Source organism: Halioxenophilus sp. WMMB6 (assembly GCF_033283405.1).
Taxonomy (GTDB): domain Bacteria; phylum Pseudomonadota; class Gammaproteobacteria; order Pseudomonadales; family Cellvibrionaceae; genus Halioxenophilus.
On sequence record NZ_JAWMQR010000007.1, the window covers coordinates 173,015 to 230,685 of the forward strand.

Sequence of the window (57,671 nt, forward strand, 5' to 3'; positions counted from 1 at the left end):
ACTGTTCACCCCTTCGCGTTTAAAACAGAACCAGGAGTACATTCACCAGCTGGCCAAAACCATGGTGCAACAAGCGGTAATGCAGGGCGGGTGTGATCTGGTGAATGATATCGCCACACCGTTTGTAACCTTGGTGATCGCCGATCTATTGGGCGTGCCGGCTGAAGACCGGGAAAAATTCCGGGAGGTGATCGACAATGCGCCACCGCCGGGAAATTTGGATCAGTCTGACGCGCCGACCGAAAACTCGCCTCTGGTGTTTATGGGGACCTATTTTTTTCAATATTTGATGGATCGTAAATCCTCGCCGAAAGCAGATGTGCTGACCGAATTGGCGCAAGCGACCTATCCCGATGGCAGCGAGGCAGATCTGTTGGATATGGTCAAGCTGGCAACCTTTATGTTTGGTGCAGGCCAGGATACCAGTGCCAAACTGCTCTCCAACGCCATGAAATATATCGTCGATATTCCGGGGCTGCAGGCGCAATTACGGGCGGATCCGAAATTGATCGGTAATTTTTTGGAAGAGGTTTTGCGGTTGGAGGGCTCGACCAAAGCGACTACCCGCGTTGCCCGCAAGGATACCCAGATTGGTGAGCGTAAGGTGTCGGCCGGTACGCGGGTGCTGGTGGCGCTGGCAGCGGCTAACCGTGATCCAATGCGTTGGCCAAAGCCCAACACCTTTATTCTTAACCGCCCAAAAATAGCGGAGCATGTTGCCTTTGGTCGTGGTGTGCATACCTGTGTGGGCGCACCCCTGGCCAGAACAGAGGTGCGGATCATCCTGGAGCACTTCCTGGCTGCAACCCGTGAGATCGGCTTGTGCGAAAGCAATCATGGCTCCGCCAACGCTAGAAAATTTAACTATGAAGCGAGTTTTATTATTCGCGGGTTAAGCGAATTATTTATTACGTTGGCAGCAAACTAATTTATATCGCGGCTCATTATTAAATGGAAAAATTATTTGACAGTGGTTTTTCAGTGAGTAGAATGCCGCCCAAATTCAATTCTTTACAGGAGAACTTTTTAATGCCAGCAGCGAGTAAAAGCAGTAGCTAGTTCTTCCGAGTGTTTCATTCGGAAGGGCCATCATTCCTTCCGAGTCAGATCTAAAAGCCCTGACCGGATCTCCAGTTGGGGTTTTTTTATGCCCGTTTGTCGGCCAATAAGCCCCGTATTATTTATACTCATTTTTGAGTAGGGACTCTTTATGCCTATTAAAATGGAATTAAACAAAAATAGCGGCAACGGTGGTAAGCCGGTAAAAATTTATACGCATGACATTGAACAGACAGCACTTACGCAGTTAAAAAATATTGCGCAACTACCATTTATTCACTCCCATATTGCCGCTATGCCGGATGTGCATACTGGTATAGGGGCAACGGTCGGTTCAGTGATTCCCACCGTGGCTGCCATTATTCCCGCCGCCGTGGGTGTTGATATCGGCTGTGGCATGATGGCAGTACAGCTCTCATTAAACTCGGCACAACTGCCCGATGGTTTGGCGGCTATGCGCAGTGCTATTGAGCGGGCCGTGCCGGTGGGGCTGGCAGCACACAAAACGGTTGCTGTGCGGGAGAGCGCCTGCAAGCGCTTGCAGCCGCAGGTAGAGGCGCTGTTTGAACGCCACCCGCAATTGTTAAAAATGCAGAAGCACCCCAGGCAAACCTGGGCCAAGCAGGTCGCCACGTTGGGTTCGGGTAACCACTTTATTGAAGTGTGTATCGACGAATCGAAAAAAGTGTGGGTGATGTTGCACAGTGGTAGTCGCGGGATTGGTAACAGCATCGGCCGTTACTTTATTCAGTTGGCCAAAAAAGATATGCAAGGTCATATTCATCATCTACCCGACAGAGACCTGGCGTACTTTGCTGAAGGCAATGACCATTTTGCCGACTATGTGGCGGCGGTGGAGTTTGCCCAGGAGTACGCGCGGATCAATCGGGAAGAGATGATGAAACTGGTGTTGCGCGCTATACAGCCTTTTCTACCGGGCTTTGTTCTGCAAAAAGAGGCGATTAATTGTCACCATAATTATGTGGCGCGTGAACACCACTTTGATGCTGACGTGTATGTTACCCGCAAGGGGGCCATCAATGCCGAGCATGGGCGCTTGGGAATTATTCCCGGCAGTATGGGGGCTAAATCCTACATTGTGCGCGGTAAGGGTGAAGCGGAATCATTTTGCTCCTGCTCGCACGGTGCCGGCCGCACCATGAGCCGTACTGCGGCGAAAATGCAGTTTCGGCGCGAGGATTTAATTGCTCAGACCCGCGGTGTTGAGTGTCGTAAGGATGCTCACGTCATTGATGAAATTCCCGCGGCCTACAAAGATATCGACGAGGTGATGACCAATCAAACTGACCTGGTTGATATCGAACACACACTTAAGCAGGTACTTTGTGTGAAGGGCTAGCGAGTTAAAGACTAGTACGTAGTGGCGTAACTATTAAATCAAACAAGGAGGAACCAATGGCCAAGCGGCGTAATACCCCGCGTAATTTACATGCCTGCCACCCGATCATGGGCAAAGGCGGTGTTCATGAAAAATCCAAGGGCGCCAAGCGCCAGGCGGTCAAGCACGAAACTCGCCGGAAGTCGAGCGAGTGGCTTGGCCGCTCTCATTTCTATTGGTCAATTTATTGCCGGCAGCGGTTGCAGGCGTGCCGACATTCACTATTGGTGTGTATCGGCCCATTGGCCTAACTCACCTGCTACGCTTTGCCAAACCTGGTAGCCACGGGTACCGGTGCCGAGTGATCCTTCACGGGCGACAATGCCCACATAGTGGTGTTCAAAATCGATAAACGGGTAGGCGCCGTACGCACCAGCGCTGGAGACCCGGGTGGTGGTATCGCAATTAAACGGAGTGTTGGCGCACTCTATCCAGTTGCCGAAGCCGTAGTGCCAATCCTGGTCAATATCACCCTCATCCACGGGCGAGAAAGCGATAGTGGCATCGCCAATCTGATCACTGGTCATGGCCGTGAACAGTGTTGGCGATAATATTTCACCACGGTAGAGCGCCGCGAGAAAATCGAGATATTCACTTGCCTGCCAATGCATACCACCGGCCAAGCGCGGATTGCTGGCGGATGGCAGATCGTAACTGGCGTTGGCAAACAGCCCGGTGGCGGATGTGAAATAGTCGAATACCGCCTGCCAATCGGCCAACCCCGCAGCCTGAACGGCCATTAAGCCGGCTACCTGCAGGTGAGTGCTGGCGTAATAAAACTGACTGCCGGGTGGTGGACTGCCGCTGTTGCTGCTGGCAAGCTGGGCAACGCAGTTGGCAAAGTCTGCTAGCGGATTATTAATACACAGTGGCTCCTCCGTAAGGCCGGAGGTAAAGCTGAGCAGATCACGCAGAGTGATCTGGGAGAGGTTGCCGCTGGTGGGCCAAAAGTCGAGATAGGCCTGGGGGTGATCCGAAAGCGATAAAATACCGTCCTCAACCAGCCGCAGAATAATTGTCGCAGTGACCATTTTGGAAGTGGAGGCGGAACGGTAACTGGTTTCTGCTGTGGAGTTGCCCCGGCTGTAGCTATATTGAGTACCATCGTTGGCCTGTACCAGCAGCGTGAAATCGCTGTCGGTTGCAATGCTGGAGAGAATCTGTTCAAGCTCGGCTTCGATGGAGGCTTGGCTGCCGGAGCCGCTCGAGCCTCCACAGCTGGCCAGTAACAGAGCAGCGGCCAGACTGACCAATGACAATCGCTTCATTTTTGGATACCCGTTTATTCAGATAAGTGAATAGCGCCAAACCGAAGTGGTTGTTGGAAAGCGCCCTACGGTTGCAGCGCTTTAGAATAATACGGATGCTATCGGGTTCCAGTGGCGACACTCTGACGTGTGCTTAATGAGACTAGTGTGACAAAAAATTCGCGGTAGCCTTTTTTATTGGTGCCCGCTGGCCTAATTACCCGCCAGCGAATATTCCTGCTGGAGCTGGTTGTTGTGTGTCAGCAACCACTCAATAAATTCTGCGTTAGGCATGGGCTTGGCGTAAAGGTAACCCTGGCCGAGGTCGCAGTTGAGCCTTTTCAAGATTTCGGCTTCGGCCGGGTATTCAATACCCTCCGCCGCCACCAGTTTATTGAGCTCGTGGCTCAGTTCTATAGTCGCCTTAACAATGCTGTGGTTGCGCTGATTGCTATCGATGCCACGCACAAAACTTTGATCAACCTTCAGTACATCAATGGGAAACTTGGCGAGGTAGGCCAGTGATGAGTAGCCAGTGCCAAAGTCGTCCAGGGCAATGGCAAAGCCAAAATTGACCAGCCGTTGCAGGATAGTCTGGCTGATTTCCGGGTCGGTCATCAGTGCCGATTCGGTAATTTCCAGGTGCACTCGTTCGGGGTCAACCTGGTAGTTGCGAGTGCGCTCGATAAGGTAATCGGGTAGCTGTTGATCAAACAGATTGCGGGCAGAGAGGTTGATCGACATTTTCAGATCCAGACCCTGTTGCTGCCAGGATTGCAGATCTTTGAGCGAGAGATCGATAACCTGCCGGGTGAGCGGTTGAATGTGGTCGGTCGCCTCCAGGTAGGGCATAAAGATCGCCGCGCTTAAAAAGCCCTTGGTGGGGTGGTGCCAACGTACCAGGGATTCAGCAGCGGTACAGCGGCCACTGAGCATATCGATGAGCGGCTGGTGGTACATCTCAAACTGCCCCTGCTCCAATGCCTCTGCCATACCGGCCAGAAGCTCTACCCGGGTTCTCACTTCGTTGTCGGTATCTTTGTTGTAAACGGCGATGGTTTCGTGGCCCTTTTTCGCCTGATACATGGCGATGTCGGCACAGCGCAGCAATTCGTGGCTATCCAACTCATTGGCGGCGGCCTCAACCACGCCGATAGAGGCGGCGGCCTTCAGGCTGATATCTTTAATAACGAAGCGCTCTTCAAACAGGCTGGCTAACAGCTTGGCAAACGTCAGGCCGCCATCGAGATGCGTCTGCTGACTAACGACCACCACAAATTCATCGCCGCTTAAGCGAAAGGCCCGGGTGTCGCTGGATGGTAGGGCTTGATAGAGGCGATTGGCCAGCTGTTTAAGCAGCTCGTCGCCGATGATGTGGCCGAAGGTATCGTTAACCTCTTTAAAGTGGTTCATGTCCAACAGCATGACGATAACCTTGGCGGCCTTCAGGTTGGCGACATAATCATGATAGGCGCGGCGGTTACCCAGCCCGGTTAGGCCATCGTATTTGGCCAGAAAGGCGAGCTCTGCCACATGCTTGGCATTGGCCACACTTAGCCCAACCGCGTGGCTAATGGTTTCAAACAGCGCCATCTCCTGATTGCTAATGGCCCGATGTGTGGCAGAGACCAGGACAATGGCACCACTGGCTTCGCCATTGCTCACCAGCGGAATGGCAACGGCAGTCTTGGGCAGATAGTTAAAAAATTCAATCAGGTGGCTGGCATCCACTTGCGCACCGTTCAGTTCGTGCTGAATCACTATCTCCTGCCGGGTTACCGACTGCCCGGAGATACTCTTTTCCATACTCACCAGTGGTGCATTGGCCAGTTCGCTGGCGGCGGCGTTGCGGCCAAAGGCACCGACGATGGTCAGGTTTTTGCCGACGTTGTCGAGCTGCAGCATCAAGCCGTCGTCCCAGCCGTGCTTGGCCACAAAGGGCGGTAGTATGCGCTCACCCAGGTCGCGCACACTGTTGATATCCTGCAGTTGGGTGGTGATGCCGTGGGAGAGGGAGAGGATTGCCAGGTGATCATTGAGCTCTTGCTGCGACCGCAAAAAACAGATCAGCAGCAGCAGCCCCATCGAGAGGGTGGTGGCGGTGGCGAGTGTCAGGTGGCCGTACTCGTGCATTAAAGGCTGGGTGGCCGGAACCGACAGGCCAACGATAGTCATGCCCAGCATCATAAAGCCGCGCGCCAGGAATACGCTGGCGGTGATTCTTTGCAGCACGCTTTTGGACCATAACGACCAGGCCACATGGGTCATGGCCAAGGTGGTGACCAGAGTGACGTAGAGGTGGATGATGGCAATGGAGCCGATGGCCACCCAAAGCATAAACAGCGCCATTACTAAGATCGCAAAAAGGCGTGGCCCCTTGCTGGCATGGCGGTTTAGCCGAAACTCAAAGGCCCCCCTGGAGAGGGTGTAGACCAACGCCGAAAAGATAACGCCAGACAGCAGGGTGATGGGAAGGGAACCGTTTAGGCGCGGCGTGGCCAGCAGCTCGTCGAGCACAATAGTGAACGGGGTCAAGGCAAAGGCGGCGCCCCACCACAGAAGGTAGCGCCGCTCACGGTCGGCCCACCACATAATAAGCAGTACAATAGCGGAGATCAGGTGGGTGAAGGGGATAAAGAAAATATACATTTTTATAATCGTTATTTTTCGAACATCACAGCATAACCAGAATAATTTAAAGCTACCACCCGAGGCAAAACAAAATATCGCTATTGTGGAAAACTATAGCAGCGAATTTGACGCCACTAATGCAATTCCTCAAGTAAAGTTGACCGGCTGGCGGAAAATTTTTGAATGCGTATTAAGTAATGAACATTCAAGGAGTGCGCACTGATGCCATTTTTATGGTGGCCTTAATCCGTTAATTGCCAGCCTGTAGTTGGATAAAAAGTGCTTAACTGTTGAATTGATTGCCGGTGGCCTGCGCTGATGGCTGATGGCTGATGGCTGATGGCTGATGGCTGATGGTTATTCCGAATTTTTACAAATCTTGATGCAAGCGTTGCGGGAAGAGTTCTGTGAGCTGGCAGCGGGTGCCGGTTCTACCGGTACCTAATTAAAAACCTTAACCACTTCAATAAGACCGACAATGTGCCGGTTAAACTCGGCCAGCTGTTGGGCGGGAATCCAATATTCCCGATGGTCGCTGCCGCCGGCAGATTACTCGGTAAAGTTTGCGAGATAGTCGGCGTCCACCGCAAAGCGGGTTACAAAGCTGCAACCACTTTCGCGTACATTCCAGTCACGCGCGATTTTAATAGCCTAGGAAATGGTGGCAACCGGGTGGAAAAAGGGCTGTTGGGGAAGCCGCGGCGGCCAATGTCGCCAGCCACAGGCTGTTACCAGGGCGAGTTCCGGTGGGCCGATATGGAGTGACGGTTCGTACCATAAGAGCGCCTGCTTGGCTTATTCTGGTTGAGTCTATTTGGGTTGTTTTAGTAAGTGGCAAAACCACCACAAAAAACCCGTCCACCAACGTGGACGGGAAAGCTATTGCGCGCTTGTGGCTGGTGCTAGTTTCACCAGGCCGTGTAGCACACTGTCGAGGCCACCATAAACCGAAATTTTGTCGATCTTGGTGGTGATCCTTTCCAGCGCTTCCAGCTCTTTCAAACGCAGCAACACCGGGTTGTTCTCCATCACTTTGGCGGTGTTGTGCAGCGAGCGCATCGCCTGGGTCTCTTCATGGCGTTTAATCAGGTTGGCTTCAGCCTCCTTTTGCGCCTCCACTACCTGGTTTAAGATCTGCTTCATGTCGCCAGGCAAAATAATATCTTTCACCCCAACACTTAACAGGTTGATACCGTAATCGGTCACCCGGTTGCGCACGCCCTCGGCAATCACCGCGTTTAACAGATCCTTGTCGACTAACAGTTCATCCAGGTTTTTAGTACCTACCGCTTCCCGTAAGCGCAGTTGCAGCTCCAAGTACAAGAAGTTGAGGTAGTCCTTCAGCTGCAGTGCCACCGATTTTGCATCGACAATTTTAAAGCTGGCGGTCAGGTTGATACGCAGGCTCACGCGATCCTTGGTGAGAATCTCCTGCCCGCTAACGTCCAGAGTTTGCAGGCGCAAATCGACCAGCTTAACGCTGATTGAGCGGTTGTATAACCAAAATCCGTAACGGCCAGTGGTCAACATCTTCTCCAGCTTGCCGTTAACAAACAGCATGCCCACCTGCTCATCGGGTACCTCGCTGTAACTGATGGCCTGTGCCAGGGTGCGGTTGTTAGCCAGGGTGGCTCCCCGGCCCAACAGGCCAATCACGTCGTCGCCGATTTGATAATCGCTGGTGATATCCACCACACTGACGCTAACCTGCTCACCGCCGCGCCAGGTGGCCAACAGGCCCCCGGGTGGCAGAATATCCGCCAGCTTGCCATCGCGATAGACGAGGCCGACTTCGCGGTCGGTCAGCTGCACCGCATCCACCACCCCGTCAAACAGCGGCTGGTACTGGCGCAATAAAAATTTCAGTCGCGGGTGGTTAAATTCCACGGCGGTAATATCGTAGTGCTCCACCCGCAAATCCTGCCCTAATGCCCACAGTCGTTGTCGACCGGGCATTAAAATGGTTGCCAGGCGGTTGCGTCGGTAAACCAGGGCCCGCTCGTTATCGGCAACGTCGATCATTTTCCATAACATAATCGTTCCTCCATTAATGATCGTTTCTCTATTATTAATTTAAAGCGAGGCTCACTGAGCCGGGTCGCGGCTAACGGTTTGGCTTGTTCAGGCGAAGACTCAGGTGTTTGCCGGCAGCCATAGGCGATGACAAAAGCCACCCGACGGTTGAAGACAAAACCAGAAGCCTGCGCGTGCACAAGCCACCCACCATGAGCGGTTACCCGGCTCGGGTTGGTTTGAACCGCATTACCTGAACTGCCGGCAAAGACGGAATCTGGCCAACCGTGAACCTCTAGTTGATTTATAAACAAGCACCATAAGCTTGTGAGGACTCGAACCTCTGGGTCTCTCGACCTCTACCATTGAGCCGTTTACACGGCGGAGTTTTTGGCGGGATTCGAACCCGCTACCGATAGATTATTAATCTACTGCTCTACCCGAATGAGCTACAAAAACGGTGGTTTATGTCCACCCGGCAATTGGTACACACAACGGTAGTACCGCCTGCGCCGGACTGGCCTTTGGAACCAGTGCCGCTAATTACCGGGCGAGAGATAAACTCTGTGTGGCCAATGCCTAAAAAAATTAGGCTTGAGGCCAAATCCGGTTTCCGGAAAATTGCTTCTCCAGATACTCCATTTGATCCGCCAGTACTTGGTGTTGGGCCAAAAACAGCCCTTCACTCCGGTTGGGGCAGAAAGGCACCGCCAGTAACACCATGCCCGCCTGTTCCGGTGTACGGTCGGCTTTAAAGTGGTTGCAGCGCTTACAGGCGGCCACCACATTTTGCCAACGGTTTTGGCCGCCCTGTGCGCGCGGCACAATGTGGTCGCAGGTGAGCTCACGGGCTAAAAAGCGCTGACCACAATACATACAACGGTAGTTATCCCGGCGAAACAGCAGCCGGTTGCACAAAGGTGGCGCCGGCTGTGCTTGCTGCTCCCGGCCGCGAGTGGCGATAATGGCGCGCAGAGCAATGTGGGAGCGCTGGCCGCTTGCCCGATTTACACCGCCGGTCAGGTTGAAAATTAACTCGCCCAGCTCCCACTGCACCTGATTTTTTACATAGAGCAGCGCTGCCTCCGAGCGGGATAGCCAGGCGGTGGCGGTGCCGGTGCTATCCAGGCGCAAGATGCTAACCATGGTCTTCTCCTGGTATGGTTACCGATAAAAATTTGCGCCATCGATGGATCGATAGCCGCAACTGTTTAAAAGCGTGCCGAGCTGTGCCCGCCGGCTGCGATCAGATTCGGTCAGCACCACTCTGTTCGGTAGCCGTGATCGGCTTTGCGCCCAGCGTAAAACCACACAGCTGTTGTCCCGTCCGTGTAGTGAAAAGTCGACCGCCAACACCGAGATGACCAATTCGTTCAGCGCCTTTTTAGCGCTGCGGCTGTCTCTGCAGTAGAGGTCTGCACTGAACACAGCGCGTTTACCCAAAGCGACTCGCATTGCTTCTCCTCCTTGATGTAAAAATTGCCAATAGTTAATTGGTTGGAGGTATGGGAGTCGAACCCATCTGTGCCGGAGTAAAAGTCCGGTGCTCTGCCGCTAAGCCAACCCCCAATAAAAATCCTTGGTCAATTTGTCTGCTTTACTGCCGAATAATGGCAGCAGCCTCAGGGCTCGAACCTGAAATACGTGAGTCAAAGTCACGTGTGTTACCCATTACACCAGGCTGCTGGAGTACTAAATTTAATGGTGATCAATATCATTGGCTGGCAGCGGTGAGATTCGAACTGACACGGCGCCGCAAGTCACCGCACGGATTAGTAATCCGCTGCCGTACCGTTCAGCCATGCTGCCAATAATCTTCCCGTTTGAGTTTTCTGGCTCGCTTGGCCATAAAAAAACCCCGGGGTTGCCCACCGGGGTTTTTGCGAACCGGAAGGCATCAGCCTTCCGCGGAATGCTGATATTAAAACAAAATAAGCGCCTGGCTTAGGCCGAAGCTCTGGTCGTCACACAGGTGGCCACTGGTCGCTATTAACAGTGTTTTGGCAGCGTGGACGGCAATCGCTTGCAGGTGACCTATTGGTTGTTGGTTCATCGCTATTCTTAATTGGGTAGTCATTAATTTGTTTTCTGTTTTCTGTTTTCTGTTTTCTGTTTTCTGTCTGTGCTATTTCTTAGCCCTCGCTTGCGATAGCAGCGAGCTTTTTAAACGATACGGCCCCAAAAATATTTTGGCAATGCGAATTATTTTGGCGTTCTTGTTGAATTTATACTTTGGTTATAACGCCACCAGGGCTGCCATTTTTGCTAGGGCGAGCGCTGGCCTATCGCACTGTTTGACGATATTGCAGACGAGGGTGTTGGTAGAAGATCTGGATTTATTGCAGAGCTTCCCCGCCGGTAAAAATGGTTGCTTCATATAGAAATAATTAGTCTAAGCCCTTTCTCTCTATTGCCTCGATTTACGTTTATTGATTCAACTTTCAGGTGAAAAAAAACCCGAAAAGCGTGTTGGCCTTCCGGGTTTCTCGATCTGTGAATGGTCTGTTGAGACGGCGACTGCGAGAGCTGGAAGGCGGTGCCTGCCAGAACTCAATTCCTACAGGCAAATTATGGGCGCTGGAAATCCTCCTGAGTGAGATTTAACACTCGGGCGGCCCTGGGGTAACAACTGTTATGTTTGGTGATTGAAAAAATCATTGCTGTAGCTTCTAAAAAAGTGGGCGGATTATAGGTGAGCTATTTAACCGGCACAACCAGTGCTGTGGTGGCGGTTTTGGTGGGCGAGCGGATTTACACGATAAGTGGTTGCCATTGATGATTTAACGCCGCTGGGGTCGGTTTAACCCGCAAGCAGGGCTTGCGGGTGGGTGGCGCAGGATCAGAACTGCACCTGCACGGTGAAATCCAGTGAGCGGCCAATACCGGGCAGGCTGGTAAAGGGTTGATTGTGGTCTCCCCCAATCCAACCGGCCAGGTAAACACCACCCAAGGGTTGTTCATAACGCTCATTGAACAGATTATTAACCGCGGCGCTCACCGTTAGTTGGCGCCACTGCCGTTGGCTCTGCAGGTGCACCAGGGTGTAGCTGTCGCTGGTGGGCTCCAGGCGCAACTCATCCACCCGCTGCTTGTCGTCGACCCATTCCATGGTCAGGCGGTTGCGCCAGCCGGCACTGGCGTACTCTAATGCGACGCTGATATTGAGCGGCATGATGTGGTAGAGGTCGCTGCCATCGTCCCGGCGTTCGGCCCGGGTGTAGGCCAGGTGCGTGGCCAGGGTTAATACCCCCTCGCCCGAACTAAACAGTTGCCTCTGACCATCAATCTCAATGCCGTAGAGGGTTGCGTCCAGGTTGGTGAATTGCAGCTCCGGGCGGGTGACCGCCGGTGATTGGCGCGGGTGAAAGCTGCCCACCACCTCGGCATCGATAAAATCATCTACCCGGGTGTAGTAGGGGGCCAGGCTGAGCTTATTGTTGTCGTCGCTTTGCCATTGATAGGTGGCGGCCAGGCTGTGGGCCACCTCTGGGTTGAGGTCGATATCGCCAATGTAGCCGTTGCCATCGCCGTACCAGCCGATCATGGCGCTGGCCATGGGGCTGCGCCCCCAGCTGTAACGCTCGTACAGGTTGGGTGAACGGGTTTTGCGGCCGTAACCGAGCTCCAGGCTCTGCTGGCTGTCGATGGCGTAGCCAACCAGGGCGGTGAGGTCGAAGTTGTCGTCCCGGCGGTTGCGGTGGCTGCTGTTAAAGGCCAGCGCGGCTGCGGCATCGGGGTTGCTGGGCATGATGTTGTAGGGCTGCACCGGGTCTGTGGTCATCGCCACCCGTTCGTAGCGCACTCCCAGTTGCGAGCGCCACTGTTCGCTCAGGCGGTTATCGCTCTCGGCATAGAGGGCGTAGCGGGTGCGTTCGCCGTTGTTGATGTTCACATAGGTATTGGGGCCCATCATCATGGAGCCCGGCACCGCCGGCCACCAGTCATCGAGGGTGAATTGGTGCAGTTCGTGGCCCAGGCGCAGCTGGTTGCCCGCACCATAGGGCAGGGTGGCGGCAATGGTGTAACCCAGGTCGCGTCCCTCGGTGAACATGGGCATGGTGCCCGGCTTCTCCTCGCTGAAGAAGCCCATGGCGTGCTCCACATCTTGCCAGCTGACGCGGCTATCGAGCAGCCCCCAGTCGAATTGACGCTGATAGTTGAGGTTGGCGCCGGTAGTGCGGTTGTCGACCATATCCATGTACTGGTTGGGGAAACCCTGGTAGGGGATCTGCTGGTGGTTGAGTTTGAGCGTCAGCGATTCCACCTCGCTTCGCCAACCCAGAGTGAGCCCGTGGTTTTCGCTTTTATAGAGGGTATCTTGCACCTTGTCGCCGCTGCTGTCGCGGTAACTGTCGGCCTCGCTGGTGCTGCCGCTGTAGGCCAGGCTAAGCCGGTCGTTGGCCACCCCGGCCCGCAGCGTCAGCCCCTGTTGGTGGCTATTGTTGCTGTAGTTGAAGGCCAGCGCCAGGTTGGTCTGCAGTGACTCGCCGGCCCGGGCGAACTGGGGTGGTTCAGAGTTGATAACAATGGTGCCGCCAATGCTATCGCCGCCGCTGCTGACCGGGGTAATGCCGGCCATTACCTCCACGCTGTGTACCCGGCTGGCATCGACGTAGGAGAGTGGCGGGTTCATATGGTTGGCGCAGGCGGAGGTGGTCTCGGCACCATCGACCAGCAGCTTGATGCGGTCGTCGTTCAGGCCGCGCACAATTGGCAGGCTGGCCACCCCACCGCCACCGGCAAAATCGACCTTTTGTAAGCCCGGCAGGTTGGCGGCATTGCCGCTGCCCTGTAGCTGTGATTGTGCGTGGGCAGTAACCTCCACCTGTTCAAGCAGTGGCTCGGCTGTGGGGTTGGCTGTGGTTGCCGTTTGGGCGGTGGCCAGGCTGCTGGTGATTAACAGTGGCAGGGTACGCAGAGTGAAGCCGGTGGTTCTGCTCTTGGCCCCTATCGGCATTGCAAGCTGAGTCGGTTTGGCCACCATGTTTCCCCCTTGGTAGAGCGCGATAAAAACGGAGATCGAGATTAAATCGGAGGGAGTATAAAGGCGGGGCTGGTGCCGCCGAGCGTGACATAATGTCGCACACCCGTGGTCGACGGCCTGTGGCCTGCATCTGGGGTGGCTGAAAAGCGGTAAATTCGGCGCTGGCGAGATGATCAAGCGCGAACAGTGGCTAGCCGCGGCTATTTAGCCTTTGCCACGAAATTGTTCGTAGCAGGCCCTTGCAGGCCGGCGGCACAATACTAAAGTCCAATTGCCTCGCGTTGTCGTATCCAGTTCACTCGTGGCTGGCTCGCTGGGGCCTTCTACCCACCTGGCGAGTTGCTTGGCGCTACGACTTAACTATTCAGTCAAAACCTGCCCGGTTGTTACCGCCGCCCTCCAATAAAAAAATCATAGAGCAAAACTTATTCTTCGTATCTGCAGACCTATTGCCGGGTGATGCTGTGCTTGGAATTTATTTTTTTATGCCTGCCCTCAGGCGTATTACTTAATTATTTAAAACGGGTGTTTTACTCAAAACTAACACGGTGTTTGGAGTACCCATGACCAATAGCACAAGAATACTCTGCCCGCAGTTGCGGGCTAAATTGATGAGCGCCGATGCCGCCGCTGAGTTGATTCCCGCAGGTGCCACACTGGGAATGAGCGGCTTTACCGGTGCCGGCTACCCGAAAGCGGTGCCACAGGCACTGGCCAAGCGGATACGCAGCGCCCAGGCCAAGGGCGAGGAGTTCAAGGTGAATTTATGGACCGGCGCCTCCACCGCACCGGAGCTGGATGGCACCTTGGCCGAGGTGGGTGGCATTGGCAGCCGCCTGCCATTTCAATCCGATCCGCTCTGCCGCCAGCAAATTAACGAAGGCAAGATCGACTATCTGGATCTGCATCTGTCGGAGGTGTCGCAGTACGCCTGGTCCGGATTTTTGGGGCAATTGGATATCGCGGTGATTGAGGTGACCGCTATTACCGAGGATGGCCGCCTGGTGCCGTCGTCATCGGTGGGTAATAACAAAACCTGGATGGAGCAGGCGCAGCAGATTATTTTGGAGGTCAACTCGCAGCAACCCATGCAGTTGCAGGGGATGCACGATATTTACTACGGCACGGCCCTGCCGCCCGAGCGCAAGCCGATCAATATGACTCAGGCGGATGATCGCATTGGTGAGACACTCTACCGCTGTGATCTGGATAAGGTCATTGCCGTGGTGGAGACCTCAGCGCCGGACCGTAACAGCCGTTTTGCGCCCATCGACAGTACCTCGGAAAAAATTGCCGAACACATTCTGGAATTTTTTGCGCACGAAGTGAAACGTGGCCGTCTGCCTAAGACGCTGTTGCCCATCCAAAGTGGTGTTGGCAATATTCCCAATGCGGTGCTGGCTGGCCTGAATGCCGGCCCCTACAAAAATCTGACCGCCTTTACCGAGGTGATTCAGGACGGCATGTTGGACATGTTGAAGTCGGGTACTCTGCGCGTTGCCTCGGCCACATCGTTCTCCTTAAGCCCTTCGGGTATTCAGGAGTTTAACGACAATATCGATTTTTATCGGGATAAAATTATTCTGCGGCAGCAGGATATCAGTAACCATCCGGAACTGGCCCGGCGCCTCGGTGTGATTGCCATGAATGGCCTGCTTGAGGCGGACATCTACGGCAATGTCAACTCCACCCATGTGATGGGTACGCGCATGATGAACGGCATTGGTGGTGCCGGCGATTTCGCCCGCAACGGTTATCTCTCCATTTTTATGACGCCATCCACCGCCAAGGGCGGCACCATCTCCGCCATTGTGCCGATGGTGTCGCATGTTGATCAAACCGAACATGACGTTAAGGTAATTGTTACCGAACAGGGGTTGGCGGACTTGCGCGGCTTATCGCCCAAGCAGCGGGTGAAGTTGATCATTGAAAACTGTGCGCACCCCGATTACCGCGAACAGTTGTGGGACTACTTTGATCGGGCCTGCGCCAGTGGCTCGGGCCTGCACACGCCACACATCCTCTCGGAGGCGCTCAGCTGGCATGCGCACTACGAGCAGCACGGCACTATGCATCGTCTGCGGGGTTTAAAATCCACGGCCTAATGGGCGAGCCTGGGTGTTAACGCACCCAGTCATTTTGACAATCAAAAAAAGCCGCAAAGATTTGCATTGCCCAACGGCTGTTTAGCTAGCGGAGGTTGTGGCTAAAAATGAGAAAAACACGACGTTCGTCGCTAAAGTTGGGGTCGCTCGAGTTAAAATCGGCAAAGCGCAATAACAGCACACTTTTCCTACCCACTTTAAAACCCAAATCGATATCCAACTCTTCGCCCAGACTGGTAACTGGCGGCGTTTTCCCAGATTTGGACAAAGGCCTCTTGCAGCACATCATTACTGGCGTCGCTCGAGCCAAGAATGCGATAGGCGACTCCGTTAAGGTAGGCTGCGGTCTTTTGATATAAGCGTTCCAACGCTTTTTGATCACGCAGGGTGCAGCGAGCCAGCAGATCCATCAGTTCATCGTTATCCAAGAGTGCTTCCTTATACTGCCTGTACGTTGTGCTTTAATAAAAAGTTGCAACGAAATTTGGTTGGCTATTCTACAAGCCGGTTGGATGATGCTAAAGGACTTTTGCCACCCTTATTGGTTCCCGGTTGTTATTGCTTGCTGGTTGGCTGTATCACTGGTGCAGCTGCAGAGGAGCGCGTTGATTATTTCGCAATTGCGTTTATGCTACTAAGCTTTCCAGCCTGGCGGGCAGCCGCAGGTGATGTTAAGCAAGGGATAGTCCAACAATAATGAACAGTTCTCCAGCCAAGCGTTCACGGGGGCGGCCAAAACCGGAACAGACCGCCAATATCGAGAAAGAGCTGTTGGATATCGCGCAGGCGGAATTTCTGGAATATGGTTATGGCGGGGCGTCACTGTCGCGTATGGTGCGTGTTGCCGGTATCTCCAAAACCACGCTCTATTCACGCTATGCCTCCAAAGAGGAGCTGCTCTATGCGATCATCGATCGCCAGATTGAGATGCTCTCGCCAGCCCAGTTAATCATGAATAAGTTTGGTCCTTTGGGCTTGGAGGAGGGGCTGCGCAGTTACGCCAACTATATGTTGTCGGTGAGTCTGCAGCGGGAGATGTTAGGCATCAATCGCTTAGTGTTGAGTGAATCCTATCGTTTTCCGGAACTGGGTGAGATTGCCGCAAAACGCACCCGGGCGGGCATTAAGCGAGTTGCCGATTTTATTCGCAGCTGTGCCGAGAGCGAGCAACGGTTGGTGGCCGACCCGCAGGCAATAGCACAGGTATTTATCTTCGCTCACCGTGGTTGGTACATTGATCAACTCACTTCTCATCGCAAGGTGACCACCAGGCAACGACAAGCCTGGGTGGATAACTCAGTGCGAATCATTATGGCGGTATTGGCTTCCTCCTAATTGCTGCGCCTCATGATGGTCGCAGCTACACCCTGCTCGAATCAGCTGTCCACTCTAGCCCTTCCTGCATATCACCGCACGGTGGCCTTAACGGCCAGCGTCTGGAGGTAGATGATTAGCAGATACTTTGCACCTCAAACTCTGAGCATGATCGCCCAATGCACACCCGCTTGACACTTAAAAGTACTGGTCAGTATTATAAAGGCCATTTTTATACTCCATTAACTATATTCATAATAACGGCCGGCAAAATTAAACCAGTTTTGTCTAAGGGCCGTGTGGAGACTGCTGAAGTGTCTTTTACTGCGGTAAATCTTAAAGATCAGATCGGCGCTAAGGTGAGCGTTAGTGTTGATGACCTGCTTGCTCCTGCTACTGGACGAGAACTGCGTAATCTGTTGATTGAGCGTGGTGTTCTATTGTTTGAACAGATCTATTTATCCGATGAACAACAGGTGCAGCTGGCGGGCAATATGGGCTCGGTGCGGGCGGAAGGCAAACAGGGTATTTATAAAATATCGCTCGATAAAAACGTTAACGCGCGCGGTGACTACCTGAAGGGCTCCTTTCTCTGGCACATGGATGGCACCCACGACTCCACTCCGGTGTTTGCCTCACTGCTGACCGGTGTCACCTTATCGCCGGTTGGTGGCCAGACAGAATTTGCCAACTCCTATTGTGCCTACGCCAGTTTACCGGCCGAGATGCAGGCGCGTATCGCCCATTTAAAAGTGGTGCACAGCGTCGAGTGCTCCATGCGGCGGGCGGGTATTGAGCCGACACCGGAAAATTTGGCCTACTGGCGCAGTATTCCAGAGCGCAGCCACAGCCTGGTGTGGACCCACAAATCCGGGCGCAAGTCACTGGTGATCGGTTGTCATGCCTCGCACATTGAAGGCATGGATCGGGCCGAAGGCGAGGCGTTATTACAGGAGCTGTTAGCCTGGACCACCCAGCCCCAATTTGTTTACCGTCACCAGTGGCACACCGGGGATCTGCTGATTTGGGATAACACCGGTGTTCTGCATCGGGCCGAGCCCTATCCGCTCGATTGTGGGCGGGAGATGCACCGCACCACCCTGTTGGGGGAAGAGGCTTTCTCCTGATAATTTCGCTGATGTCTAACTCCTTGGACTAAACTGCGGCTAGACGAATGTCTTGTAAATTGACGCTTGACCAATAAAAAAATCGTGTCAGTATCATGTTCTCCTTGACTTGACCGATGTCGGTTAACCAGCCAGTAGTGCAGTCCGATAACAATCATAAAAAAAGGGCGATGCTATGATTCGTTCACTCCCGCAAAAATGGCACTTAGAGGCCGATGTTGTTGCCATTGGCTCCGGTGCTGGTGGTTTGTCTGCGGCTATTACCGCCCACAATCATGGTGCCACTGCTCTGGTGTTAGAGAGCTCCGAACTGGTCGGCGGTGTGACTGCGTTCTCCATGGGTGAGGTGTGGATTCCCGGCAACCATCTGGCGACAGAGCTTGGCATCGACGACTCCATCGACGCGGGCATGGAGTATATTAACAACCTTGCCATGGGTTTTAGTGAACAGCGCGCGGTGCTCAATCAGGCGCTGCACGCCCCGGTCGCCTTAAAATATTTTGAGCAGTGCATCGATTTAAAGATGTGTGTGGTTCGCCACCTACCCGATTACTACTACCCGCACGTTAACGGCAGCACGGCCGAAGGCCGCTGTCTGGAGGCCTTGCCTTTCGCTGCTGCCAGCCTGGGTGAGTGGCAACACAAAACCCGCGTCTCTCCCCATGTGCCCTACAGCCTCACCCACGAAGATATCTTCAGCAACGGCGGTCTCGCCAACATGATGCATTGGGACTACACCGTTATGGGTGAGCGCATGGCCAACGACGAGCGTTGTGCCGGCCCGGGTCTGGCTGCTTATTTTGTTAAGGGCGCTCTGCAACGCGATATTCCTTTGCTAACCGGCACGCGCGCCGAAGAGTTGATCAGCGATGGCGAGCGCATTGTTGGCGTGCGGGCAGTGCGCGGCGATGAGGAGCTGTTTATCAAAGCCAGGCGCGGTGTGGTAATTGCGGTAAGCAGCTTTGAACGAAAGCCGACTCTTAGCCGCCGGGTAGGGTTAATGATTGAACCCAAATCCATGGTGATGGATACCGTTCAGGGTTGTCACCTGCGTATGGCCGGAGAGGCTGGAGCGCAGGTGGCGCGAGTGCCCGATGTTTCAATGCTGGGATTCCATGTTCCAGGAGAGGAACAGGAAGACGGTGTACCTTTGTGGCGCGGGGCGCTACCCTTTATGGGCCTGCCACATACCATTGTTGTTAATAAGAAAGGCGAGCGATTTTCTAACGAGGCGTTTTACCGGTCCGTCTATTTTGGTTTGGACGAAATCGACGGTATGACCCAAAGCTACAAGAATTTTCCCTGCTGGGTGATTATCGATAGCCAATGCCGAGAGAAGTACCCGTTCGGTTCGGTTATGCCCGGTCAGGAGATGCCGGCGGAGCTGGCGGTTGCGGCCGACAGCCTGGCGGAGCTCGCGGAAAAAATCGGCATTAATAGCGAAGGCTTGCAGGCTACCGTAAACCGTTTTAATCAATTTTGTGAAACCGGTGATGACCTCGACTACCAGCGCGGTACTTATCCCTGGGGCGCGATTATGTGTGGCGACCCGAAACAGACGCCCAATCCCAATTTGGGCAGTTTGAGCAGAGGACCTTTCTACGCAATCGCACTGCAACGCATGGCCGGTGGCGGTATCACCTCCAGTGGTATTTTAATTGATGAGCACTGCCGGGCCGTGGGCTGGAACGAACAACCGATTGATGGCCTCTATGTGGTGGGCAACTCCGCTGCCCGCCTGGACAACGGCGCGCTGATGCAAAGTGGTATTACCAATGCCCGCGGTATCACCCACGGCTATCTGGCGGGCTGCCACATTGCCGGGAAAGGCAGTGATCTTTTGCAGAAGGCTCTGGCCGAGCGGGGAGAGCAGCAGGCATGATTGCAGCGGAACACAGCCTGGTTATCGATACCGCCATCGATAATGTTTGGCACTATGTAAAAGATATTCGCCAGTGGGCCAGCCTCTTTCCGGGGTGTCGTGAGTGCGAGGTGATCGACGACAATAACTCCAAATGGATTATTAAGGTCGGTGCCGGTGGTCTGGTGAAAACCGTGAATGTACTGGTGACCGTGGAGCAGTGGCGTGGGCCGGAAGCCGTGCTCTTCTCCTATCAGCTGGAGTCTGAGCCGGTGGTGGGAGGCGGTGTTTATCGTGCGGTTGCTATTGATAAAAATAGCACGGAGATCACACTGCAAATTAAGGTGGAAGGCAGTGGCCAGATGGCACCCATGTGGGAGGCAATGAGCAAACCGCTGTTACCACAAATGGCAAAATCTTTCGCCGGGAAACTGAAAAATAGTATTGAAGAGATCTATGGGCAAAAAACCGCAATGTCGCCCGGCCCTGGCTGGCTGGCGGCTTTACGCCAGCGCTTAAAAAGCTTTTGGTTGCGTCTTGTTGGCCAAAAAATAAAACAATAAAAATAAGGTTAGTCCGGTAGTCAAATGCCAGGAGAGGCTGCCAGCCTCTTTCTGCTCCAAGTTGTTTTCAGTGTTAAGTAACTATTGGCTATTTGCCGCCAGTTGTTGCCTACGCTGTCGGCAAAAAAGTAAAAACAATAACACCACATGGATGGGAAATTTCTTGTTGTGCTTTCATGCAAAGCTATTGTGCTGTGGTGGCTAGGTTCTGCCGCATGCGCCGCATGCTTTACTCATATAAAAAACGATAATAAAGGTGATACACATGAAACGAAATCAGCACAAACCCGCCTCTTTTGTTAAAGCCCTGCTGGCCGCGTCGATCGCTGCGGCGCCTTCGGTCTGGGCAGAAACCGAAAAATATCTGGAAGAGGTGATTGTTACTGCCGAGCACCGTGAGGTGGGGCTGCAGGAGACACAGATCTCCTTAAGTGCTTTTTCTGATGACGATATTAACCAGCTCGGTATTAGTAATGGTTTGGATATTGGTGACTATGTTGCCAACCTCAATGCCCAGCCGTATGTCGGTGGCCGTTCGGGTGTCTCTTACAATATTCGCGGGGTGGGTAATGCCGAAACGCTCATCACCTTTGACCCGGCTGTCAGTGTTTACATCGACGGGGTATTGATTGCCAAAAATACCGGCTCCCTGTTGGATGTGTTGGAACTGCAGCGCGTGGAGGTGCTGCGCGGGCCACAGGGCACGCTCTATGGCCGCAACACTATGGGTGGAGCGGTTAATTACATCACTAAAAAGCCCACCAACGAATTTGAGGCCAGTGTTAAAACCACCATTGGCAGCTATGGTCAGGCCGATCTGCGCGGCATGATTAACGTGCCGATTGCCACTGCCGACAGTGCCATTGGTGAATTAAATATGCGTGCCTCGGCGGCGTTGATCAATCGCGACGGTATTCAGGATAACGATTTTCCAGGTGCCGCTCAGGATGAGTTGGGTACTAAAGATCGCGACGTGGCCATGGTCCAGCTGATGTGGGCACCCACCGAAGCCTTCTCTGCCAATTACAGCTATGACCGGACCCGTATCGACGAAGAGCAGGAGACCGCCTGGGTGACCGGCGTGCGCCCTGGCAGCCTGGGCGATATTTTTGGTCTAAGTGCCTATACCGCTGAAGAGAATGATCGGCCCGACTCCATTTCGGTAAACGATGCGCACGGCACCAACACCGATGTTGATGGCCACGCATTGACCCTGGCCTGGGATATCAACGAAAACTTAACCCTCGACTCAATCACTGGTTACCGCACCATGGAGAATCTGGGGATGCAGGATTCCGATGGTACTCCGGTCTCCTTATTGGCCACCCGCGATCTACAGGAGAATGAATCACTCTCCCAGGAGTTCCGACTGGTCGGTTCGGCCATGGAGCAGCAACTGCACTTCTCCACCGGCCTGTTCTATATGGATGAAGAGGGTGATGTCTATAACGAAACCACCATTTTGGGCGGCTCCAGATCCAATGTTGCCAACTACACCAACGAAGCCTGGGCCGCCTATGGCCAGTTTACCTACGACATTACCGAGGCGTTGGATATCACCGTTGGCTTGCGTTACACCGAAGAGACCCGGGACATGGAAAAGGTGGCCTTTGCCTCTTCCTCGTTTGCCAACCCGGTATTTCTCAACGAGATTCGCGCTCAGTATGGTGATCAGTTCTATCCCAAGGCGAGCCGCGATTTCGATAACCTCTCCGGATTGGTCTCCGTCAGCTACGACTGGAATGACGATATCATGAGCTACTTTAAAGTGAGCTCGGGTTATCAGTCCGGCGGCTTTAATGTGCGCGATACCACGGTTGAAGATTTCACCCGCGGTTTTGATGAGGAGACCCTGATCTCCTATGAGTTGGGTACCAAGGCGCAGTTCGCCAGCCGCTATCAGTTTAATACGGCACTCTGGTACAGCGATTACGATGATAAGCGGGTTAATAACCTCAATCCGCAGACCTTATCGCAGACGGTGCGCAACGCCGGTGTGGTGAAAATCTGGGGTTTGGAGGCGGAGTTCCTGGCCCAGCTCACCGATACCATTCAAATTGGTATCAACTACGGTCATGTCGATCCGGAGTATAGCGAGTACGATTTTCTGGAATCCGATGGCACCATCACCGATAAATCCGATACCACCAATTTTGCCTACGCTCCGGAAAACAGTGTCAATGCCCACATCGCCTACGAGCAGCCGCTGAATTTCGGCCTGCTGCGTGCGCGAATGGATTACAGCTATCGCGATGAGATGACCTTCCTCTCTGCCCAGCCAGAGCGTAACTCATCGAAGGAGGCAAAAATAATGAATGCGCGAGTCTCACTGGAAGAGATTCAGCTTGCCGGTGATATGAATATGCGCGTGGGTGCCTGGGTGAAAAACCTCACCGATGAGGGCTACTGGAATTTCGGCGTTAATATTTACGATACCTTTGGTTTCGACATCAATACCTACGGCGAACCAAGAACTTTTGGCGTGGAAGTCGAAGTTCTATTCTAGTTTGTTTGTGCTTCTTAGGGCGGCTTCGGCCGCCCATTTTTTTGTTTAGTTTGCTCTACCCTTCGAACCGGCCGTGCTAATTTTCACCCGCGGTCGTGATTCATTTTTACTCTAATGCTCAATAATTTTATTCGTTTTATGACTGGGCGTGAACACATGCAACTGCTGTAAAATTCTCCGCTTCTAGTTTTGAATATTAATGAGTTTTTCGCTTGAAAAGCTTGGCTAACCGTTAATGTCGGCCGCCTTGTTGTTTGGCGTAACCACCCCAGATTTGCGAGTGACCTATGAAAAATTTTCCCGACCACTTTAAAGAACTCACTGAATGGATGGAGAAGCTGGGTTTGGCCATGCCGGAGGTGATGCAGGGATTTGGGATTCTGCATGAAGCCAGTATCAAACCGGGCGCGCTAACGGCGAAAACCAAAGAGCTGATCGCCTTGGGAATTGCCATTACTGTCCGCTGCGACGGATGCATCTCGTTCCATGTACACGATGCCCTGCAAGCCGGCGCCAGCAAGGAGGAAGTGGCTGAGACTGTCTCGGTAGCCATTTTAATGGGCGGTGGGCCATCGGTCGCTTATGGTATTGAGGCGATGCAGGCGCTAATGCAATTTCAGCGGCAGGGAGTGTAAGTCGAACCTGAGCAGGTCAGGCGCTTACAGCCCGGCAGAACAACTGGCTGGCGATAATCCGGTTATGGTGTGGCAGGGTTATCGCTGCCCGAGCCCTGCGTGATAATGCTCTACTTGTCGGCTGTGCTTATGGCAGCCGGGCCAGGGTGAAAAAGAGGTACTGTGTATCGCCTTTTTTGTCCATTACGCCCAGAACGTGGTTGTCGTCGATTTTGGCGAAGTGATCAAAGATGGGGTGTGAATCATAAACCATGGTGGCGGTGCACTTACCGCGAAAGCAGACCTCGCGCAAAGAGGCAGTGCCCAGTATCGGGTTGGTGTAGCGTTCGCCGGCACTATTTTGGCTGATGATTGGTTCGACATCGTTGGCGGCGTGGAAGCTTTTGCCAACCCACTTCAGCCCCAGCAGTTGTGACTCGCCGGGGTGGCCGGTTAACAGCACCTCGCCCTGCCATTGGCCGAGCATAAAGTCGCTGGTGACAGGCTCCAGGCTGTCAAAATAGCCGAGCAGTTCGTCACTTGTGTAGGTTTTATCGGTGTTCAAGGGTGCCTTGGGGGCTAGTGTGCTGTTCATAGGTGTTCTCTCTTAGCGAACAAAAACCGCGCTTGTTGTTATTTCATTAGCAGTACAGGCTTGATGGTTTTGCCAGATTTCATATCTTCCACCGCCCGTTCAATGTCGCTAAATGGGTAGGTGGTCACCAGCTTGTGCAAAGGTAACTGGCCCTGGCGATACCAGTCGATCATCTGTGGAATAAACACTTTTGGATCGGCATCGCCCTCAACTGTACCCATGATCGACAAACCCTTGAAAACCAGCGCCAAGGGGTCTATGGGCAGTGGGGCCTTACTGCTTGGCAGCCCGGCGCAGAGCAGTTTGCCACGCGCCAACAATAGGCCGACCGCCTGTTCAATAACCGCCGGATGGCTGGTGCAGTCGAATACAGCGTGCAAGCCGCCGATTGCCTTCACGGTCGCTTTCAGGTCGTCTTGCTCCGCCACTATGCCGACCGTGGCGCCGAGATCGCGGGCAAGTTGCACCCGTTGCGGATTGTGGTCGACAGCGATAATTTCGCCGCACTCCTGTAGCCGGGCGGCAATCACCGCCGCCAGTCCCACACTACCGCAGCCGAAAATGGCGATGTGCGAGCCGGGCTCAACCGCCAGTACATTCACCACTGACGACATCCCCGTCATAATACCGCAGCCGAGCGGAGCCATTAAGGCGGCCGGTAAATCCTCAGCAATTTTTACCATGTTGGTGGTGCGGGCGACGGCGTGGGTGGCAAAGGACGATTGTGAAAAAAAGTGGCCGGCAATGGCTTGACCCTGTTGTTGTAGCGCTGAGCTGCCATCAGCCCGGCGACCGGCAAAATTCATTAGGCCGGCCTGGTTGCAATAGGAGGGGGTGTGTTGTTGGCAGGGGCTGCAGTGGCCGCAGGCACCAAAACTCATAATTACCCGGTCGCCTACTCTGAAGTCGTTTACCTCTGGCCCCACTTTAATGATAACGCCGACACCTTCGTGGCCGAGGACGATGGGTTGTGGTGTGGGCAGGGCGCCGCTGGCGGCGGTGAGATCGGTGTGGCAAATACCACAGGCCTCCAACTCCACCAGGCACTCGCCGGCAACCAGTGGGCCAATCTCAACGGGTTCAATGGTAAACGGTGCTTGGGGACGGGTGACGGCGGCTAGAATTTCCATAGTTACGTCCTACTACTGCCAAATAATTTTATGGCCGCTGCTGCGCCAATGATCGGCGTTGGCCAGGTAGCGCGCCTCGATTTTATCGCGCCGTAATTTCATGGTTGGCGTTAACATGCCGCTCTCGATTGTCCATGCGTCGGGGGCAATGACCAGGTAGTCGAGCTGTTCGTGATCTTCCAGTGTGCTGTTAACTTGCGTCAGCAGTTCGCTGAATTGATGCTCCAGCTCATTTCTATTACTGATTGCGCCAGGCGCCAACACCGCCAGGGCAAAAGGTTGCGGTTGCCCTGGCCCGGTGACACACACCACTTCCAGTGCAGGGTGTGCCAATTTGTTTTCAATAGGAACCGGCGCCACGTATTTGCCTTTGCTGGTTTTAAACAGCTCTTTAACGCGGCCGGTTATGCGCAGATTGCCTTGTTCATCCAATTCACCGCGATCGCCGGTACGGAAATAGCCTTCAGCATCGTAGCTCTCCAGGGTGGCCTCGGCATTTTTATAGTAACCCAGCATCTGCCCCGGGCTCTTCACCAGAATCTCCCCGGTTGCGTCGATTTTGCACTCGACTCCGGGCAGGGGTACACCCACGTAACCGGGGCGCACCTGGCCTGGTTGCGTGCCGTGGGAAGTGGCGGCATTTTCGGTCATGCCAAACACCTCCAAAAATTCCAGGCCCAAACTGCGATACCAGGCCACAATATTGGCCGGCAGCGGGGCGGCACCGGTTAAACCCAGTCGTGTGCAGTCGAGCCCCAATTGCCGCAATATTTTCTGCTTCACCCGTGGGCCAATCAGCGGCAGGGTAAATAGCAGTTTCTGTTTGCGGGGCGATAGCTTGATGCTCACCGCCTGATAAAATTTGGTCCACAGGCGCGGTACACTAAAAAAGCGTGTTGGCCGGGCACGCCGCAGATCTTGGCTGAAGGTCTCCAGGGAGTCATTAAAAAAAACCTGGAAACCAAACACCAGTGAGGGAATCTCCACCGCTACCCGCTCGGCAATATGGGCCAGCGGCAGGTAGGAGAGCATGCGATCCGCTTCGCCCGGGTGCCATAACTGCTTGGTTGACTGGCAAGGGGCAATTAACGAGCGATAGCAGTGCATCACCCCCTTGGGTTTGCCGGTGGTGCCGGAGGTATACACTATGGTGGCCAAGGCCTCGGCATCGCGTTTATCGACCACGGTAAGCGGCCAGAAATCACGCATAATATTTTCCCAGCTTTGGTGATAGGCAAAATCATCGGTCGCTGGTGCCAACGGCAGGGCTACCACCGGCAGCTCGGCGGGAAACACGGTTTTTAATTGCTGCCAACTGTCATCGGCGCCACCCATCTTACCTACAAAAATAAGTTTGGCCTGGCAGTGTTCAATTATATAACTGGCGCTGTCCGGATTGAGCGTGGCATACAAGGGTACCGACACATGGCCGGCCATCCAGATGGCCAGATCGGCAATCAGCCAGTGGGCGCTGTTTTTACCCAATAAAATAATATTGCTCTGCGCGGGCAAGTTTAATGAGTATAAAAAGTTGGCCAGCCGCAGAGCTTGGTCGGCCACCTCCGACCAGGTGAAAGTTTGCACCTGGCCATAGGCCAGAGGCTGCGTCAAGTAGATGCTATCGCCTTTGCTGGCCGTCCAGTGCAACAGATAATCCACCGGTGACATGGCCTGTTCCAGGGCCGAGTGCCGAACTAGACTGGTCATGGTCGGTAGGCCTCCAGTCGCTCCCGTTGCAGTCGTCTGCCGAGCAGAGAACCCATCACCCACTCGAATGCTTTACCGTAGGGTGGCTTCAGAAGTTTGGTGTTCATAAAGCGGCTGGTAAAAAAGACTCCGCGTTTTTTGGAGAAGGTTTCAAAACTGTGGAAGCCGTGGTACTGCCCCATGCCACTGGCACCCACGCCCCCAAAGGGGAGCTCGTGTTGCGCCACGTGAAAAACACAACCGTTGATGGTTACGCCGCCGGAGAGTGTTTGGTTAAGCATCTGCTCAACACGGCCGGCGTTGTTATCGAAGTAGTAGAGCGCCAGTGGCCGGTCGCGCTTATTAACGTAGGCGATGGCTTCATCCAGGTTACGGTAGGTGACGATGGGCAGGATCGGGCCAAAAATCTCCTCTTGCAAGAGCGCACAGGAGTCCGGGCAGTACCAGATGAGTGTTGGTGGAAAAACCTGATTATCCCGGCTGCAGGCTTCATTGCCGTTGTTTACCTGAATCATCTTGGCACCTTTGGCGGTGGCCTCGTTCAGCCAACCCTGCAAGCGATCAAAATGGTCGCCATTAATTAACCGGGTGTAATCGGGGTTGTTTACCAACCTTGGGTAGGCGCGGGCGATGTGCGCTTGGCAGAGTTCTAAAACCTCGTGCAGTTGTTTCTCGTGTACCAGCAGATAATCGGGGGCAACGCAGGTTTGTCCGGCGTTGATAAATTTGGCAAAGACAATTTCAGCAATGGCTTTAGCGAGCGGATAATCCGGGGCAATAATGGTTGGCGACTTGCCGCCCAGCTCCAGTGTTACCGGTGTCAGGTTGGCTGCCGCCTGCGCCATAATTTTGCGCCCGACGTTGGTCGAGCCGGTAAATATCAGGTGGTCAAACGGCAGCGAGGAGAATGCCCGGGTGTCGGCGGTGCTGCCGGTAACCACCGCGACGTAATCCTCGCTGAAAATTTCGCTCAATAACATCTGTAGCAGTTGGCTGGTAGCGGGAGTATTAGTAGAGGGTTTAATCATGGCGTGGTTGCCCGCTGCCAGCGCGCCAATTAATGGTGACAAGGTCAGCAGCAGGGGGTAGTTGTAGCTGCCGATAATGCCAATAACCCCCAGTGGCTGATAATAGAGCCGGCTGCGACTCGGTTGAAACAGTGCATTGGTGGCAATTTTTTTGGGCTTCATCCAGCGGCGCAGATGTTTTTTGGTGTAGCGAATTTCATCAATTAAACCGAACAGTTCCAGTTGCAATGTCTCGGCGGCGGAGCGACCGTTAAAGTCGCTGTTCAGTGCGGCAATTAACTGCTGGCGATGGCCGAGCAGCGTCTGCTGTAATTGATCGAGCGCGGCGATTCGCTGGTGGTAGGGGATCGCTTCTGGCCGGGCCATAAAGGCGGTTCGACAAAGGTCAAAGCTCACCTCTAGCGCCGTGCCCTGAGGCCGAGTGGGCGCCTCCGCCTCCATTTGCACTACTTTTTGGTCGGACAGCAGCATAGTCCCCTCTCCGTAAGCTTCACTGTTCTTTATGTGGTTAATTAGCGTGGCTAAATTGTGATGTTACTGGTTGGCTTGTTATAGAGAGCGGGCAATCAGCTCTTTCATTATTTCGTTGGTGCCGCCGTAGATGCGTCCGGCACGGGAGTCGATATACGCCCGGGCGATGGGGTATTCGAGCATATAACCATAGCCGCCGTGGAGCTGCACACCTTCATCCACCACCCGGCAGGCCAGCTCTGAAGTCCACAGCTTGGCGGCGGCGGCCGCTTCCTGAGTCAGTTCACCTTTGAGCACCAGCTCCAGGCAGCGATCGACAAATTGTTGGCCAACCGCGATTTCCGTTTTCATCTCCGCCAATTTAAAGCGGGTATTTTGATAAGCAACCACGGGCTGACCAAATACGCGCCGATCCTGGGTGTAGGCGAGGGTGGCGTCATAGGCGCCTTGAGCGGTAGCGACGGAAAGAATGGCAATAATCAAACGCTCCCAGGCCAGCTCCTGCATCAATTGGCTGAAGCCCCGGCCCTCTTCGCTGCCGAGCAGATTGCTTTGCGGCACCCGTACATTGTCAAAAAATAGCTCGCAGGTATCCTGTGCTTTCATGCCGACCTTGTGCAGGGGTTTGGCCTTGCTAAAACCTTCCCGGCCCGCCTCCACCAGCACCAGCGACAGATCTTTTGAACCGCTGCCGCTGTTGCCGGTTTTAACGACCACCACAATGATGTCGGCCAGGTAACCGTTGGTGATAAATATTTTGGAGCCGCTAATAATATAGTCATCTCCCTCTTTTACCGCCTTGGCTTTGATGGATTGCAGATCGGAACCGGTACCCGGTTCGGTCATGGCCACCGCCCCCACAGCTTCGCCACTGGCCATTTTCGGAAGCCAGTGGTGCTTCTGCTCTTGCGTACCAAAATTGTAAATATAGTTGGCAACGATATCGGAGTGCACGGCAAAGCCGGGGCCAGTAGCGCCCACGTAACTCTGTTCTTCCATCAGTACGGTGCTGTAGAGGCGATCGCCGCCCATACCACCGTACTCTTCGGGAATAGTCATACAGAGCAGACCCAGTTCACCGGCACGATTCCAAACCTGACGATCAATATGCTGCTGCTCTTCCCAGCGGGCGTGATGCGGCATAATTTCCTGATCAATAAAGCGGCGTACCATGCGACGAAATTCGTCGTGGCCGGAGTTAAATAGCGTACGCGGCAACATGGTTATCTCCTGCAAACTTTTTTATTTAATAATCTTTGGGTGTTATCTGTTTCAATCGTTGGGACAACAGCTCCAAACTCTGCCAGTCCAATACTGCTTGCGCGCAGCGGTCAATTAATTGCGCAGTCATCGGCTTCTGCTCTTCGGGCAACAAGCCATAGGCGCAAACCGACGCGATCAGTGGGCCGCACAGGTTGTAGCGGTAGTCGCTTACCATTTCAGCAGCCGAGTACTGTCGGCCGCCCTGTTCAAACTGGCGGCGATACTCATCCAGCAGAATGTTTTCGTATTGTCGACGGGTGGCGACGGTTAAGCTCTTGGCCAACAGACAGGTGATATCAAACATGGGGTTGCGCAAACCGCAGAACTGCCAGTTGATCAGGCTGGCCCGCCAGTGGTTGGCTGTTGCTGCGCTAAACAGTGCATTACTGATGCGCGCGTCACCATGGGTGATGGTGATGCCTTGGCGCTCAAAGCGGTGCCAGGGGGCAACCAGTGGTTGCAGTTGTTGCAACAGCTCAAGGAGTTCAGCACTAACGCCGGCCAAGTTTGGCGAGTGGAGTTGCGCTAAGCCGTGGCGAAAGTGGTTGGCAATTTGTTCGGCGCCGGTGCGCAGTCGTACCAGCCAGCGCGGTGCTGAGGCCGGCGACGTGCCCATAAAGCAGCCGTGCAAAACGGCCAGCTCAGCCAGTACCGCCCGCACCTGGGGGAGATAGTGCTGGTCCAATACCTGGTTGCGATCAAAGGCATCACCGTCGTCGGCCATCAACAGGTTAAATTGGTCGCCATCGTTGGCGGAAAAATAAATTTTTGGCACACGACAGGTGTGGTGGTAGTGCAACTCGGCGTAGGCGGCTGCCTCCCTGTTAAAAAGAGCGCTGGTCATGTGGCCGAGATTCCGGCGGAGATTAGGTCGCGAAATTTTTACCAAAAGGTGCTTCGGTAATAATTTCGCCTCCTGGAAGTGCAGGTGAATACGGGTGGTAAAATCGAAATGATTTTCCGCAACCGCTTCACAGGCGACGGCGGCAATGGGTGGCAGACAGGTATCGTGGTAGCAGAGTGTACGGGTGAGCCAGTCGATATTGATATCACTGGCATCACGCAAGAGCCGCTGGACCCGTGCGGGCTTGCCACCAGGATGCTGCGCTGAATGCCAGGGATAATTCATAGTTCAATCCAGTTGCTGCTCTGGTACAGCTGGTGACGTTTGGTCATTGAATTAAATTGCCGCGTCGGGTCTATTGGCCAGTTACTGCCGGCCAGCAGGGTTGTGCTGGCCGGCAGTGGTACTACTGTCTTGACTGGTAGCGGCGCGTTAGAAAGAGCCGCGCAGTGTCAAACCATAGGTGCGTGGCGCCGATACATAACCATTGGCATCCGGCCCTTGCAGCGGTGAATTAAAATGTTGTGTCACATAGCGTTCGTCACTGCAGTTTTGGCACCAGGCGGCAACTGACCAGAGCCCGCTTACCGCGCCCAGTGTGATACTGGCGGAGTATTCTGTCTGGGCATCCCGTGTGTAGTCGTTGGAGGTGTTGGTGTACTGGTCGCCGGAGTAGCTAAGACCGATGCGCCCGGACAACATCAATCCCGAGGCTATCTCCTGTTCGGCCGAGAGCGCCAGGTTGCCGGTTAAATCCGGTGCTTGGGCAAAATCCCGATTGGCCAGGCTGCCGAGCTCTGGCGAGTCGCCAAACGAAGCTTCTGCCAGATAGGTGATATCAAAATTGAGCGACACCGCTTGGCTCAGCAGAACCTGGTTTTCCATCTCGAGGCCGTAGACTTCGGCATCGGCGGCGTTATCGATGGTGAACTGGGTGCCGATAAACTGGGCGATCTGTAGATCGGTGATGTCGTTGTAAAAGAGTGCGATGTTGGAACGTGCACGGCTATCCCAGTAATCGGCTTTTAATCCCAACTCGATACCGTCGATGTATTCCGATTTATAGGTCGGATCCAATGGCACAGCGCCGGGGACTTCATCCGGGTTATTAAGCACGGTGCCAGCACCGGTGTTGTCGATGTTCACCCCGCCCGATTTATATCCGCGGCTGTAGGTAAGGTAGGCCATCAGATCTTCGCTGAATTGATATTTGGCCGACAAGGTGCCGCTTACGGCATCGTCATCAAAGCTGTCGCTGTACTCCGGTCCAGGTTGCACACCAAGCAGTCGGAACAGGGCAACCGGTGAGGGGTTGAAGTAGTTGCGGATCATCGCCCCCTCTTTCTCGTCACGCGAGTAGCGTAAGCCAACCGTGAAACCGAGCTTGTCGGTTAAATCCAGATTCCAGTGCATAAAGGCGGCGTAGGATTTACTGGTGGCGGGCATGAGCACATCGCTCCACAAACCTTCCGAGGCATCGGCAGTGCCCGGTGGAATGCCGGCGGCGCTCAGGTAGATGTCGAAATAGGTCTGTGCCTGGTCGCCCCACAACAGTTGGTGCGGCGCTTCGATATCTTCATCGGCGTAGTAGAGGCCGAGCACATAGTCACCGGATTGGAAGGGACCGAACTCGTTAACGACACCACTTAAGGTAAATTCCTGGGAGATGGTTTCGGTTTTCAGCCCTTCGTTGATAGTGAGAATATTGGCTCCCGAGAAGTCAGCATCCATGCCTTGTTGATCAATCTCCCACTTGCGATAGCTGGAGACGGAATTTAGCGTCAGGTTATCGGCCAAGGCCCACTCGATCTTCAACACCGCGCCTTTGTCTTCGATGGTTTGATCAGTATCGTTACTCAAAACCTGTTCGTAATCTTCAAAATCGGAGGAGGGCGCCTGGAGGCCTCGGGCGGGAATGAGAAAGTTATCGATCAGCGGTTGCAGTGGTCCATCGATTACATCCACCTGGCCGTAACAGCAGTTATTCTCTTCCTTGGACCAGTCGGCAATCAGGTGCAGTTTAAAACTATCACTGCCTTCGAAAAGATACTGGGCTTTCACTGCCCGTGGGCTGCGATCGTTGTAGTCGCCGCCGTTGGGGTTTTCGATATAGCCATCCCGTTCGCCGGTTAACGCCGCCAGGCGCAGAGCCGAGTTGCCGGCGATGGGCACATTGACCATGGCGCGCATCATTTGGCTATCGTAGCTGCCAGCGCTGAGTTCATAGTTGGCGGTAAGGGCCTCGGTGTCGGGTGCTTGGCTGGTTAGAATCAGGGCTCCAGCGGAGGTGTTTTTGCCAAACAGTGTGCCCTGGGGGCCACGTAAAATCTGCAGGCTTTCGACATCCAGCCAGTTTTGCATCGCCTGGCCGGCACGGGTGCGATAGACACCATCGACAAATACACCAACCGCCCCTTCAAAGGCGCGGCTGTTGCCCACGGTGCCAATACCGCGAATCAGAATGTTGGCACTGTTGGCGGCGCTGTTGGTAACGTCGAATTTAATGCTGGGCGAGATCTGTTGGATATTGCTGATACTGTCGACATGGGCGGCGACCATGTCATCGACGCTGGCGACGGTGACCGCAACCGGAACTTCTTGTTGGCTCTCTGTGCGTCGTTGGGCAGTAACCACTATCTCTTCCAATACCGGACGCTTCTCAGCCCCTGCCGCGAGCGCATGGCTGGCGGTGCTGGTCATGACTGCCGCTGCCAAAAGGGTCAGCGGCAATTTGGTGTGGTGTTTGAAATCGGTTGCAGACATTTTATTGATCTCCTCTGCGACTTATTGTTATCGATTTACGCAGGCCATGTTGACGCAGGCCACGGGGCGCTGAAACTTACAAGTTGAACAGTGAAACAGTATTGATACTAACCAAGTCCGGTGCTGGCAGCCTCGTCCATTCTGATGAATTTTTTGCGCCACTATTGAAATTTTTTGTTAGTGCAGTATCCCTTTGCGTCGTGCGATGGCAACCGCTTCGGTGCGGCTTTGCGAGTGCAGCTTGCTGTTGATGTTACGCAGGTGGGTGCGCACGGTATTTTCCGAGACAAACAGCTGGCCGGCGATGGCGGCGTTGGTGAGACCTTCCGCCAATAGCTGCAATACCTGTGACTCTTTGCGCGTTAATTTTTCAGTTAACTGATCGCTACAAGCTAATGCGGAACCGTTATTAATACCGACGTTATTGTTGGCGTTGGCCAACGCGGTAATTAATTGTCTGGGTTCGGTGAATAACGCCTCTGCCAACGGCAGTCGCTGCTCTTGTGCAAAATGCACAAACAGCTGCTGCATCAATTCACCTTCGTCGATCAAACTTTGCACCGAGTTCTCGGCTGCGGCACTGGTCAGGATTTCAGCGAGCAAGGCTAGTGCTTTAGGTTTTTCTCCCTGTTTGAAAAAAGCCAACGCCAACAGGATTTTGAATTTAAGTGCCCGACGATGGCGGCCCAGCTGTTCAGCCTCGGCGATGAGTGCTGTGAGTTGGGCGGCGGCGCTGGTGGCTTCGCCAAAATGAATTTGCCAGCGCAACTCGGCTTCGCAACAAGTGTGTTGGTCGTTGGCAAACAACCATTGCTGTTCCAGCACTGGCCAATCGCAAAGTTCGGCCGCCCGTTTGATCTCGTCTCTGGCCGCCTGACCATGGCCTTGTAATAGGAAAAATCGGGCGCGCTCCAGGTGAGCATTGGCCACCAGGCGTGGCAGCTCATTGATGTGACCGCAGTACTCGAGCTCCATCAAGGTTTGCAGGGCGCTTTCTCTCTCCCCTTGGGCAAACTGGATGCGGGCCAGATTACGGTGGCCGCTGATTAGATGTTCCGGAACGCCCTGTTCGCGCATTAAGGGTACGTAGACCTGCAGCAGTCTTTGGGCGCTGTTGAGCTCGCCGGTTTCATACAGCACTTCCACCAACAGAATGGCGGCCATGGTGTTGCCATTGGTGGAGCTGTTGATGCCGTGCACATGAATATTGGTCGCCAGCCGAAAGCGGGAGAGCGCCTGGCGCAGCCGGCCTTGCATCAACTCCATAACCCCTTCCACGCACTGGCTGTAAATACTGGTAAAGGGGCCCGCGTCCGCTTGTGTCTGCCCCGGTTGATGGTCCAGTAACTGTTGCGCCAATGGGTAGTGGCCCATCACCAGGGCGACATAGGCATAGGAGGTATGGAAAATGGCCTGAGGGAAAACATATTTATCGGCAATGGCAGCAACGGTTTGTGATGCAACGCTGTAGGCTAGATCGTTGCGATCCAAAATGGAGAGTAGCATCGGTCGCAGGGCTACAATATGAGCCACCATACTCTCTTCGGCGTGGTCGTCGTTTTCGTATTTGGTGAGCAGCTCCATCGCCTCGGCAGCGCCGCGGGTGAAGGCGACTGCCCACATATGCACAATTTGTAATACCGGCCAGCGATGCAGTTGCTGCTCAGGAATCAATTCAAACAGTCTTACCAGCAAACGCGAGCGGCCCTGGCTTAGTAGATGCTCTGCCTGTTGGTTAAAGAGCGGCAGGGCAAACTCCCAATCTTTAGCGAGAATTGCCTGCTCAATGGCGGGAATTGGACGCTGGTTCTGCAGGTACCATTTGGCCGCGGCCAGATGTAAATGCGGAATTTTTTCCGGGTATTTTTTTTGCAATTGCGAACGCAAAAAAACGGCAAACAGTCCGTGGTAACGAAACTCCTGGCGCTGGCTGTCGAGGGTGTACAAAAAGATACTGGCCCGCTCCAGGTGTTCGAGAATTTCCTGGCTGTTGTCTATTGCGCAAATCGCATTGCAAAGTGGAGCCGAGAGTTGCGGCAACAGGCTCGTTTGTAACATAAATTCGAGCCATACTTTTGGCTGCCGGGCCAGCACCTCTTCAGCCAGGTAGTCGGCAACAAAAGAGTTGGCCCCGGAAAACTCCTCGACAAAGACACTGTTGTTTGGGCACTCCTGCAACAGTAGCGAAGCCAAACGCAGGGCTACCGGCCAGCCCTCGGTGGTGTGGTGCAGCCGCTTGAGTTCACCGGTGGATAATGGCTGCTGGCAGGTCTGCTGTAGAAAACTTTGCGTCTCCTGTGCGGTGAAGCGCAACTTGAGCGGGTCTATCTCCAGCAGTTCGCCCCGGCCGCGCAGACGGGCAATGCCAATATCCGGCAGTGCCCGGGAGCCTAAAATAATTCGTCCCCCCTGCGGCAGGCACTCCACCAGTTGTTGTATCAATGCCAACGCCGTACTGTTTTGCAGTACCTCCAGATCATCGAGAAAAAGAACAAATGGAGGCTGCATCTGAGCGGCATAATCGAGAACCGCCAGGGCCAGATTGCCGACGTCGAGGGCTTGGTTATTAACTGCTTGCTGATTAAGACTGGCCAACGCCAATCGCAGGAAGTGCAACAGTCGGGCGACATCGTTATCGGCATTGTCGAGGGTTAACCAGGCTACCGGAACCTGTTGCTGCTGCAACGCTTGGTAGGCCTGTTGCATCAGTGTTGATTTGCCAAACCCCGCCGGTGCACGGATTAAGGTCAGGCGTGGTACCTCCTCTGTGCACAGCAGGTTGCGTAATTCCAGGCGGGCGACCGCCGCCGGGGCGGAGCCGGGGGGCGTCAGTTTGGTGGGCACCACCAACCGGTTATTTGCCTGTTTGCCTTGCATCGCACGCGCTTTCGGGATGAGTGTCGGTAGAGGGTTAGTCACGTTGCGCACCGAGATCTTATAGGTATCAAAATTGCGCGCGGTAACCAAAATTGCCAGGCTCAACTCGGCGGCTGCCGAGTTCCTTTATGGGGTTGCTGCGCGGGAACAGCAGCCGGCTGGTGCGGCTGGGTTCCTCATCTGTTTTTGTTATTGTGTTGCTACAGCTACTGCTCGGCCCTGGTGTTGCCAGGAGATGAGCTAACTCAATACTTGTTGATAGCAAGCAAGTTTATAGAGGCCAGCGTCAGAGTCAACATGATAAATCTAATTAATGGTGCAATTGGCGGCCTTATGCCATTGGTTAATCGTCAAACATGGGTAGCATGCGCGACTGTAATATCTCTTTTGCTTCTGCCACCATGCGTTGCAACAGCTCGGCACAGCTGGGGATATCGTTGATCAGGCCGATCACCTGGCCGGCAGTCCATATACCGCCCTGGACATCACCTTGCTCCAGCACCTGCTCGCGGCCGCGCACGCCGGCCACCAGCGGCTGGAGATCGGCAAAGTCGGTGTCACCGGGTTTGCCTTCAATGGCGACCACCTGCCCGGCAATGGAGTTATTGAATACCCGGGCGGTGTTGCGCAGTGTGCGGAAAATAAGTGTGGTTTGGCGTTCGTCGGCCTCCACCATCGCCTGCTTAACATTGTGGTGCACTGGTGCCTCTTGGGTGGCAACAAAGCGGGTGCCCATGTTGACCCCTTCCGCCCCCAAAGCCAGGGCAGCGGCCAGTTGCTGGCCGGTGCCGATGCCGCCAGAGGCGATCATCGGGATTTTCAATTTGGCGGCAGCGGCGGGCAATAAAATCAGGTTGGTGACGTCGTCTTCGCCGGGGTGGCCGGCGCACTCAAAACCATCAACGCTGACCGCGTCACAGCCAATCGCTTCGGCTTTAAGTGCGTGGCGAACGGAGGTGCATTTGTGAATTACCCGCACGTTGTTTTGTTTAAACAACGGAATAAATTCCTCGGGATTGCGGCCGGCGGTCTCCACCACTTTTACGCCGCCCTCAATTGCCGCTTGAGCATACTCGGCGTAGGGCACCGGCTTGATGGTGGGCAGAATGGTTAGGTTGATGCCAAAGGGTTGATCGGTGAGCTCCCGGCAGCGACGAATTTCTTTGGCCAGATCTTCCGGTGTCGGTTGCGTGAGCGCTGTGAGAATTCCAAGACCTCCGGCATTGGATACTGCCGAAGCCAGTTCCGCCCGCCCAACCCACTGCATGCCACCTTGAATAATCGGGTAGCGAATACCCAGCATCTCGGTAATACGTGTTTTCATAGCGCTCACTCTTTTCCAGTTACAGACGTTCAATAATAATGGCGGGAGCCATACCGCCGGCGGCACACATGGTGACCAGGCCGCGCTGTAGGTCGCGTCGTTCCAATTCATCCAGCAGGGTGCCGATTAAAATCGAACCGGTGGCACCAATGGGATGGCCCAAGGCCATAGCGCCGCCGTTGACGTTGACTTTTTCGCGGTCCAAATCGAGCTCGCGAATAAATTTCTCGGCGACCACAGCGAAGGCTTCGTTAATTTCAAACAGGTCGATGTCGGCCAGTGATAAACCGGCTTTGGCCAATACTTTTTTCGCGGCCGGTACCGGCGCGTTCAACATTAAGGTTGGGCAGTCGCCCATGTTAGTCATGGCCACCACCCGTGCCCGGGGTTTCCAACCCTGTTGTTTGCCATAGGCCGGTGAACAGAGCAGCAGTGCTGCGGCACCATCCACCACACCTGAGGAGTTGCCGGCGTGGTGTACGTGATTAATTTTTAAATCGGGGTATTTCTGCTCCACAATTTGACGATAGGTGGTGCCCGCTTCGTCCAATGGCATATCGATGGCTTCGGCGAAAGCGGGGGCCAGTTGCGAGAGCCCCTCTACGGTGGTGTGAGGCCGTGGAAACTCCTCTTCCGCCAACGCCAAGAAGCCATCCGGGTGGTAGACCGGAATTAAACTCTTATCGAAATGGCCGTTGGCAATGGCGTTGGCGGCGCGTTGCTGGCTAACCACCGCCAGTTCATCCAGAGCGTGCCTTTCTATGCCATCCAGGGTGGCAATCATATCGGCACAAATACCCTGGTGGGGTTGCGGGTGCAGCGCGCGCAGTTGCAAATTACCGTTATCCATAAACAGGGCTGGGTTGTTACCGGCGTGGCCGTAATTGGACATCATCTCGGTACCACCAGCAATGACCAAATCCTCCATTCCAGAGGCAATAGAGCTCGCTGCCATGCTCACCGTGCTAATGCCGGAGCCACAAAAGCGGTCGATGGTTACCGCGCTGGAGCGTACATCATAGCCGGCCCCCAGGGTCGACATGCGGCCCAAACAGGCACTCTGTTCGCCGCGCTGGGAGCTGGTGCCCCAAATCACATCGTCGACATCGGCGGTGTTAATACTGTTGCGCTCGGCCAGCGCCTTCAACACCGCACTGCCCAGATGGTGGGGGTGACAAGCGGAGAGGGCACCCTTGCCGCGTTTACCAATGCCGCGCGGTGTGCGACAGGCGTCGATGATCCAGACTTCGTTCATACTATTTTCCTCTGTTTATGAATTTTCCGGGGCTCCTGCCCCGGAAAATTGTCGCCACGCACAAGCGGACGCAATTGTAAAAATTGCTGGTTGTGCGTGACTCGCATTGGCGCTGCCAATGGTGGTGCATCCCTGCACCACACGCACAACTAAACTCAGTGCCCAGGGCTCCTGCCCCGGAAAATTGTCGCCACGCACAAGCGGGTGCAATTGTAAAAATTGCTGGTTGTGTGTGACTCGCATTGGCGCTGCCAATGGTGGTGCATCCCTGCACCACACGCACAACTAAACTCAGTACCCAGGGCTTCTGCCCCGGAAAATTGTCGCCCCGCACAAGCGGGCGCAATTGTAAAAATTGCTGGTTGTGCGTGACTCGCATTGGCGCTGCCAATGGTGGTGCATCCCTGCACCACACGCACAACTAAACTCAGTACGCAGGGCTCCTGTCCCGGAAAATTGTTGCCACGCACAAGCGGGCGCAATTGTAAAAATTGCTGGTTGTGCGTGACTCGCATTGGCGCTGCCAGTGGTAGTGCATCCGTGTAGCGCGCATTTAATCCGGATAGCTGATTAAAAATACCGAATAAAAATGTCGGTGATTAAATTTGATTAATTACCGTCCCTGCCACACTGGCGCCCGCTTTTCGGCGAACGCCTTTGCCCCTTCCAGGGCATCGGCGGAATCAAAAATGGGCTCTGCCAAGAGCGCCTGTTTGGCGAACATCTCCTCGGTGCTCCAGTCTTGCGACTCGTTCATAATGCGCTTGCTGGTGGCGACCGCCATTGGCCCATTGGCGGCAATCACGGCGGCCAATTCAAGGGCGGCGTTTAAGGCCTCGCCGGGGGCTACCAGGCGGTTGATAAAACCGAGCTCGTAGGCGCGTTCGGCCGAGATAAGATCACCGGTGAGTGCCATCTCCATGGCGATGCGCCGTGGGATCTGGCGAGGGAAGCGCATCAGGCCACCACCGGCGGCAACCAGGCCACGTTTGGTTTCAGGAATACCAAAGCGGGCATTATTGGCCGAGACAATCAGGTCGCAGGCGGCGGCGATTTCACAGCCGCCGGCCAGGGCAAAACTTTCAATGGCCGCGATAATCGGTTTTTGGGGTGGCGCCTCGACGATGCCGGCAAAGCCGTGCCCGGGTATCACCGGCTTTTCGCCGGCGACGAAGGCTTTTAAATCCATACCCGAACAGAAGCAACCGCCGGCGCTGGTTAAAATGGCGACGCGAATATCGCTGCGGCTGTCCAGCTCATCGATGGCATCGGCGATGGCCTGGGCGACACTTTGGTTAATGGCATTTTTGGCCTGCGGCCGGTTGATGGTCAGTGTCATCACGCTGTCGGTGACGCTGATTAGTAACTCTTCTGCGGCACTAGTTTTTGTGGCTTCGCTCATGAGTTTTCTCTCAGGTTGAGGGCAGGGGTTGGTTAGCGGCCGGTAAACACCGGCGCCCGTTTCTCAAGAAAGGCAAGCACGGCTTCTCTGGCATCGTCGGTGGCGGCGCAATAGTTTTGGACCTTGGCTTCCAGTGCCACCGTCTCGACAAAAGAGAGGTTGGCGGTTTGCCGCAAAACTTTTTTGGCTTCGCGTAGGGCGATGGGTGCCCGGCTGGCAAGTTTGGCGGCCCAACTGGTGGCCGCGGCGTTAACCTCTTCGACGGGCACCACTTGATTGGCAATCCCGAATGTCAGGCACTGTGCTGCATCCAGACGGCCCCCTTCGGCGATTAATTGATAGGCGCGTTGGTAGCCCAGTTTATGCAACAATTGCCAACAGGCGCCGCCATCGGGAATTAAACTGATGTTGGAAAAGGCCACGCCCAAGGTGGCGGATTCGGCCATTACCATTAGGTCGCACTGCATGGCAATAGAGGCACCAACGCCCGCCATAACACCGGGTACGGCGGCGATCACGGGCTTTTCCATATCGGCGATTTGATTGAGTATCGGCAGGTATTCACCCATCACCTGCTGCTCTACCGTCATGTTGCTGGGCGCACCTTCCGCCAGATCGGCACCGGCTGAAAAAGCGGCCGAGGTCGAGCTTAATATTACAGCGCGGATAGTGTCGTCCTTGGCCATGGCGGTGAGTGCCAGCAGCAGCTCTTTGCGCATTTGGCTGTTAAAGGCATTCAGCGATTTTGGTCGATTCAGTTGGATACGGCCAACGGCTTCATCCTGATCAACAACCAGGGTTTGATAATCGGTCATCAGCTAATCACTCCCTGCTGTTGCAGCTGTTCTATCTCACTGGCGCTGTAGCCGATGTCGGTGAGTACCTTAATGGTGTCACTCCCGGCCTTGTGAGGCGTGTGTTGAATTTTGGACGGGGTGCGGCTGAAACGCGGCGCCGGCGAAGGCTGCAATACGTTTTCGAGTGTGACGAAACTGCCACGTGCTTTATTGTGGGGGTGCTCTGGGGCTTCCCGCATGGAGAGTACCGGCGCAAAACAGGCATCACTGCCCTCCATAATTTCACACCACTCGGCACGGGTTTTGGTGCGCATCACTTCCGCGATCTGCTCCTTTAAAATCGGCCACTGACGCGGATCGTTCTGTTCGCTGAAAACGGCTTTGTCGAGCCCCGCCTTTTCCAGAAACAATTGATAAAACTGGGGCTCAATGGCCCCTAAAGCGACATACTTACCATCAGCTGTTTCGTAGGTGTCGTAGTAATGGGTACCGCCATCAAGGCCATTGACTCCGCGTTGATCCTGCCAGGCCCCTTCCGCCAAAAAGCCGTAGGCCATCTGCATCAATAGGGCTGCGCCTTCCACCATGGCGGCATCGATTACCTGCCCCTTGCCGGAACGGCTCGCCTCATAAATTGCGCTCACTACTCCCAGCGCCAAAAAGAGGCTGCCACCACCAAAGTCGGCTACCAGATTTAACGGCGGTACCGGCTTTTCGCCGGCGCGACCAATGGCGTTCAGGGCACTACTGAGTGCGATGTAATTAATATCGTGGCCGGCGGTGTGGGCCAGCGGCCCGGTCTGCCCCCAGCCGGTCATGCGGCCATAAACTAATTTTGGGTTGCGGGCCAGGCAGACGTCTGGGCCCAGGCCCAGGCGCTCGGCGACACCGGGGCGAAAGCCCTCAATTAAAGCGTCGGCGGACGCAATCAGTTTTAAAACCGCTGCGACCCCTTCGGCCGATTTTAAATTGAGCGCGATCGATAATTTGCCGCGCTCGCTGATTTTGGTTGCTCGCTCGGCGGCCGAGGATTTACGGGTAATGGAGATAACCTCCGCGCCCATATCGGCCAATAACATGCCGCAGAAAGGGGCTGGCCCCAGCCCCTCCAGTTCAACGATTTTTAAGCCGTGTAGTGGCCCCATAAGACACCTGTGCTCTTGGCTTGTTTATTGTTAGCGGGGTTGCATGCGGATGGCGCCATCCAAGCGGATGCATTCACCGTTCATGTAGTCGTTGTCCACCAGGAAGGCGGCCAGTTTGGCGATCTCTTCGGCGCGACCCAAGCGGTGTGGAAAAACCACGGTCGCTTCCAGCGCCTTGTAGACTTTTTCGTCGAGGCTTTCGAACATGGGGGTGTGAATTAAACCGGGCACAATGGTGTTCACCCGAATGCCGAAGCTGGCCAACTCGCGGGCCATGGGTACGGTCATGCCCACCACACCACCTTTACTGGCGGAGTAGGCCACCTGACTAATTTGACCTTCATAGGCGGCCACCGAGGCGGTATTGATAATGACACCGCGGGCGCCGTCGTCGTTGTAGGGTTCGCCGGCGGCCATTTTTTCTGCGGCCAGGCGGCTGACGTTAAAGGTGCCGATTAAATTAACGTTGAGTACTTTGTTGTAGTCCGCCAGCGGGTGCGGCCCTTTGCTGGAGTAGGTTTTTATGGCCACGCCAATACCGGCGTAGTTGCAGCAGACATGCAGTGCCCCCCATTTATCGACAACAGCATCCAGTGCATTTTGTACCGAGCTCTCGTCGGCAACATTAACGTTCAGGTAGATCGCCTGCTCGCCGAGCTGCTCGACCAACTCCAGGCCCATTTTTTCATTTAAATCAAAAATGGCGACCTTGGCGCCGTCGGCGACAAAACGTTCGACAGTGGCGTGCCCCAAACCCGATGCGCCGCCGGTGACTACTGCGACTTTTCCTGCGATATCCATGGTTAACCTCGTTCTGCTATATGAAATAGAGTTGCAAAAAAGAGAGTGCTTAATGGCGGGAGTTCAAGCCCACACTGCGCGAGATAATTTCACGCCTAATTTTGTTGCTGCCGGCAACGATGTGAGCAGTACATGAATGCGCGAGTTGCGGGAGTCGGCGTAGCGACGACAGATCATGTACTTATCGTTGTAGGCACCACCGTGCAGTTGCGACTGCTGCACACTACCTGCCGCCCACTACGCGCGTGCAATAAAGTTTGGCTGAGCCAATGAGTCGACGGTGGTTGGCAGATGCGCTTGCGGCCAGATACAAAATCGTTATCCACGCCGTTATCAAAAACTCCCGGTCGACAACCCCCTGTTAGTGCCACGATGCCTGCCTTAATCGTCGAAATCGGGTGCGGGCTTCTGCCGGCAAAAACTTTTTTAACAGTAACCCGGCCCGGTTCCTGCTCAGCCTCAAAAACTGTTCGTTGCATGGATGGAGCTCCATCGACCGGAATTTTCATTGTTGTTATTTGCCATTGCGGATGGCTGTCTGCCCACCGACCTGGCTGCAAGTGGGGCAATCGTAAACCAACAAACTTGCTTACTGCAAGCATGTATGTTTGATTTATTTTCTGGATTGGATGACAATAGCCGGGTTCAAGGTCACAATAGAACCGCTTATATTCCTATAATTCTTTGTTTTAACTGAGAAATTTATCCGCTGGTGGCAACGGCCGCTAAACGGGAGCCAATCATAATGAGCAGTGCCCAACCCACCAAAAAGGTTCGCCTTACCCAGGCAGAGCGTTCCGCGCAGTCAGACCGACAGATGTTTGAAGTGGCGGTTAAGTTGATTGTCGAGCGGGGGCCGAGCAAAACCACACTCACCGATATTGGGGTTATGGCCGGCTACAGCCGTGGCCTGGCGGCGTATCGCTACGGCACAAAAGATGTTTTTTTTAAAGAGCTGATCGAACACTTAAATAATCTTTGGCGCGTTGAGCTGGAGCAGACGGTAAAAAATGCGCGCGGCATTGAGCGGGCTTCGGCGGCGGTGCAGGCGTTACAAAATTTTGTGCTAAGTCACCCGGACCATCTGCGCGCGATGTACAAGCTGCACTACGACTCCATCGATCACGAATCGGAAACCACACGTAAGCTGGATGAGTTGCAGACCATTCAGCGCAATATGGCCAAACATTGGCTGCAGGAAGCGGAGAGTAGCGGCGAGGTAAGCTGCCTCTTCTCGCCGGAGGAGTATGGCGAGCTGTACTGTTCCCTGGTGTTTGGTGCCATCTACCAGTGGTTGGTCAATCCGGAGAAGATCGATCTGCAGCGAATGTTGGAAAATTGCAAACGCACCATCGCTTTGTGGGTAACAAAAAAATAACAGTATTGAGGCTGAGCAATGAGCGACAGTTTTGATTTAACCGGCCGTATCGCCCTGGTGACCGGCGCCTCTAGTGGCCTGGGTTGCCATTTTGCAAAAGTGTTGGCCGAGCATGGTGCCAGCGTCGTTTTGGCTGCGCGCCGGGTGGAGCGGCTGCAGGGCACCGTGGCCGCGATTGAGAGCGCCGGTGGTAAAGCTCTGGCAGTGGCTTTGGATGTGACCGACAGTGACAGCATTCAAACCGCCTTCGAGCAGATTGAGGGGCAGTGTGGGGTGGTTGATCTGTTGGTGAATAATGCCGGTGTTGCCGCCTCCAAACGCTTTGTTAAAACGGAAAATGCCGATTGGGATTTTGTCATCAATACCAATCTTAAAGCGGTATGGGAGGTGGCCCGGGAGTGCAGCCGCCGCTTGGTGGCCGCGGGCAAGCCGGGCAGTATTGTTAATATCGCTTCCATTCTGGGTTTGCAGCCGGGCTTTGGTGAATCCCTCTACAGCACGTCTAAGGCGGCGGTGGTGCAGTTAACCAAAAATATGGCGCTGGAGCTGATTGGCAGTGGTATTCGAGTTAACGCGCTCTGCCCGGGCTATTTTGAAACAGAGATGAACAGCGACTTTTTCGCCTCGGAAAAGGGGGCCAACTATATTGCCGGCATCCCCCCCAAGCGGCTGGGAAATCTGTCGGAGTTGAATGGTCCGCTGTTACTGCTGGCCAGCGACGCCGGTTCGTTTGTCAATGGTGTGGCACTGCCGGTGGATGGCGGCCATCTGGTGCAATCACTGTAGAATTATTGCCGCGTTAATTTTTTACTGCGCTATTTTTTAATCCCGTTAATTATTAGCCTAATTAACGGGTCTTCTCTCTAAATTAATTCACTCGCCATGGCCGCCAGGGGTGCCACCATGGCGCCCATCTGCAGGGCTTTATCGCTGGAGGCGTTGCCGTCCAGCGCCCGCTTTTTCACCCCCTGCAAAATAGCCGCAAAGCGGAAAAAACTGAAGGCCAGATAAAAATTCCAGTGGTCAATGCCGGCAATGCCCATACGCTGGCAATACTGCGCAACATATTCGCCCTCTGAGGGAATGCCCATGGCCTGACGATTTAAGCCGCCGAGGCCGGGCATAACGCCCATGTGCGGCATGCGCAGCTGCATACACTGATAGGCGAGATCGGCATAGGGGTGACCGAGGGTGGAGAGCTCCCAGTCGACCAGGGCGAGCACCTCTAAGCGGTCGTTGCTGAACATCATATTGTCAAGGCGAAAATCGCCGTGTACCAAACTGACCCTGCCGTCATCGGCGGGCAGGTTGGCCTGCAGCCAGGGCATCAGCGCTTCCATATCGGCAATGGTTTCGGTCTCGGAGGCCCGGTATTGCTTGCTCCAGCGGTCGAGCTGACGTTGGAAATAGTTACCTGGTTTGCCATAGTCGGCGAGCCCCACCGCCGCAATGTTTACCGAGTGCAGCGCCGCCAAAACCCGGTTCATTTCGCTGTAAATCTGAGTGCGCTCGGCGTCGGTTAAATCGGGTAGGGCCGGGTCCCAGAACACCCGGCCGTCGATATATTCCATCACATAAAACATACTGCCGATGACGCTCTCATCGCTGCACAGGTGGTAGGCTTTCGCCACTGGCACCTCGGTGTTGCCCAGCGCCGACATCACCCGAAATTCCCGATCCACGGCGTGGGCCGAGGGCAGTAGTTGACCGGGCGGTTTGCGCCGCAACACATAGTTGCTCTGTTCTGTTTTTAGCAGAAAGGTTGGGTTGGATTGGCCGCCGGCAAATTTGGTCGCGGTTACCGGCCCCTTAAAGCCGGTTATGTGCTCTTCCAAATAATTAGCCAGCTGTGCACAGTCGAAGTCGTATCCGGTATCGGTCATCTCTGCCTCCTAGCCGGCGAAACGTTCAATTATCTGTTTGCCCAGTGCCATCTGGTGTACCTGATCCGGACCGTCGGCCTGGCGACACCAGCGGGCGTAATTGAACGCTTCGGCCATGCAGTAATCTTCGGTTAAGCCACCGGCGCCGTGTATCTGCATGCAGCGGTCAATAATGGTTTGTACCATTAGGGGCACAGAGCTTTTAGTCGCGGCGATTAAATCTTTGGATTCCTGGGCGCCCACCTCATCCATCCGGGCGCAGGTTTTTAGTACCAGCAGTCGCGCCATCTCCAGCTCGGCAAAACTCTTGGCGATCTCTTCGCGCACAGATTGGTGTTTGCTGAGCGGCCGGCCAAAGGTGGTGCGTTCGGTGGCGCGGCGACAGGCCAGCTCCAGTGCCCGTTGGCCGGCGCCAATTAAACGCATGCAGTGGTGCATGCGGCCTGGGCCCAAGCGACTTTGAGCAATTTCAAAGCCACGGCCTTCGCCGAGCAGTACGTTTTCAATAGGCACCTGCACATTTTCAAAAATGAGTTCGGCGTGGCCGATGGGGGCGTCGTCATAACCTAAGGTGGTGAGTGGCCGCACCAACTGCAGGCCGGGTGTTTCCTTGGGTACCAGTACCTGGGTCTGTTGCAGGTGACGGCTGGGGTTATTTGGATCCGACTTACCCATGACGATAAAAATCTGGGTGCGCTCATTCATGGCGCCGGTGATAAACCACTTGCGGCCATTCAGCAGCCAATGGTCGCCGTGATTTATAATCGACAACTCAATGTTGGTGGCATCGCTGGAGGCGACCTGCGGTTCGGTCATGGCGTAGGAGGAGCGAATCTCACCGTCCAGCAGTGGTTGCAACCAGCGTTGCTGCTGTTCGGCATTGCCGAAATTCATTAACACCTCCATGTTGCCGGTGTCGGGGGCGTTGCAGTTAAACACCTCGGGTGACCAGAGTACGCGCCCCATCAGCTCGGCTATGGGCGCGTAATCAACATTGCTGAGGCCACCAAAGTCACAGAATTGAGCGTGGTGCGGTGTAATAAACAGGTTCCACAGGCCGGCGGCTTTGGCTTTGGCTTTTAGTTCATCCATTAATGGGATAACAGCAAAGCGGTTACTGGCGTTGTGTAGTTGGTGGGCGTATTCAGCTTCGTTGGGGTAGATATGCTCATCAAAAAAAACATTGAGCTGATCGAGTAATTGTTGGGCTTTAGGTGTGGGTTGAAACATAAACTCTCTCCTGGAAATTGATGCTTGTACTCTTCCGGTAGCGGGCTGATGTCAAAGGCAACAGGCCCTAGGAAAAACTCACTGAGGCTTGCCGGTCCGGATGTTGTAAATGGGCAATATCGTTAAAACTGTCGAGGTTAGACTCGCTGCGATTAAATAAAATTTTGCAGACGCTGGTGTTTTTTATCTGCAGGGTTAAGGCGAGCATCTGCTCGGGTTTCAGTTGTAATGTTTCACCCAAAATAACCGAGATTGGCCCGGCCGAGCTGACCACCAAAATGCGTTTGGCGGGTGAGCTGAGTATGGTTTGCCAGGCCTCACGAATGCGGCTGCAAAATTGCTCCCAGCTATCAAAGCCGTCGCTCTCAATTTCGCCGGTTATCCAGTAGCCCAGCGCCCGGCGAATATTGTGGTAATAATCTTTTTTGGGGATGCCGGTGTCGGTCCACTCGCGTGGGTATTGCTGCTGCAAGGCTGCCAGTAAATTTCTGAAATAGTACTCGTTGAGTCCGCTCTGAATTTCATGTTGGCCTGCGAGTGCGGGCGCGATCTCGTTGGCCGTATCCCGGTGGCGCTCCAGGGAGCCCACCACCACCTGGTCAAAGCGGTAGTCCAGTGCCTGCAGATGCTCGCCCAGCCAGCGGCTCTGTTGCCGTCCAAGGGCGCTCAATTGGTCGTAGTTGTCGGCACCAAAGGAGGCCTGGCCGTGTCTTACCAGTGTAATTTCAGCCATTGATTCTCGTCTCAATCAGCAAGTGTGGGTAATTATAGGCATCCTATTAAAATCAATATAATTTATTATTGTTATCTACTACTATTCACATTGTGAATTTTGGTTCGGGGTGATACATGCGGCTTGATAAAATTGATCTCAACCTGTTTGTGGTGTTTGACGCGATCTATCGCGAGCGCAATATTACCCGTGTGGCAGCCTCACTGAATATCACCCAGCCGGCGGTGAGCAACGCCCTGGCCAGATTGCGCCAGACCCTGGACGACCCTCTGTTTGTGCGCACGCCCCAGGGAATGTCGCCCACGCCGGTGGCCGATAACCTGGTGGGCGATGTGCGCGCGGCCTTGGCTCTGCTCGACCGCTCGCTCTCCACTACCGCCCGCTTTGAACCACACAGCTCCGAAAAGACCTTTAACCTGGGGATGAACGACTTGGGCGAGGCGCTGTTGTTGCCGCATCTGCAGCAGGCCATTGCCCGTGTTGCCCCGAAAATGTCGCTCACCTGCTACTACCTGAACCGGCAATTGGCATCGGAGGAGTTAAGAAAGGGGACTATCGATCTGCTGCTCGATATTCCCGCGGTGAATGCTAAGGAGTTGGCCTTTGAAGCGATTGCCAGCCTCGACTATGTGGTGGCCATGCGCAAGCAGCACCCCTTGGTGAAAAAGAAAACGTTCTCCCTGAAAGAGTACTTAAGCCAGGATCATCTGCATGTTTCCAGTCGCCGCAGCGGTCGCGGCCAGATGGATATTGCTCTTAATGCCCTGGGCCACCGGCGCCGTATTGCGCTGCGTATACAGAATTATCTGGTGGCGGCGAGAGTGGTGGCGGACAGTGATCTGCTCTGGACGGTGCCACGGGCTCTGGCCGAGACTCTACCCCTGCACACTAAAAAGATGCCCTTTACCATGGAGCCATTAATGTGGAATCTCTATTGGCACAAAAACGCCGATAACGACCCTGCTAATCAGTGGTTGCGAGCGTTAATACTGGAGCGAGCAGCTACAGAATTAAGTGGTGATTAAACGCCCTCTGCATAGATCGCGAAGTATCAAAAACTCCGTCATCCAAAGAGACAAAAGCCTCGCCTAAGCCACAATCCGTTTGGCCGGCATCGTACTGCTTTCGATATCGAAATGCAGCCCCGTCTTAGAAGTGATCCATGACCGACTGTGTCGAAAGCAGACTAGCAGTTGAAGGTGAACAGGTTGCTGAGCATTTCAGGTCTGTTTCAGCTGCTCATGTTTTACTGCTCAGCTGAAAACTCCCTACAGCGGGCGACTAGCAAATTGCAATTTTGTTATTCGAAAAACAAATAAAAAAATAAAGGTTTGATCTCGGTAATGTTTTTTTTAAGCGGTGCTTTTGATTGCTTTCCCAGTGCTTGGAGGGCAAGGCTGTTATGAGTAGAAAAGTAGTACTCCGTTTTAGTGGCCTGGTGGTAGCGGTGTTGCTCGTCTCTTTGGCAGTTTTGGCTGCCGTACAGCTGCATTCTGCTGGTGCCAGTCCCAAGCAGTCGCTCGACTACTACACGGCACTTACAGGTCCGGGACAGGCCACGGTCGAGAAGGGGGCCTATCTTGCCCGCGCGGGTAATTGCCAAACCTGTCATACCACGGAGGAGGGGAGTGCCTTCGCCGGCGGTGTCGCTTTTCGCACTGATTTCGGTGTGCTCTACTCCACCAATATCACACCGGATAAGACCACTGGCATTGGGCAGTGGTCATTTGCTGACTTTTTCCAATCGATGAAAGTGGGCCTCCGGCCGGATGGTGAGCATCTCTATCCCGCTTTTCCTTATACGAACTTTGCCCTGCTCTCGGAGAGTGATATCGCATCACTCTACCTCTACCTGCAGAGTTTGGATCCGGTTGCCGCACCCGCGCGCAATAACGATTTAAAGTTTCCTTACAATCAACGCCCTTTGCTGGCTCTTTGGAAAAAGCTGTTCCACAGAGCAACGACTTATGAATCAATGACCAGTCGCTCGTTAGATTGGAACCGGGGCGCTTACCTGGTTGAGGGGGTGGCCCATTGTGGCGCCTGCCATACGCCGCGCAATTTCCTGGGCGCGGAGAAGCCCTCGCTCGCCTTCACCGGTGGTGTGCATCAGGATCGGGTGCTACTGGGTGGTTATCGCTGGTGGTCGGCGGTAAACCTCACCTCCGATAGCTCGGGCCTGGCGAGTTGGCGGGAGCAGGATATTGTCGATTATCTGCGTACTGGCGCCAGTGACAAGGCGGTAGTACACGGCCCCATGCGCGATGTGGTTATGCACTCTACCCGCTATCTGTCCGAAGGTGATCTGCAGGCCATGGCGGTCTATTTAAAAAGTCTGCCGGCCAAGCAACAGGACAAGCGTGTTGTCCCCTCGGCTCAGACTACAGCCGCCGGCGAAATCGTCTACACCGTTCATTGTGGCTCTTGCCACCTGCCCACCGGCTTGGGCGCTGAAGGATTGGGCGTTGCCCTGGTAGGTAATCCGATCGTCCAGGCGCCCAGTGCCGCGTCGTTAATCAATGTGATTTTATACGGCCCACACCTGCCGGAACGGCCATTTTCGGTGGCGCGCAGCAATATGAAAATGTTTGGCAAGCGTCTCTCGGATGAAGACATTGCCCAGCTTGCCAGCTACCTACGAACCAGTTTTGGTCATAACGCCGGCGCCGTCACTATAGAGGAGGTTCGTGCTCAGCGTTAACGCTGACTCGAAAATTATAAGTATGAAAATAACCACGCTCATACTCTGCAACACCAATCGCCGGCGTGCGCTGGCCTGTTGTGCACTGGCCTCGGCCCCGCTTTTAGCGCCGCTAAACTCTGCGGCCGCTGCGCTTGAAACACCGTTTTGGCGAGACGGAAAAATCGATTTTGTCTTCTCCGAGTTTAAATTTGCGTTAGCCACCGAGATGAATGTACAGGATGCCTGCCCGAAGGGTACCTCACTCAATTTGGCTGAGATCTACGCCCAAACAGCGGCTGGAAAACGTCAACAGAATGAGTCGGAGGGGGACTACGGTAAGCGCCTGCAACAGGCGGCTGCAGAACTCGCCGGCCAGGGTGAGCAGAATGTCTGTATGAGCCCGGAAATGGCTGAACCCGACCCATTTTTTAAAACCCTGGCGAGCACCACCGTAACCACCGAGGGAATCGACCTGGATGGTGAGATCAGTGCCGATGATTTCACTAATGGTGCGGGTGTGGCCGGCATTGATAATCAATTTCTGCGTGCGGTGGGCTGCAGCCGCTCCTATCAGCCCTCGGGTCTCTCCAACGGGTTTTCCATAGAGATGCTGTCGGGATCGTGGGGTATTTTACTGGCGCTGTCAGAGGTCGATGACCTCAATAACGACGACTCGGTAATGGTCACTTTTTTTGCCAATGCCGACCCGATTCAGCTAAGTGGCAAGCGGGAACCGCTTGGCTACGCCACCTATGCCTACGATCAGGATGCGCGCTTTATCGCACAAACCCGTGGCCGAATTCGTGAGGGCGTGTTGACCACAGAGCCGGTCGACGTGCGTTTTCACAGTGTGGTTAACAGCATGTTGACCGAAAGACCCTTGCACGCCGCCCGTATCGAGGCGCGCCTGACTGAAACGGGCGAGCTGCACGGGGTGCTGGCAGGTTTCACCCCGGTAACCGAGCTCTACGATTTGCAGTTTGGTTTTCGGCGCGGTGAAAAGCCCCGTGGCACCTTGGCGCCAGAGGCGTTGCGCATGCATTCGGCTAATGGTGCGGCGTTTGTCTTGGGCTACACCTGCCAGGGTGCTTACCAAGCCTTGTGGCGCTTGGCGGATGGTGAGTTTGACAACACCACCGGGCGCTATAACGCTATCTCCACTCAGTACCAGTTCGATGCCATCCCTGCGTTTATTGTCAATGCGAAAACCACCAGCGCGAATCAGGAGCTGGTTGAAAACGGGAGTGCCGCCGATGACTATTAAGCCAATTATTCAATGTGCTGCAGCGCAATGGCGAGCACTGTTGGCGGCACTTTTTACAGTGCTTTTGGTGACTGTTTTGCCAGGCTGTGAGCCAGCCAATACTAGTGCTCAGGAGCCGCCGCCGGTGGGTGGGCCACTGTTGTTACGGCGGCTGACAGAAGCGCAATACCGGGCCACCATCGCTGAAATCTTTGGCCCCGATGCGCCAATTGTGGCGCGTTTTGAGCGCGGCTTTCGCGCTGAGGGGTTGTTGGCGATTGGTACCAGTGAAGCGGGTATATCGCCGTTTAGTATTGAGCAGTACAGCAGAGCCGCGTTGAGCATTGCTGACTACGTAATGCAGCCCGACCATCGTGACCGCTATCTCGATTGCGCAGCTTTAGCGGATGGTCGCTTCAACAGCGACTGTGCTGACCAATTTATTCGCCACTACGGCGAGCTGTTATTTCGTCGGCCATTAACGGCGGCACAGCGTCAGAGAATGCTGACGATTGCACAGTCGGGGGCCGAGCAGCTGGGCGACTTTGACCAGGGGTTGAAGTTTGCGTTGGTGGGCTTGCTGAGCTCGCCGGAGTTTCTGTTGCGCTTGGAGCGGGTTAAAGATAATTCCAAAACCATTACGGAGTTGGATGACTACTCCAAAGCGGAACGCCTGGCCTTCTTTCTCACCAATGCCGGCCCTGATCAACAACTCCTGGAAGCGGCGGCGGGAGGGGAATTAAATAGTCGCCAGGGGCTTGTGAAAAGTGTCGACCGGCTGCTGGCCGGCCCGCAGTTGGAAGGTGCAGTACGCGCCTTTTTTAGCGATATGCTGCAGTTTGATCGGTTTGCCGATGTCAGTAAGGATGCCGATATCTACCCGGCTTACAGCTCGCAGGTGGCCATCGATGCCCAGGAGCAGACACTGCGTGATATTGTCTGGCTGTTGGTGGATCAGCGGGGCGACTACCGCGATCTGTTCACCCTGAAACAGACGCATCTGACCCGTGCGCTGGGTATTGTCTATCGACAACCGGTAGCCACCCGCAATGGCTGGCAATTGACCGAATTTCCCGAAACCGGCGTCAGGGCCGGTATTCAAAGTCATATCGCTTTTCTGGCGCTGCATGCCCACCCGGGTCGCTCTTCACCCACCTTGCGCGGCAAGGCGATACGGGAAATTTTTCTCTGTCAGGATGTGCCGGACCCACCGGCCAACGTCAATTTCTCCCTGGTGCAGGATGACCACAACGCCGCCATGCCCACCGCCCGCGATCGGCTCGTGGCCCACAGAACGCAACCCTCCTGTGCCGGCTGCCACAAAATTATGGATCCGCCTGGCCTTGGCTTGGAACAGTTTGACGGTTTGGGTACCTATCGCTGGCGGGAAAATGGTGCGGTTATTGATGCCGGTGGTGACCTCGATGGGCTGCCCTACGACGACGCCGCGGGTTTAGCTCAAGCACTGCACAACCATCGCGAGACGCCCCGCTGTTTAGCGGAAAATCTCTACCATTACGCCGTTGGCCGCGACACAGTCTGGGCGGAGCGGGACTATATGGATTATTTAATCGCAGCGTTTGCCAAGAGCGGTTATCGCGTCGATCAACTGATGCGCACCATCGCCTTGAGCGACAATTTCTTCGCCATTAAAACCACAGGCAGTGACTCCAATGCCGCGCCGACTACTGCACTTAAGCCATCGGCAGAGCCCGCGACAATGGCATCCGATTTACCGACTCCAGCCACAGGAGGTTCGTCATGAAACAATATACTCGACGCTCCATTTTACGCGGTGCCTTGCGCGGTGCCGCGGTGGGTGTTGCCTTGCCCACGCTCAACTGTTTTCTCGATGACAGTGGCAAAGCGTTTGCCGACAGCGGGCAGCGGATTCCACCGCGCTTTGGTACCTGGATATGGGGCTGTGGCTTTATTCCGGAGTTGTGGGTGCCGGCAAAAAGCGGCAGCGAGTTTGAATTTCCCGCCCACTTGGCGCCGGTGGCGCACTACCGCGACCAGCTCGCGATTCTCAGCGGCTTTGATGTAAAACTCGATGGCGTGCCCAACAAACCGCACATTACCGGCTGCTTGGGCCTGCGTACCGGGGTGCCGGTGCCCAATGAGGAGGTAAAAGCGCCGACCCTGGATGTGTTGATTGGCCAAGTCATTGGTGGTGATACCCGCTTTCGCTCCATTGAGGTGAGTACCTCTGGCATTGAGCGCTCCTACTCCTATCGCGCGGCCGGGGCCGCCAACCCCAGTGAAACTTCGCCGGTGGCACTCTACCAGCGTCTGTTTGGCGAGGGTTTTCAGGATCCCAACAGCGCCCGGTTTAAGCCTGACCCCAACTACATGGTGCACGAAAGTGTGCTCTCGGCCATTGGCGAGGAGCGCCGCAAGCTGTTGACTCAGGTGGGGGCGGAAGATCGCCATCGATTGGATGAATACTTTACCTCCATTCGCGAGATGGAGCAGAAGCTGGCTTTACAACTGCAACCGCCGGCACCGGTAGAGAACTTCACCAAACCGCAACCACCGGAGCCGACGACCCAGGACGCCACCATGGCCAATGTGTTGGCCACCCACCGCTTGATGTCCGATCTGTTGGCCACCGCACTGCAGTGCAATCAGACGCGGGTATTTAATATGCTGCTCTCCGACACCGCTTCCAATCTGCGGCGGCCGGGCACCACCTCCACCCACCATACGCTCACCCACGAGGAGCCGGTGGATGCCGAGCTTGGCTATCAACGCCAGGTGGCCTGGTTCGCCGAGCAGAGCATGCTGGCCTGGCGGGACTTTCTCGACAGCCTGGCACGGATCCCGGAAGGCGACGGCACACTGCTTGATAACTGCCTGGTGTTTGCTCACTCGGACTGCTCGATTGCCAAGGCGCACGCGGTGGAGGGGATTCCCATGATGATCGCCGGCAGCGCCGGCGGCCGCGTGCGAACCGGTTTTCATCTGCGGGGTAACGCAGAACCCATTACCCGAGTGGGGCTCACGCTGCAACAGATTATGGGGGTGCCGGTGGCGCAGTGGGGAACCCTGTCTATGCAGACCAATCGTTCACTCACCGAGTTGATGGTATAGCGCGATTGGGGCGGGTCTCGCCGGTAAATTGCCGTCGCTTCAGGGGGCGCTTTTCACTACACTGGGTTGCACTGCTGAACATAAAAAATAGATTCGGAGAGCCATGCGATTACTCGTTGTTGAAGACGATCTGCTATTGGGCGAATCCTTAACCGACGCCGTTACCGCGGAGGGTTATTCCGTTGATTGGTTGCAGGATGGTCAGCTGGTGGTCTCGGCCATGCAGAGCGGCAGCTACGATCTGGTGGTGTTGGATCAGCGCCTGCCCGGTAAAAGCGGCCTGGAGATATTGCGCCAGGCGCGCGCCGAAAATATTGACCTGCCGGTATTGATGTTGACCGCGGCCGATGCGGTGAGCGACCGGGTCAGCGGCCTTGACGCCGGTGCGGATGACTATCTCACCAAACCCTTCGATTTCGACGAGCTGATGGCGAGAGTTCGCTCGCTGTTGCGCCGCAACAGCAGCAAACAACCGACGTTAAAAGCGGGTGAGTTGACCATGGACCCGGCCGTGCACCAGGTATTTTTTAAAGGCGAGCCGGTGCTCGATTTGACTGCCAAAGAGCTGGCGATCCTAGAGATGCTGTTGCGTAACAAGGGGCGATTCGTGACCAAGTCGCGCCTGCTGGAAAGCTCCAGCAACTGGCAGGAGGAGGTTGAATCGAACACCATTGAAGTTTATATCTCCCGCCTGCGTAAACGTTTCGGCAATAAATTTATCCAAACTATGCGCGGTGTGGGCTACCGTATCGAATAATGGCTATTTCTCTACGCCGCCGCCTAACCATTATCCTGCTGGGCCAGACCCTAATAACCTGGGTTATTGCGGTGCTGGTCACTACCCTCTATTCGCAAAAATTAATCGACAAACAGATTGCCAGTCAGCTCAACAACTACATGGATGTGGCGCAGCACACCTTAGCGACGGTGTTGAGTAACCCGGCCGTGGGTGACTATTTTTTTGATAGTAAAACTGCCACCCTGTCTGAGGAGGAGGGTATCAGCCGCATCCGAGGTTTTGGTATCCAGGGGCGGGGCCAGGCTACCAATCTATGGTTCCCGTCCCGTCAAATTCTGGTTGGCGAGGAGGCACCGCGATTCCCACGCTATGACCAGGAGGGTGTCAAGGATGTAAACGTCAATGGCACTACTTGGCGTGTGCTCTACCGCTATAGCCCTAAAATAGATGTCCATATCGCGGTCGGCGTGGACCTCTCCCTCGCCGAGCAGATGGGGATTTTGAATCTCTGGCAGATGATCGTCCCCCTCTTTTTTATTCTGCCCATCGCCACCGGCATATTGTTGTGGAGCCTGGGCCGTGGCCTGCATCCGCTTAGGGCGCTGGCTAGTAATATCGCCGCACGCAAGCCGCAGGCTTTGGAGCCGATCAATGCCGAGGGTGTGCCTGCGGAAATAAAAACCGTGGTCGATGAACTTAACCAATTGCTGGCCCGGTTGAGCCGGGCCCTGGCCAGCGAGAGCCGCTTTACCGCCAATGCCGCGCACGAACTGCAAACGCCGCTGGCGGCCATTAAGACCGAGGTGCAACGCTGTCAGCGGCAGATAGATGATCCCCAGGTTTTGATAATGATGGAGCGTATTGCGCGCCGTGTTGCGCGGGCCTCGGAGACCATTCTCCAGCTGCTCACCTTGGCCAGGCTTGGCCCGGATCAGGAATTTAAAAGGGAGTCAGTTCGTCTCGACCAACTGTTGCTGGAGGTGCTCGCCGATTTGGGAGTGATGGCGCTCGACCGCGCCATGGAATTTAAATTACCAGAACCGCTACCGGCAATCGAGGTGCAGGGCCAGCGTGAGTGGCTGCAGATACTGCTGCACAATATTGTGCGTAATGCGCTGGTGCATGGCCAGAGCCCGGGTGTTATCGAGGTGCAGTTAAGCCGCAGTGGTTCGGCAATAGTATTGGTGGTGGCTAATGATTGCGAAGCAATCACCCCAGAACAGTTTGAGCGGTTGGCGGAGAGTTTTTATCGCGTGGCCGATAATCAACGCGAGGGCGTTGGGCTGGGGCTCTCTATTGTTCAGCGTATCGCCCAGATTCATAACATTAAAATGGCGTATGGGCCCAGGGAGAGTGGCTTGGGCTTTCAAATTATTTTGAATTTTCCGGGCTGAAAAATATTGCTGCCGGGCGCAGCATAAGCAGACTTTTTGGTGGGGGAAAAATAACGCAGGCAGCAAAGCTGCCTGCGTATGCCTTAACGTTTAAATCCTTGCTTCGAAAACCAGATTCAAGAACCCAGTTTCAAAAACCAGGAGGACTCGTTAAAAGCGGTACTGCAGATTAACACCTATTTCCCGTGGTGGCGTTAGGCTAACCTCGCGGTAATCAGAGATGGCGGTATAACCTTCGACTGAGAAGGGCGACAGAATAACACCGGTAAAACCAACGGATGCTGGATTGGCTTCGCGCGATAAGGTCTCTTCAGTTTCGAAAATATTCTTGCCGTAGAGCATCGCCTCCCAATTGCCACTCGGGTCTCTCAAACCAAAATAGAGGTTGACCATGTTGTAGGCGTCGACATCATCTACCGCGTTGCTAGGATCATTCTGCGATGGGCCGTAGAAGGTCGCCATGCCACGTA

Annotated in this window: 46 protein-coding genes and 4 tRNA genes (2 of these 50 running past the window's edge); 19 read left to right on the forward strand and 31 right to left on the reverse strand. The window is 54.6% G+C overall.

What is annotated here, in order from left to right:
- The 3 genes from SBL51_RS16685 to SBL51_RS16695 all read left to right on the forward strand — a co-directional run.
- On the forward strand, nucleotides 1-928 hold the 3' portion of the coding sequence (locus SBL51_RS16685) for a cytochrome P450 (protein WP_317932230.1). It extends 350 nt beyond the left edge of the window; the window shows 928 of its 1,278 coding nt (coding positions 351-1,278); its start codon lies beyond the left edge, outside the window; the stop codon is at nucleotides 926-928.
- Between the two features lie 282 nt (nucleotides 929-1,210).
- Nucleotides 1,211-2,419, forward strand: coding sequence for an RtcB family protein (locus SBL51_RS16690; protein WP_317932231.1), 1,209 nt, complete (start codon nucleotides 1,211-1,213; stop codon nucleotides 2,417-2,419).
- 56 nt (nucleotides 2,420-2,475) lie between these two features.
- Complete coding sequence (locus SBL51_RS16695; RefSeq protein WP_317932233.1) at nucleotides 2,476-2,709, forward strand: hypothetical protein; 234 nt, start codon at nucleotides 2,476-2,478, stop codon at nucleotides 2,707-2,709.
- Here SBL51_RS16695 and SBL51_RS16700 read toward each other — a convergent pair.
- From SBL51_RS16700 to SBL51_RS16750, 11 genes are all read right to left on the reverse strand, one after another.
- Entirely contained in the window at nucleotides 2,680-3,726 is a 1,047-nt protein-coding gene (locus SBL51_RS16700) for a serine hydrolase domain-containing protein (RefSeq protein ID WP_317932234.1), read from the reverse strand. The genes SBL51_RS16695 and SBL51_RS16700 overlap by 30 nt on opposite strands.
- Before the next feature lie 192 nt (nucleotides 3,727-3,918).
- Nucleotides 3,919-6,354: a putative bifunctional diguanylate cyclase/phosphodiesterase gene (locus SBL51_RS16705; RefSeq protein ID WP_317932235.1), complete on the reverse strand. Its 2,436-nt coding sequence runs from the start codon at nucleotides 6,352-6,354 to the stop codon at nucleotides 3,919-3,921.
- 861 nt (nucleotides 6,355-7,215) lie between these two features.
- Nucleotides 7,216-8,370, reverse strand: a complete 1,155-nt coding sequence (locus tag SBL51_RS16710; protein WP_317932236.1) for a slipin family protein — start codon at nucleotides 8,368-8,370, stop codon at nucleotides 7,216-7,218.
- Between the two features lie 364 nt (nucleotides 8,371-8,734).
- Nucleotides 8,735-8,808, reverse strand: a tRNA-Ile gene (locus SBL51_RS16715).
- Between the two features lie 129 nt (nucleotides 8,809-8,937).
- On the reverse strand, nucleotides 8,938-9,495 hold the full coding sequence (locus SBL51_RS16720) for an HNH endonuclease (protein WP_317932238.1): 558 nt from the start codon (nucleotides 9,493-9,495) through the stop codon (nucleotides 8,938-8,940).
- Between the two features lie 18 nt (nucleotides 9,496-9,513).
- Entirely contained in the window at nucleotides 9,514-9,804 is a 291-nt protein-coding gene (locus SBL51_RS16725) for a hypothetical protein (protein ID WP_317932239.1), read from the reverse strand.
- 39 nt (nucleotides 9,805-9,843) lie between these two features.
- A tRNA-Lys gene (locus tag SBL51_RS16730) sits at nucleotides 9,844-9,918 on the reverse strand.
- A gap of 42 nt (nucleotides 9,919-9,960) precedes the next feature.
- Nucleotides 9,961-10,035: transfer RNA gene (locus SBL51_RS16735), tRNA-Gln, on the reverse strand.
- A 36-nt stretch (nucleotides 10,036-10,071) separates the two neighbouring features.
- Nucleotides 10,072-10,158: transfer RNA gene (locus SBL51_RS16740), tRNA-Ser, on the reverse strand.
- A gap of 112 nt (nucleotides 10,159-10,270) precedes the next feature.
- Complete coding sequence (locus SBL51_RS16745) at nucleotides 10,271-10,402, reverse strand: hypothetical protein (protein WP_317932240.1); 132 nt, start codon at nucleotides 10,400-10,402, stop codon at nucleotides 10,271-10,273.
- A 786-nt stretch (nucleotides 10,403-11,188) separates the two neighbouring features.
- On the reverse strand, nucleotides 11,189-13,333 hold the full coding sequence (locus tag SBL51_RS16750) for a TonB-dependent receptor (RefSeq protein ID WP_317932241.1): 2,145 nt from the start codon (nucleotides 13,331-13,333) through the stop codon (nucleotides 11,189-11,191).
- Between the two features lie 563 nt (nucleotides 13,334-13,896).
- Between SBL51_RS16750 and SBL51_RS16755 the strand changes: the two genes are divergently transcribed.
- Nucleotides 13,897-15,438 carry an acetyl-CoA hydrolase/transferase family protein gene (locus SBL51_RS16755; protein WP_317932242.1) on the forward strand — a complete coding sequence of 514 codons (1,542 nt, stop codon included), beginning with the start codon at nucleotides 13,897-13,899 and terminating at the stop codon, nucleotides 15,436-15,438.
- 197 nt (nucleotides 15,439-15,635) lie between these two features.
- Here the strand turns inward: SBL51_RS16755 and SBL51_RS16760 are convergent, their stop codons facing one another.
- Entirely contained in the window at nucleotides 15,636-15,866 is a 231-nt protein-coding gene (locus SBL51_RS16760) for an RNA polymerase sigma factor (protein WP_317932243.1), read from the reverse strand.
- Between the two features lie 268 nt (nucleotides 15,867-16,134).
- Here SBL51_RS16760 and SBL51_RS16765 point away from each other — a divergent pair, with 268 nt between their 5' ends.
- The 6 genes from SBL51_RS16765 (at nucleotide 16,135) to SBL51_RS16790 (ending at nucleotide 23,444) form a co-directional block, all read left to right on the forward strand.
- The gene (locus SBL51_RS16765) at nucleotides 16,135-16,773 is read left to right on the forward strand and encodes a TetR/AcrR family transcriptional regulator (protein ID WP_317932244.1); all 639 of its coding nucleotides are present in this window, start codon (nucleotides 16,135-16,137) and stop codon (nucleotides 16,771-16,773) included.
- Between the two features lie 293 nt (nucleotides 16,774-17,066).
- Nucleotides 17,067-17,879, forward strand: coding sequence for a TauD/TfdA family dioxygenase (locus SBL51_RS16770; RefSeq protein ID WP_317932245.1), 813 nt, complete (start codon nucleotides 17,067-17,069; stop codon nucleotides 17,877-17,879).
- A gap of 175 nt (nucleotides 17,880-18,054) precedes the next feature.
- A complete protein-coding gene (locus SBL51_RS16775; protein WP_317932246.1) occupies nucleotides 18,055-19,761 on the forward strand; it encodes an FAD-binding protein in 1,707 nt (568 codons plus the stop codon).
- Entirely contained in the window at nucleotides 19,758-20,303 is a 546-nt protein-coding gene (locus tag SBL51_RS16780; RefSeq protein WP_317932247.1) for an SRPBCC family protein, read from the forward strand. Before SBL51_RS16775 ends, SBL51_RS16780 begins: the two co-directional genes overlap by 4 nt.
- A 265-nt stretch (nucleotides 20,304-20,568) precedes the next feature.
- A complete protein-coding gene (locus tag SBL51_RS16785; RefSeq protein ID WP_317932248.1) occupies nucleotides 20,569-22,809 on the forward strand; it encodes a TonB-dependent receptor in 2,241 nt (746 codons plus the stop codon).
- Nucleotides 22,810-23,096: 287 nt separating this feature from the next.
- Nucleotides 23,097-23,444 (forward strand): carboxymuconolactone decarboxylase family protein, encoded by a 348-nt coding sequence (locus SBL51_RS16790; RefSeq protein ID WP_317932249.1) that lies wholly within the window; start codon nucleotides 23,097-23,099, stop codon nucleotides 23,442-23,444.
- 127 nt (nucleotides 23,445-23,571) lie between these two features.
- Here SBL51_RS16790 and SBL51_RS16795 read toward each other — a convergent pair whose 3' ends face one another.
- The 15 genes from SBL51_RS16795 to SBL51_RS16865 form a co-directional block, all read right to left on the reverse strand.
- A complete protein-coding gene (locus tag SBL51_RS16795; protein ID WP_317932250.1) occupies nucleotides 23,572-24,018 on the reverse strand; it encodes a DUF4334 domain-containing protein in 447 nt (148 codons plus the stop codon).
- A 38-nt stretch (nucleotides 24,019-24,056) separates the two neighbouring features.
- Complete coding sequence (locus SBL51_RS16800; protein ID WP_317932251.1) at nucleotides 24,057-25,148, reverse strand: NAD(P)-dependent alcohol dehydrogenase; 1,092 nt, start codon at nucleotides 25,146-25,148, stop codon at nucleotides 24,057-24,059.
- Nucleotides 25,149-25,160: 12 nt separating this feature from the next.
- Nucleotides 25,161-26,855, reverse strand: a complete 1,695-nt coding sequence (locus SBL51_RS16805; protein WP_317932252.1) for an AMP-binding protein — start codon at nucleotides 26,853-26,855, stop codon at nucleotides 25,161-25,163.
- Nucleotides 26,852-28,354, reverse strand: a complete 1,503-nt coding sequence (locus tag SBL51_RS16810) for a coniferyl aldehyde dehydrogenase (protein WP_317932253.1) — start codon at nucleotides 28,352-28,354, stop codon at nucleotides 26,852-26,854. The genes SBL51_RS16805 and SBL51_RS16810 overlap by 4 nt, the downstream gene beginning before the upstream one ends.
- A gap of 78 nt (nucleotides 28,355-28,432) precedes the next feature.
- A complete protein-coding gene (locus SBL51_RS16815) occupies nucleotides 28,433-29,575 on the reverse strand; it encodes an acyl-CoA dehydrogenase family protein (RefSeq protein ID WP_317932254.1) in 1,143 nt (380 codons plus the stop codon).
- 25 nt (nucleotides 29,576-29,600) lie between these two features.
- Nucleotides 29,601-30,746, reverse strand: a complete 1,146-nt coding sequence (locus tag SBL51_RS16820; RefSeq protein ID WP_317932255.1) for an oxidoreductase family protein — start codon at nucleotides 30,744-30,746, stop codon at nucleotides 29,601-29,603.
- Nucleotides 30,747-30,893: 147 nt separating this feature from the next.
- Nucleotides 30,894-33,224, reverse strand: coding sequence for a TonB-dependent receptor (locus tag SBL51_RS16825; protein WP_317932256.1), 2,331 nt, complete (start codon nucleotides 33,222-33,224; stop codon nucleotides 30,894-30,896).
- A gap of 177 nt (nucleotides 33,225-33,401) precedes the next feature.
- Entirely contained in the window at nucleotides 33,402-36,206 is a 2,805-nt protein-coding gene (locus SBL51_RS16830; RefSeq protein WP_317932257.1) for a LuxR C-terminal-related transcriptional regulator, read from the reverse strand.
- 238 nt (nucleotides 36,207-36,444) lie between these two features.
- Nucleotides 36,445-37,425: a nitronate monooxygenase family protein gene (locus tag SBL51_RS16835; protein WP_317932258.1), complete on the reverse strand. Its 981-nt coding sequence runs from the start codon at nucleotides 37,423-37,425 to the stop codon at nucleotides 36,445-36,447.
- 19 nt (nucleotides 37,426-37,444) lie between these two features.
- Entirely contained in the window at nucleotides 37,445-38,680 is a 1,236-nt protein-coding gene (locus tag SBL51_RS16840; RefSeq protein ID WP_317932259.1) for an acetyl-CoA C-acetyltransferase, read from the reverse strand.
- Nucleotides 38,681-39,293: 613 nt separating this feature from the next.
- On the reverse strand, nucleotides 39,294-40,082 hold the full coding sequence (locus SBL51_RS16845; RefSeq protein WP_317932260.1) for a crotonase/enoyl-CoA hydratase family protein: 789 nt from the start codon (nucleotides 40,080-40,082) through the stop codon (nucleotides 39,294-39,296).
- A gap of 32 nt (nucleotides 40,083-40,114) precedes the next feature.
- Nucleotides 40,115-40,897, reverse strand: coding sequence for an enoyl-CoA hydratase/isomerase family protein (locus SBL51_RS16850; RefSeq protein ID WP_317932261.1), 783 nt, complete (start codon nucleotides 40,895-40,897; stop codon nucleotides 40,115-40,117).
- Complete coding sequence (locus SBL51_RS16855) at nucleotides 40,897-42,024, reverse strand: CaiB/BaiF CoA-transferase family protein (protein WP_317932263.1); 1,128 nt, start codon at nucleotides 42,022-42,024, stop codon at nucleotides 40,897-40,899. Before SBL51_RS16855 ends, SBL51_RS16850 begins: the two co-directional genes overlap by 1 nt.
- A gap of 30 nt (nucleotides 42,025-42,054) precedes the next feature.
- Nucleotides 42,055-42,825 (reverse strand): 3-hydroxyacyl-CoA dehydrogenase, encoded by a 771-nt coding sequence (locus SBL51_RS16860; protein ID WP_317932264.1) that lies wholly within the window; start codon nucleotides 42,823-42,825, stop codon nucleotides 42,055-42,057.
- Nucleotides 42,826-42,888: 63 nt separating this feature from the next.
- Entirely contained in the window at nucleotides 42,889-43,047 is a 159-nt protein-coding gene (locus SBL51_RS16865) for a hypothetical protein (RefSeq protein ID WP_317932265.1), read from the reverse strand.
- A 523-nt stretch (nucleotides 43,048-43,570) separates the two neighbouring features.
- On the opposite strand from SBL51_RS16865, the gene SBL51_RS16870 reads away from it, so the two are divergent.
- Together SBL51_RS16870 and SBL51_RS16875 are read left to right on the forward strand one after the other, a co-directional pair.
- Nucleotides 43,571-44,203 carry a TetR/AcrR family transcriptional regulator gene (locus SBL51_RS16870; RefSeq protein ID WP_317932266.1) on the forward strand — a complete coding sequence of 211 codons (633 nt, stop codon included), beginning with the start codon at nucleotides 43,571-43,573 and terminating at the stop codon, nucleotides 44,201-44,203.
- Nucleotides 44,204-44,221: 18 nt separating this feature from the next.
- Nucleotides 44,222-44,989, forward strand: a complete 768-nt coding sequence (locus SBL51_RS16875; protein WP_317932267.1) for an SDR family NAD(P)-dependent oxidoreductase — start codon at nucleotides 44,222-44,224, stop codon at nucleotides 44,987-44,989.
- A gap of 77 nt (nucleotides 44,990-45,066) precedes the next feature.
- On the opposite strand, the gene SBL51_RS16880 is transcribed toward SBL51_RS16875, so the two are convergent.
- The 3 genes from SBL51_RS16880 to SBL51_RS16890 all read right to left on the reverse strand — a co-directional run bounded on the left by SBL51_RS16880 (nucleotide 45,067) and on the right by SBL51_RS16890 (nucleotide 48,049).
- Nucleotides 45,067-46,086, reverse strand: a complete 1,020-nt coding sequence (locus SBL51_RS16880) for a phosphotransferase (RefSeq protein ID WP_317932268.1) — start codon at nucleotides 46,084-46,086, stop codon at nucleotides 45,067-45,069.
- Nucleotides 46,087-46,095: 9 nt separating this feature from the next.
- The gene (locus SBL51_RS16885) at nucleotides 46,096-47,316 is read right to left on the reverse strand and encodes an acyl-CoA dehydrogenase family protein (RefSeq protein ID WP_317932269.1); all 1,221 of its coding nucleotides are present in this window, start codon (nucleotides 47,314-47,316) and stop codon (nucleotides 46,096-46,098) included.
- Nucleotides 47,317-47,383: 67 nt separating this feature from the next.
- On the reverse strand, nucleotides 47,384-48,049 hold the full coding sequence (locus SBL51_RS16890) for a histidine phosphatase family protein (RefSeq protein ID WP_317932270.1): 666 nt from the start codon (nucleotides 48,047-48,049) through the stop codon (nucleotides 47,384-47,386).
- Between the two features lie 116 nt (nucleotides 48,050-48,165).
- Between SBL51_RS16890 and SBL51_RS16895 the strand changes: the two genes are divergently transcribed.
- The 7 genes from SBL51_RS16895 to SBL51_RS16925 all read left to right on the forward strand — a co-directional run bounded on the left by SBL51_RS16895 (nucleotide 48,166) and on the right by SBL51_RS16925 (nucleotide 57,201).
- Nucleotides 48,166-49,074 (forward strand): LysR family transcriptional regulator, encoded by a 909-nt coding sequence (locus SBL51_RS16895; RefSeq protein WP_317932271.1) that lies wholly within the window; start codon nucleotides 48,166-48,168, stop codon nucleotides 49,072-49,074.
- Nucleotides 49,075-49,451: 377 nt separating this feature from the next.
- On the forward strand, nucleotides 49,452-50,750 hold the full coding sequence (locus SBL51_RS16900; protein ID WP_317932272.1) for a cytochrome c: 1,299 nt from the start codon (nucleotides 49,452-49,454) through the stop codon (nucleotides 50,748-50,750).
- 22 nt (nucleotides 50,751-50,772) lie between these two features.
- The gene (locus SBL51_RS16905) at nucleotides 50,773-51,996 is read left to right on the forward strand and encodes a hypothetical protein (protein ID WP_317932273.1); all 1,224 of its coding nucleotides are present in this window, start codon (nucleotides 50,773-50,775) and stop codon (nucleotides 51,994-51,996) included.
- Entirely contained in the window at nucleotides 51,986-53,740 is a 1,755-nt protein-coding gene (locus SBL51_RS16910; RefSeq protein WP_317932274.1) for a DUF1588 domain-containing protein, read from the forward strand. Before SBL51_RS16905 ends, SBL51_RS16910 begins: the two co-directional genes overlap by 11 nt.
- Entirely contained in the window at nucleotides 53,737-55,068 is a 1,332-nt protein-coding gene (locus SBL51_RS16915; RefSeq protein WP_317932275.1) for a DUF1552 domain-containing protein, read from the forward strand. The genes SBL51_RS16910 and SBL51_RS16915 overlap by 4 nt, the downstream gene beginning before the upstream one ends.
- A gap of 103 nt (nucleotides 55,069-55,171) precedes the next feature.
- The gene (locus SBL51_RS16920) at nucleotides 55,172-55,825 is read left to right on the forward strand and encodes a response regulator transcription factor (RefSeq protein ID WP_317932276.1); all 654 of its coding nucleotides are present in this window, start codon (nucleotides 55,172-55,174) and stop codon (nucleotides 55,823-55,825) included.
- On the forward strand, nucleotides 55,825-57,201 hold the full coding sequence (locus SBL51_RS16925; RefSeq protein ID WP_317932277.1) for an ATP-binding protein: 1,377 nt from the start codon (nucleotides 55,825-55,827) through the stop codon (nucleotides 57,199-57,201). Before SBL51_RS16920 ends, SBL51_RS16925 begins: the two co-directional genes overlap by 1 nt.
- Before the next feature lie 150 nt (nucleotides 57,202-57,351).
- Here SBL51_RS16925 and SBL51_RS16930 read toward each other — a convergent pair whose 3' ends face one another.
- Nucleotides 57,352-57,671 carry the 3' end of a TonB-dependent receptor gene (locus SBL51_RS16930; RefSeq protein WP_317932278.1) on the reverse strand. It continues 2,098 nt past the right edge of the window, so the window shows 320 of its 2,418 coding nt (coding positions 2,099-2,418); its start codon lies beyond the right edge, outside the window; it ends in the stop codon at nucleotides 57,352-57,354.

What these genes read in the sequence shown, in the direction of transcription:
- SBL51_RS16775 (WP_317932246.1), top strand. Translation starts at nt 18,055, where the DNA reads ATGATTCGTTCACTCCCGCAAAAATGGCACTTAGAGGCCGATGTTGTT.
- SBL51_RS16875 (WP_317932267.1), top strand. Translation starts at nt 44,222, where the DNA reads ATGAGCGACAGTTTTGATTTAACCGGCCGTATCGCCCTGGTGACCGGC.
- SBL51_RS16765 (WP_317932244.1), top strand. Translation starts at nt 16,135, where the DNA reads ATGAACAGTTCTCCAGCCAAGCGTTCACGGGGGCGGCCAAAACCGGAA.
- SBL51_RS16855 (WP_317932263.1), bottom strand. Translation starts at nt 42,024, where the DNA reads ATGGGGCCACTACACGGCTTAAAAATCGTTGAACTGGAGGGGCTGGGG.
- SBL51_RS16870 (WP_317932266.1), top strand. Translation starts at nt 43,571, where the DNA reads ATGAGCAGTGCCCAACCCACCAAAAAGGTTCGCCTTACCCAGGCAGAG.
- SBL51_RS16825 (WP_317932256.1), bottom strand. Translation starts at nt 33,224, where the DNA reads ATGTCTGCAACCGATTTCAAACACCACACCAAATTGCCGCTGACCCTT.
- SBL51_RS16895 (WP_317932271.1), top strand. Translation starts at nt 48,166, where the DNA reads ATGCGGCTTGATAAAATTGATCTCAACCTGTTTGTGGTGTTTGACGCG.
- SBL51_RS16725 (WP_317932239.1), bottom strand. Translation starts at nt 9,804, where the DNA reads ATGCGAGTCGCTTTGGGTAAACGCGCTGTGTTCAGTGCAGACCTCTAC.
- SBL51_RS16835 (WP_317932258.1), bottom strand. Translation starts at nt 37,425, where the DNA reads ATGAAAACACGTATTACCGAGATGCTGGGTATTCGCTACCCGATTATT.
- SBL51_RS16920 (WP_317932276.1), top strand. Translation starts at nt 55,172, where the DNA reads ATGCGATTACTCGTTGTTGAAGACGATCTGCTATTGGGCGAATCCTTA.
- SBL51_RS16700 (WP_317932234.1), bottom strand. Translation starts at nt 3,726, where the DNA reads ATGAAGCGATTGTCATTGGTCAGTCTGGCCGCTGCTCTGTTACTGGCC.
- SBL51_RS16890 (WP_317932270.1), bottom strand. Translation starts at nt 48,049, where the DNA reads ATGGCTGAAATTACACTGGTAAGACACGGCCAGGCCTCCTTTGGTGCC.
- SBL51_RS16850 (WP_317932261.1), bottom strand. Translation starts at nt 40,897, where the DNA reads ATGACCGATTATCAAACCCTGGTTGTTGATCAGGATGAAGCCGTTGGC.
- SBL51_RS16720 (WP_317932238.1), bottom strand. Translation starts at nt 9,495, where the DNA reads ATGGTTAGCATCTTGCGCCTGGATAGCACCGGCACCGCCACCGCCTGG.
- SBL51_RS16910 (WP_317932274.1), top strand. Translation starts at nt 51,986, where the DNA reads ATGACTATTAAGCCAATTATTCAATGTGCTGCAGCGCAATGGCGAGCA.
- SBL51_RS16800 (WP_317932251.1), bottom strand. Translation starts at nt 25,148, where the DNA reads ATGGAAATTCTAGCCGCCGTCACCCGTCCCCAAGCACCGTTTACCATT.
- SBL51_RS16695 (WP_317932233.1), top strand. Translation starts at nt 2,476, where the DNA reads ATGGCCAAGCGGCGTAATACCCCGCGTAATTTACATGCCTGCCACCCG.
- SBL51_RS16820 (WP_317932255.1), bottom strand. Translation starts at nt 30,746, where the DNA reads ATGAATTATCCCTGGCATTCAGCGCAGCATCCTGGTGGCAAGCCCGCA.
- SBL51_RS16925 (WP_317932277.1), top strand. Translation starts at nt 55,825, where the DNA reads ATGGCTATTTCTCTACGCCGCCGCCTAACCATTATCCTGCTGGGCCAG.
- SBL51_RS16815 (WP_317932254.1), bottom strand. Translation starts at nt 29,575, where the DNA reads ATGTTGCCGCGTACGCTATTTAACTCCGGCCACGACGAATTTCGTCGC.
- SBL51_RS16790 (WP_317932249.1), top strand. Translation starts at nt 23,097, where the DNA reads ATGAAAAATTTTCCCGACCACTTTAAAGAACTCACTGAATGGATGGAG.
- SBL51_RS16795 (WP_317932250.1), bottom strand. Translation starts at nt 24,018, where the DNA reads ATGAACAGCACACTAGCCCCCAAGGCACCCTTGAACACCGATAAAACC.
- SBL51_RS16900 (WP_317932272.1), top strand. Translation starts at nt 49,452, where the DNA reads ATGAGTAGAAAAGTAGTACTCCGTTTTAGTGGCCTGGTGGTAGCGGTG.
- SBL51_RS16750 (WP_317932241.1), bottom strand. Translation starts at nt 13,333, where the DNA reads ATGGTGGCCAAACCGACTCAGCTTGCAATGCCGATAGGGGCCAAGAGC.
- SBL51_RS16745 (WP_317932240.1), bottom strand. Translation starts at nt 10,402, where the DNA reads ATGAACCAACAACCAATAGGTCACCTGCAAGCGATTGCCGTCCACGCT.
- SBL51_RS16755 (WP_317932242.1), top strand. Translation starts at nt 13,897, where the DNA reads ATGACCAATAGCACAAGAATACTCTGCCCGCAGTTGCGGGCTAAATTG.
- SBL51_RS16905 (WP_317932273.1), top strand. Translation starts at nt 50,773, where the DNA reads ATGAAAATAACCACGCTCATACTCTGCAACACCAATCGCCGGCGTGCG.
- SBL51_RS16810 (WP_317932253.1), bottom strand. Translation starts at nt 28,354, where the DNA reads ATGCTGCTGTCCGACCAAAAAGTAGTGCAAATGGAGGCGGAGGCGCCC.
- SBL51_RS16690 (WP_317932231.1), top strand. Translation starts at nt 1,211, where the DNA reads ATGCCTATTAAAATGGAATTAAACAAAAATAGCGGCAACGGTGGTAAG.
- SBL51_RS16710 (WP_317932236.1), bottom strand. Translation starts at nt 8,370, where the DNA reads ATGTTATGGAAAATGATCGACGTTGCCGATAACGAGCGGGCCCTGGTT.
- SBL51_RS16880 (WP_317932268.1), bottom strand. Translation starts at nt 46,086, where the DNA reads ATGACCGATACCGGATACGACTTCGACTGTGCACAGCTGGCTAATTAT.
- SBL51_RS16885 (WP_317932269.1), bottom strand. Translation starts at nt 47,316, where the DNA reads ATGTTTCAACCCACACCTAAAGCCCAACAATTACTCGATCAGCTCAAT.
- SBL51_RS16805 (WP_317932252.1), bottom strand. Translation starts at nt 26,855, where the DNA reads ATGACCAGTCTAGTTCGGCACTCGGCCCTGGAACAGGCCATGTCACCG.
- SBL51_RS16780 (WP_317932247.1), top strand. Translation starts at nt 19,758, where the DNA reads ATGATTGCAGCGGAACACAGCCTGGTTATCGATACCGCCATCGATAAT.
- SBL51_RS16915 (WP_317932275.1), top strand. Translation starts at nt 53,737, where the DNA reads ATGAAACAATATACTCGACGCTCCATTTTACGCGGTGCCTTGCGCGGT.
- SBL51_RS16785 (WP_317932248.1), top strand. Translation starts at nt 20,569, where the DNA reads ATGAAACGAAATCAGCACAAACCCGCCTCTTTTGTTAAAGCCCTGCTG.
- SBL51_RS16705 (WP_317932235.1), bottom strand. Translation starts at nt 6,354, where the DNA reads ATGTATATTTTCTTTATCCCCTTCACCCACCTGATCTCCGCTATTGTA.
- SBL51_RS16845 (WP_317932260.1), bottom strand. Translation starts at nt 40,082, where the DNA reads ATGAGCGAAGCCACAAAAACTAGTGCCGCAGAAGAGTTACTAATCAGC.
- SBL51_RS16840 (WP_317932259.1), bottom strand. Translation starts at nt 38,680, where the DNA reads ATGAACGAAGTCTGGATCATCGACGCCTGTCGCACACCGCGCGGCATT.
- SBL51_RS16860 (WP_317932264.1), bottom strand. Translation starts at nt 42,825, where the DNA reads ATGGATATCGCAGGAAAAGTCGCAGTAGTCACCGGCGGCGCATCGGGT.